A 57,671-nucleotide genomic window follows, 5' to 3' on the forward strand; every position below is an offset into this window, starting at 1 on the left:
CTGAGCTCCTGCCACATGCGCAGATGCCGGTTGATGAGATCCGCCCGCGCGGCAGCATTGCCGTCCCCCGACACGGAGGAGGCGTTGATGCCGTTGGCGCCGACCGAGACCACGACGAACCCCTGAGCGGCCAACTTGCGGCCCACGTAGTCGTATCCGCGCTCGCTGGGCAGGGCGGGCGTCCCCGTCGCACACGGCCAGGCGAACAGCTTGGCACTGGCAGCTTCGTACGCGGCGTCGTCCCCACTGCGTTCGGCGGCAGTGCGCGCTGCGTCCGCCTTCCGGTCGGCGCAGGTCTCGTGCCAGCCGTGCACCATCAGGATCAGTGGATGCCGCCCCGTGCCCAGGTGGGCGGGGTAGTGCACCACCCCGGTCAGTTCGACGGGTTCACCGGTCTGTGGCAAGTGCCAGCCCTGGTTGCCCAGGTCGTAGCGGACCGTCCTGGTGGCTTCCGACGTGGGCACCGCGCTGCGTCCCGTCGCCTCGTCCGGTGCCGCGGTACCGGTGGCAGCCGTATACGTGACGGCTGCCGTTGCGGCGCACAGCACCGCGGCCGACAGGCCCAGCAGGCGAGCCGAAGCCCTCGTGCGTGTGTGGCGCTTCATCAGGTCTCCCTCGGTGAGTACGGGGCCGGACAGGAGCGTCCCGCTTTGCTCGTGCCCGGGGTGCGGGTGGAGGCTGATGTCCCGGGATTGCAGCGTGGCCTTGGAGCACCTGCCCGCTCGGTCATGTCCGTTGCGTGGAAGGCGCTTTCGTCGATGACCGGTTCGTTCTTTCCTGGACACGCACATCCGCACCATGGCGGGACACTGCCTACGTCTTGACAGACGTGCGGACCCGCCCGGGGTTGCAGGCGGCGATCGATGTTCCGGAAGCCGGAGAGGGACAGGCTGTGCCGCATCCGCACGCCCGCGGAGAAGTGCAACCTGTCGGCGCCCCACACGTCCTTTCCGGTAGAGGGCCCCTGAGAGCCCCGAACCGCTCTATTCACGCAACAGGTTGAGGCGTATGCCAGAAATACCCCGCTGGGAGACCATCCGCGGCAGCAACCCGACAGTCCCACGGCGCTCCGGGCCGGATGGCAGCACACAGCGTCAGGACGTCACCACCCCGCCCGCGGGAAAAAGGCGGTGACGGCTGCCGTTTCCGCCTGTGCAGGTGGTGTCCCGCACAGTTGGTGGCGATGGCTACTGGGCCGGCTCTCCCGAGGCCGAAAAGAAGTGGGCATCGAGGGCCGGCTGTTCGGCACGGCGTCGGAAGGGATCGACATGCTGTACCGCCACCGCAGGCTCGACCTCGTGCGTCTGGCCGTCCTCCTGGTCGACGACGTCCCCACGGCCGAGGATGTCGTCCAGGAAGCCTTCGCAGCCCTCTACCGACGCCACGGCAACACGCTCGACGACATCGCCGACCCCGAAGCCTACGTACGGCGCAGCGTGGTCAACACCTCCAGGGACGTGCTGCGCAGGAGGCGCACCGTGCGCGCCTACATCCCGCCGCGCACTCTCCCCGCGCCACCACCGGAAGAAGAAGTCCTCCTCAGGGAGGAACACCAGGAAGTGCTGCGAGCGCTGCGGCTGCTCACCGTGCGCCAGCGGGAGGTCCTCGTCCTCAGGTACTGGTCGAACATGTCGGAAGCGGACATCGCAGCGACTCTGGGCCTGTCCCGGGGTGCGGTGAAGTCCACAGCCAGCCGGGCACTCACGGCTCTGGCCAGAAGACTGAAGGAGACGCCATGACAGCCGTCGAGGACCGACTTCGCGCCGCACTGCACGCCCGGGCCGACCAAGTCACCGCCCTCCGCCCGACCTTCCCGTCGTCGCCGCGCGCACGGGCGGTCGTACACCCCGGACTCCGCAGGGCTGCGGTGGTGTTTCTGGCCGCAGCATTGGCGACAGCCCTCCTCGTGCTGCCACGGCTCCTCTCCCAGGGCGACCCCTCACCCCCCGCCGACACTCCTCCGCCCGCCGGCCCGAGCAACAACACGTCACCCTCACCCGCTCCCTCCCCACCGGACGAGGCACCTGGGCCTGCCGCACCGTAGAGCAGCCGCAGCCGGGGCTGCGGCCGTACCCGCTCCACGCCCTCCGCGCAGCGGTCCATCCGAGCGGCCGGGCGGTTGCTGGGCGTCCCAGCGAAGCGGGCGACCGGAGCATGCTGTGGATACCGTCCGCCTGCCGCGACGAGCGGGGCTTCGCTGAACCGGATCGCTTCGACCCCGCGCGGTGGCCCCATCGCCGCCTCGCGCTCGGCTCGGGAGGGCACTTCAGCCTCGGCTCCGTCCTGGCCCGGACATGCGCGGAAACGGCTGTCTCCCCTCGCGCGCGGTGCGGCACGGGATCTCGCGCGCGGTGCGGCACGGGATACAGCCGACGTAGGGGCAGGCGTCGAGCTGCTGCTCGTCGGTGCTCCGCGAGAGGGCGGCCTCCTGCATCATCCGGTCGCGGCCGAGCGCAGCCACGGCCGTCATGCACGCGCACCAGGATGCCGTTGCCGGTGAGGCGCGTGGAGTCGAAGTACAACCGCTCCCCGCACAGGCGGAGTTGGAGGTGGTGCGACTCGGACCCGAGCTGGTTCACCGAGCAGGACGGACGGCTTCACCGGAGGTCGACCCGTCGTCATCGGCGTCCCGCACGACCTTGCGCGTCTCCCAGCCGATCCGGGTACTGCTCACGGCTACGACGAGCGCGGACAGCGAAACGAGCGCCATGCCCCACACGAGGCTGCTCGCGTTCGCCACGAAGCCGATGAGCGGCGGGCCGGCCAACAGACCCGTCGTTCCCATGGCGGCCACCAAGGGCAGTGCGTTCGAGTCCTGCTTCGCAGCGGCCACGTAGACGCAAGGCGTCACCGCTGCGATCCCCAGACCGACGCAGGCGAATCCGACGAGCGCGGTGACCACGCCGCCGGTGACCAACGCGAAGGCGAGTCCCGCACACGCCAGTACGCTGCCCAGGAGGACGACGCGGCCATCCCCCCAACGGCTGCGCCAGCCGTCCGCGAAGAGCCGGGCGAGCAGCATCATGCCCGACACGACGGCGATGCCCAGGGACGCGATCTCCCCGGAGGCTTCCGCGACGTCCTTGAGATAGAGGGTGGACCAGTCGTTCATGGCGCCCTCGGTGACGGTGCCGAAGACCATGGCGCAGCACATCCACAACGTCACGCGCTGGGGCAGCTTCCAACCAGTGCGAGGGGACTTCCGCGCGGACTCCGTGGGCTTGTCGTCGGCCAGGAGCCCGCCGCGCGCGCCCACTGCGAGGAGCGCGAGAAGCGCGGCGGCCACGGCGAAGTGCGCCACGACGGACGGGGTCACCGCGTGCACCCCGGAGGCCAGGAGCGCCGCGAGCGCGGACCCTGCGCTGAATGTGGCGTGCAGTTTCGCCATCGTGGCGCGTCCGTTGCGTGCTTCAAGGGTTGCTCCCTGGGCGTTCATGGCCGTGTTGAGGCATCCGACGAGTACGCCGTCGACGCAGAGCACCACGAGCGCAGCCGGATAGTTCGGCGCTGCGACCAGGGCGAGAAGGACCGCAGCGAGAGCCGGCGCCGACCAGAGTGAGAGCCGCCGCGACCCCATGCGTCCCATCAGGTATGTCACCAGCGGGAACGACACCGAAGCGCCGATGCCGGCCGCCATCAGCAGGACTCCCACTTCCGCAAGCGTGAGGTCGAGGTCCGTCTTGAGCGCCGGTAGGCGAGAGACCCAGGTGGCGTACTGGAAACCCAGGGAGAAGAAGAGCGCTGCCGCGGCCAACTGGCCCCGACGGAACGGGTCGTGGAGTCTCGACACAGGGCTATCTCGATTCATGCTGCTGCAGGGGCGGACTGGGGACGTGGATCGGCAAGGGCGCCGACATGTAGACGGCGTGGGAGTCGTAACCGCCCGTGGTGACCGCTCCGAGTCGCGGCGTGAGCCCTCGGGACATCCAGAACTTTTCGCTCCCGCCGACCGCGACCAGCGAGAGCTGCTCGTACCCGAGGTACTTCGCCGTCCTGACGGCGTGTCCCAGCAACCGCCGTGCCATACCTCGGCGCCGCAGCGGGGCGGCGACGACGAGGTCGTGCAGGTGGAGGTTGCGCGACGGGAAGGCGGCCGCCGCTTCTCGCCGCAGATCCGGGTAACGGTCGGGCGGGTAGGGGAAGGCAAGCAGGTAGCCGGCCGCGCGGCCGTCGGCCTCCAGGACGAAGCAGGTTTCCGGGGAGAGCTGCGCCCGGCTTCGCAGCATCTCCCGCCCCTCAGACAATCCCAGTTCGGCATAGGCGCTGAACTCCATCTCCACGATGGAGTCCCAGTCCCGGGCCTGTATTCGGCGTATCAGCGAGTCGTTGCTCACCATCCGCCGCCCGTACAGGTGCGGAGCAACGGAGCGAAGCCGTTGAAGCCCTCGGTCATGTAGCTGACCGCGTACGCGCCGCAGGACTTGATCTCCACCGGGTCGCCCGAGTTCAGGTTCTCCGGCACCTGCACCAGACCGTGTGCGGAGTAGGCGTCGTCGCTGTCGCAGGTGGGCCCCGCCACGACCGCGGGTACCGTCCGCTGTGCGGTGTGCAACGGGAAGACGAGGCGGTATTGCAGCGCGTCCATCTCGTACAGACCGTTGAACTTGCCGACGCTCAGGTACAGCCACCGTTGCCGTCCGCCGTCCGGTAGGTGCCGCTCCGTCATCCGGATCACGCGGGCGTGGATCGTTCCGTGGTCGGCCACCAAGTACCGCCCCGGCTCCATGACGGTCTTGAGGTGTTCGCCGTGGATCTGACGCAGCTCCGCCGTCCCCTCGCGCAGCACGTGGAAGATCTTCTCGATCGGCGGGTGCAGGGGACTGCCGTGCCGGTCGAGGTAGTTGAGCGCGGGGAGTCCACCGCCGAGATTGACGTGGCTCAGGACGATTCCGCGCCGGGCGAGTCCTCGCATAGCCATGTCGAGCCGCTCGAAGGCGTCGTTCCAGGCGTCGGGGTTCATCTGTTGTGAGCCGACGTGGACCGACAGGCCGGAGGGGACCAGGCCGCCGGCCTCGGCTGTCGTCAGGATGCGCACGGCGCTGTCGGGCGAGCAGCCGAACTTGTGCTTGAGGCCCCAGAGGGCGCCGTCCCCGCTGGTAGCCAACCGGCAGAAGACCCGCGCTCCCGGCGCCCAGCGCGCCAGGGCTTCGACGTCTTCGGGACTGTCGGTGGCGAAGTCCCTGATGCCTAAGCGGTGCGCGTCGGCTATGTCCTGGTCCGACTTGACCGTGTTGCCGTAGTGCGTGCGGGAGGGCCAGGCGCCGACTCGCAGTGCCTGTTCCACTTCGGGCACGCTTGCCGCGTCGATCCCGGAACCGAGTCCGGTCAGGCCGGCGAGTACGTCATCGACCGGACACGCCTTCATGGCGAAGCGGACGTCGACACCTGGCAGTTCTCGGCGCAGGGTCTCGTACCGCTCCCGCACGCCGTCCAGGTCGAATACGATCCGGTCGTCCCCGGGCGCTTGGGTCCGGGCAGACGGCAGAAGGCGCTCTTCGGTCACAGGACCGCCCGCCGAGGACCGGGCGCCGCACGGTACAAAGCCGTGTCACGCGCGGCGCCCACCAATTCGCCCCACGCTTCCGTCAGGAGGGCGAAATCGCCGATGTCGTCGCGGACTTCCTCGAGCAGGCTCGTCCGCCGGGACGCCAGCGCATCGGCGAATTCCGCATACTTTCCGCCGAGTCTCCGGTAGGCGGCGTCGATCCGGTCCAGCCGCTCCCGATTCTCTTCCTGATCGAGCTCCGTGCTCCGCCGCGCGAACTCGGCGACGGCAGTGGCGCGCACCTGTAGCCGCTCGTCGAGCAGCGAGGTGCCGGCTTCCGCCAACCGGTCGTAGAGGAAGTTGAAGTAGAGCATGGAGAGGAGGAACTTGACGAAGCGGGCCTGGTAGGCGGCGAATCCTGTGCTGGTTCTCCGTTCGGGGGTGTAGTAGTTGATGATGTTGCGGTTGTGCAGTACGCCGGGCAGTGCGGCGTTGTACACCAGGTGGATAAGGAAATAGTCGCTGCCGATCGTGTCGGTCGCGGGTGGCAAAGGCACCTGGGCATGCACCCCGTGGAAAGCGATGTTGCACATGTCCACCCGCATGGGGTCGACCAAGGTGAGCATCGAGTGGTCGTGCGCGAACAGGCCCTGGCCCGCACCGCGGAAGGACTCCTCGACGAGCTGCCGTTTCTGCGCGGCCGACCAGTCCGTGGGCGCCCACAGACTCACTATCTCCTGATAGGCATCGGGATCGATGCGCGCGATCTCGTCGATATCCACGGACGGTTCGCCCACGAAGGAGCTCCCCACCATCGCTACGCGCCGGCCGGCATGCTCCTTGGCCAGAACCGTCTCTGAGACCGCATCCGATACGTCCGCGGCCCGCTTGCCGATGCAGGCGAGTTCGTGGTGGACGGGAAAGACCGCCTCGCCGTTCGGACCGCTCTGGTAGTGGCTGTCGGAGTCCCTGCGGTGCACGGAAGTGCATCCGAGCGCAAAGGCGACGAGGAAGGCCCGGTTGGTGCAAGCGCCGTACGACAGCCGCTCCGGGAGCATGAGGTCGAGAAGCAGACTGGGCTTCGCGGTACCGGTCCGCCCGATCACCCGTTCCAGGAAGTCCCGTTGCTCGGACTCGCTCAGGTGGTGGACGGTGATGCGGGGATGCCGGGGCAGGGCACGGACGGCCTCCGCGTGCCGGGCGTACACCGACGCGTCGCAGGAGTCGAGGATCAGAAGGTGGACTTCCACGGGGAAGTGGTCGACGGCGTACGCCGCCTCCTGGCCGAGACCGGCAATGCTCTCGGCGCACGCGCGGTTGGTCGGAAGAGTCAGGCAGATGCGCTGCACTTCGCCTCCCGGGCCGCTTCGTCGAAGTCCTGTCCTCGCCAGGACTTCAGACCGAGGAGCTTCTCTCCGAGCTCGTTCAACGTCGCCGGCCCGTACCGCTCGGATTCGGGCCGCAACGCGTCGCCGAGCAGGGTGCCGTTCCATGTCGGCGTGGTGACGTTGCGCCAGGATTCGACGCGGGAGCGGCGGAGCTCCGCGTGGCCGTCGAGAGCAGGCATCATCGCCAGGTACTGCACGGCTCGTACCCCGTCCGACGTGAGGTTGGGGCCGACGCCGTGGGCCAGGTGGCCGTTGAAGAGCAGCAGGTCTCCGGCCTGCAAATCCGGTCGGACCACGGGGAGTTCGTTCCGGTCGATCGCCGGCCGGATCGGGTCGCGGTCGTCCGGCTGGAGCGCTGCCCAGCGATCGAACGTGCGGAAGAGTTCGGGACAGCACTGGAAGCCGCCGTGCTCGGGGCCGGTGTCGTTGAGTGCCACGATGCCCTGCACCCGCTGCGGGGGCACTGCCAGCGTGGTGTCGACGTCCCAGTGCAGTTCGATGTCGAAACCGCGCTCACGGGACTCGATCAGCGAACGGTCCCTGGTTCCTGAATTCGGTGGGTTCAGGTTCATGCGGTCCAAAGTCACCCACAACTCCTCGCAGTCCCATACGTCGACGAACGCGTCGTACACACGCTGGGTCTGACGGCTGTCCCACAGAAGCTGGTGGTGATAGGCCTCGACGAAGCCGTAGATGTGCAGCTCCCTGTCGAGGTCGGAGCGGTACTCCTGCTTTTCGTACCACGTCTCGGGACGGTCAGGGTCAAGTCCCTGGAAATCCCACGCGAAATCCAGCAGGCGCCCGGCGGCGTCCGGATCGATCGCCCGCTTGACCACGACGTAGCCGTAGTTCTGCCAGAACGTGAAGTCCTCTTCTGACAGCACTCTGAGGGGCCGTGACTTCTTCAGGTCGCGCAGCCGCGTGGGGGCCAGGTACGTCTCGCCGTCGGAGCTGAAATACGGGAGGTCGGAAGCGGCGCGATGCAGATAGGGGGAAACCGTTGACATGAGTACTAGTACTCCAAAGCTCGGTTCGGGGTGACGGCTGCACGCGGGCGCGAACGTCCAGGGCTCAGCCGGAGCGCAGCCACGGCGCCCTCTCGGCGGTCGCAACAGACTTCGAGTAGCGCACGTCGGCAGGAGACCCGGTTCCGCTTCTTTCCAGGTCCTCGCGTCGTGACCGTAGCTCAGTAAAGATGGACTAGACCAATGGCTCGTGTCAACCCGCTCGCCGCTCCTGGTCGGCAGCAACGCACCCTCGTTTGCGGGGAGTTGAGAACTGGTGCGACTGCTCGGCGCCAGCCTCTTCGTGGCGCCGCCGACCCGCCGGCGCGGGCTCCGCTCTCGGCACGGCCAGCCTGCTTCGGGCAGCGCGGCACCCAGCCGGCCCGCTGACCGGGGTTCGCGGCGTGAAAAGCCAGACGGCGCCGCTGTGCCGGGGCGACCGGAGCAGCCCACGGGCCGAGTCGGCCGACCACCGACGGCCGGTCGTTCGTGCCCGTGCGTCTCACCCGCGCGCGGTGCGGGCGAGACGGGCTCGCGACCCGGTGTGCCGCGACGCCGGAGGAAGTCCCCGGCCGGTACGTCGTCCCGTGGTGGGAGCAGGGCGACTCCGTCGCCGCACCGCTCCCGGAGCGCGGCCTCGCGCTTACTGGAAGGCGATCTCCTCGCAGTGCCGGACGCTCCGTCGGATCGAAGCGCGGTCGATGCCGAGGAGGGCGGTGAGCCAGAGGCCGTTCTGGACGATGTCGATGTCGGTGGCGCGTCTGCCCGCCTCGGCGCCGGACAGCTCGGGGCGGGCCGCACGGATGAGGGCGGTGAGCGCCTTCCGGTAGCGCTTCTGGGCGGCCGTGTTGATCTCGCCGAAGTCCGCGTGCGCCCGCGCGAGCGCCCACAGTTGGAGGCGGAGGGAGAGGTACTCCGTCGTCAGGAACTCGGCGTCGGCGATGCGGCGCAGGGCGGAGCGGAGGTTCTCCTCGGGGCTCTTCGACGGGTCCGGCTCGACCAAGGCCACATCCTGCTCCTCGATGCGGCGCAGGGCCGCGCTGATGAGGGTGGTCTTGTCGTCGTAGTGGTAATTGACGAGCCCGAGAGCGACTCCGGCCTCACGGGCGACGGCGCGCATGCTGACGCCAGAAATGCCGTGCTGGGACAGGAGGGTGAGGGTGGCGTCGAGGATGCGCTCCTGTCTGCCGACCTTCTTCTCGGGTTCCGCCACCGTGTCGCTCACCCGCCGATGGTATCGGGCGGCTGTTCCTCGCGGGGAGGGCCGGACCGTCGCGGGGACGCGGCGTGCACTCCGCCGCTGATCCCCGCGCTCAGCGGGGCGTGCTCACAGGTCGAGGACCAACTTCGCACTGCGGGACCGTCCGACGCAGATCAGCATCGTCCCTTCTTCGTCGTGCTCCTCGGGGGACAGGAGAGTCCCGCGGTGTTCCGGCCGTCCCTTTAGGACGCGGGTCTCGCACGTGCCGCAGTAGCCCTCCTGGCAGGAGGAGTCGATGGTCGGCCGTACGGCCCGTATCGCCTCCAGGAGGCTCTGGTCCGCGGGGACGGTCAACGTGACGCCCGTCTCCCGCAGTTCCACCTCGAAGGCGGAGTCGGCGCTCGTCTCCGGTGTGCCCTCGGCCGGGGCGAACCGCTCCACGTGGAGCCGGTCGCCGACGCCGGCGCGGGCGCACTCCTCGGTGGCCGCGGCGAGCATCGGCGGAGGACCGCAGCAGTACAGACGGGTCTCGGGGGACAGCGTCGCGACGATCCGTTCCACGTCCGGGACCCCTGCCTCGTCCTGGGGCACGAGGGTCACCCGGGCGGGGTGCGAGGAGGCGAGCTGCTCGGCGAAGGCCATGGACTGCCGGTCCCTGCCCCCGTAGACGAGTCGCCAAGAGGCTCCGCGGCGTTGCAGTTCCTCGGCCATGGCCTTGAGCGGAGTGATGCCGATGCCGCCGGCGAGCAGCACGTAGTCGGGCGCCTCGACCAAGGGGAAGTGGTTGCGGGGGTGGGAGCTTTCGATCTCGGCGCCGACGTCCAGCCGGTCGTGCACCTCTGCGGAGCCGCCGCGGCCCGCCTCTTCGCGGAGGACGCAGACGGTGTAGGTGGCGCGGTCGGCCGGGTCGCCGCAGAGCGAGTACTGCCGGCGGAGTCCGGAAGGCAGGCGCAGGTCGAGGTGGGCGCCCGGGTCCCAGCGGGCCAGTTCGGCGCCGTCGGCCGCTGCGAAGGCCAGCAGCACGACGCCGTTCGCGACCGGTGTCCTCCGCACCAGCCGCAGCTTCAGCGAACTGCTGTCGTTCGCAAGGGGCATGACGGTGTCTCTCCTTCTTGACGGAGCGGATGGCACGGTCGCCGCGGCCGATTCGGATCGGCCGCGGCGACCGCGCTCCCGCTGTGCTCGTGGCCGGTCGTGCGCGGCCGCGGGGCTCAGTGACGACGAGGGTCTGTGCCCCGTCCGGTGGCCTGCTTCCGGGCTGTGGCGATCAGCTCCGTGAGCAAGGCGTCCCGGCGGTGGGCGAGTTCGTCGACCGAGTGCTTCTCGCTGATCGGCCCGAGGCCATCGACGAGCCGCTGCGACGTCGCCTCGTCGAGGTGCGGGCGCCCCAGGTCGTCGAACCAGCGGTTGAAGCTGTCGGCGTAGCGCTCGCAGAAGGCGGCGAGCCCTCCCTCGCCGGCGCCCAGGTGGAAGAGCTGCGTCGGGCCCATCGCCGCCCAGCGCAGACCCGGTCCCGAGGAGACCGCCGTGTCGACGTCCTCGACGCTCGCCACGCCTTCGTTGACGAGGTGGATGGCCTCGCGCCACAGCGCCGCTTGCAGCCGGTTGGCGACGTGGCCCGGGACCTCGCGCCTGACCTCGATCGTCACCTTGCCGACCGAGGCGTAGAAGGCACGGGCGCGGTCCACCGCTCCCCCGGCGGTCCTGTCGTTGCCCATCACCTCGACCAGGGGGATGAGGTGCGGCGGGTTGAACGGGTGCCCGAGCACGAAGTGCCCCGGGTCCCGCCAGCCTTCCTGCATCTCCGTCAGCGTCAGGCCCGAGGCCGACGAGGCCACCACGGCGTCGGCGTCGAGGGCGGGCCCGATCGCCGCGTAGAGGTCGTGCTTGAGGGCGATGCGCTCGGGGACGCTCTCCTGGACGAAGGCCGCTCCGTCGACGGCAGCACGGGGGTCGGCGCAGAAGTGCACGTTCTCGGGGTCGCCGTGCTCGGTGAGCCCGAGCTGCGTCAGAACGGGCCAGGCGGACTCGACCGCCTGCCGCACCCTCGCCTCGGCCTGCGGGTCGGGGTCGTAAACGGCCACGGATTTCCCGGCGGCGAGGAAGAGCGCGGTCCAGCTCCGGCCGATCACGCCGGCGCCGAGGCTCGCCACGCGTGCGAAGTCGCCGCTGCCCGCGACGTGTTGGGCAGGCTGCTCAGAAGGCGACACGGTCAGCTCCCTTCAGGCCGAGTCGGCGACGGGCGTCGGCCGGGGTGGCGACCGAGCGTCCGAGGGATTCGACGATCGTGCGGATCTTCGCGACCTGGTCGGCGTTGGAGGCGGCGAGTTGGCCAGGGCCGATGAAGAGGCTGTCCTCCATACCGACCCTGAGGTTGCCGCCGAGCATGGCCGCCTGCGTCGCGAACGGCATCTGGTGCCGGCCGGCAGCGAGTACGGACCACTCGTAGTCGTCCCCGAAGAGCTTCTCGGCGACCGTGTGCATGTGGACGAGGTTGTCCAGATCGGCGCCGACGCCGCCGAGTACACCGAAGACCATCTGCACGAAGAAGGGCGGTTGGAGCCAGCCCTGGTCGACGAGCCAGGCGAGGTTGTAGAGGTGGCCGAGGTCGTAGCACTCGAACTCGAACCTGGTGCCGTGCTCCCCGCCCAGCTCCTTCACGATGTACTCGAGGTCGGCGAAGGTGTTCTTGAAGACCAAGTCCCGCGTGGATTCGAGGAATTCGGGCTCCCAGGCGTGCTGCCACCGGTCGTACTTCTCCAGCATGGGGAAGATGCCGAAGTTCAGCGAACCGACGTTGAGCGACGCCATCTCCGGCGAGACCGCGACGGCGGCGCGGAGCCGGTCCTCGCGCGACATGCCCAGACCGCCACCGGTCGAGACGTTGACGACCGCGTCGGACCTGGCGGAGATCTGCGGCAGGAACTCCTGGAAGAGCTCGGGTCGGGGGTCGGGCTTCCCCGTCTCGGGGTCGCGGGCGTGCAGGTGGATGACGGCCGCGCCTGCCTCGGCGGCCTCGACGGACGCCTGCGCGATCTCCTCCGGGGTGATCGGCAGGTGCGGCGACATCGTCGGGGTGTGGATGCCTCCGGTGGGGGCGCAGGTGATGATGACTGGCTCGGGCATGCGGACGCACCTCCGTACGGGTCGGACGGATCTCCTGGTCAGGACGGGCTCTGGTCGCCTGCCAGGGCGCGGTACGCGTCCAGGACGAGGCCGTGGAAGTGGTGCACCCCGTGCTCGGAGAGCCCCGGCGCCCTCTCGGGGTCGTAGATGATCCGGCCCTGGTTGAAGGCGGGCGTACCCATCCCCCGCTGCACGCTCTCGACCAGGTCGATGTCCTGTACTTGGAGCACCTCGTCGATGTACTGCACCGACTGCTCTTCCGCCTCGTTGAGTTCGGTGCTCTCCAGGAAGAAGTCCCAGGTCTCCAGGGTGCGTCCCGGGCCGTCCGGCCAGACCTGGAAGACCATGAAGTTGCCCCGCCCCGGGTAGCGGAGGAGGCAGGTGTTGGGCCACAGCCACCACACCGCGTGCTCGGTGACCGTCGCGTCGGAGACGTCGTACGCGGTGTTCTCCGAGGTGCCCGCGTCCGCGAAGTGGCTCGACCAGATGCCGTGCGTCTTCACGTCGTAGGTCTCCATGTCGACGAGGGAGACGAACTCCTTGTGCGCGACGTGGCAGTGGTAGCACTCGAGGAAGTTGTCGATGACGTTCTTCCAGTTGGTCTCGACCTCGTAGTACAGCCGTTTCGCGTGCGTGAGGTCGGCGATGTCGGGGGCCCGCCGGGTGATGTCGGCGGCGAGGTCGGGGGCCTGCTCCGCCAGCGGCGTGGCGGTCGGGTCGAGGTTGACGTAGACGAAGCCGCAGAACTCCTCGACCTGGACCTGGTCGAGGCAGATCTCCGTCTTGTCGAACGTCTCCATCCGGTCCGTCTGCCGGGCGCCCACCAGGGAGCCGCCCAGGTCGTACGTCCAGGCGTGGTACGGGCAGACGATGGTGCGCGTCGTCCCCGAGCCCGACAGCAGCTCGTGTGCCCGGTGCTTGCAGACGTTGTAGAAGGCCCGCAGCCCTCCCCGCCGGTCGCGGACGACGACCACGGGCATGCCGGCGACCGTCGCGGCGACGTAGCTGCCGGGCTGGGTGAGCTTCTCGACGTGGCAGATCCACTGCCAGGTACGGGCGAAGATGGCCTGTTGATCGATCGCGTACCACTTCGGTTCGGTGTAGGCGTCGGCACGCAGGGACATGGAGTTGGCGGGATCTTCGTCGTAGCCAGCGGCTATCGCCGTGACCTGGTCTGCGGTGACATCAGTCATGACAGCGACCATAGACCGGACTGGACGATCGTTCAATATGTCGGTGAACGATCGTCCAGCTCACCCCAGTAGGCTGGACAACTGTTCAATCTATGCCAGCATGATTCTTCCACCGCCCGAATGCGCACCAGAGGAGGAGCATGAGCCGGTACGCCGTGACCAACCCCGCGACCGACGAGGTGGTCCAGGAGGTTCCGACGATCACCGACGAGGCGTTGGAGCTCGCCCTCGACGCCTCACGCGCGGCGCAGTCCTCCTGGGCGCGCGAGAGCACAGTGGAGCAGCGGTCGGCCCTCGTCGCGCGCGTGGGTGCACTGCACGCGGAGCGCCGGCGGGAGTTCGCCGACATCATCGTGCGCGAGATGGGCAAACCCGTCGGAGAGGCGCTCGGCGAGGTGGACTTCTGCGCCGACATCTACCGCTACACCGCCGAGTCGGCACCGTCCTGCCTGGCCGACCAGGAGATCCCGCTCCCCGCGGGCGAAGCCCTGGTGCGCAGCGCTCCGTTGGGCGTCCTGCTGGGGATCATGCCGTGGAACTACCCCGCCTACCAGGTAGCCCGGTTCGCGGCCCCCAACCTCGCCATCGGCAACACGATCCTGCTCAAGCACGCTCCGCAGTGCCCGCAGTCCGCGGCCTTCCTGGAACAGCTCTTCGTCGACGCCGGCTTCCCGGCCGGCGCCTACACCAACATCTACGCCTCGAACGACCAGGCGGCGCGCCTGATCGCCGACCCGCGCACAGCCGGGGTTTCCCTCACCGGGTCCGAGCGCGCCGGGCGGGCGGTGGCCGAACTCGCGGGCCGGCACCTGAAGAAGGTCGTGCTGGAGCTCGGTGGCTCGGACCCGTTCCTGCTGCTCGGCTCCGAGGATCTGGACGCGGCGGTCGGACAGGCCGTCGCCGCGCGGCTGGACAACGGCGGGCAGGCGTGCAACGCCGCCAAGCGGATCATCGTCGTCGACGACCTGTACGACGAGTTCGCCGACCGGTTCATCCGGGAGTTCACGGCCGTCGAACCTGCCGACCCCACCGAGCCCGCCACGGTGTTGGGGCCGCTCTCCTCGACCGAGGCGGCGGACCGGCTGGAGGACCAGGTCGAGAGCGCCGTCGCGCACGGAGCCACCGTCCACCGGAGGGCGTCGCGGCGGGGCACGTTCTTCCCGCCTGTGGTGCTCACCGACCTGTCTCCCGAGAACCCGGCCCACCACGAGGAGTTCTTCGGCCCGGTAGCCGTCCTGTACCGGGTGCGGGACGAGGAGGAGGCGGTCGCCGTCGCCAACGACACTCCGTACGGGCTCGGTTCGTACGTCTTCACCCCGGATCGGGAGCAGGCCGTGCGGGTCGCCGACCGTCTGGAGGCCGGGATGGTCTTCATCAACGAGGTCGGTGCGGAAGGGGCTGAGCTGCCGTTCGGCGGTGTGAAGCGCTCGGGCACCGGGCGCGAGCTCGGTCACCTGGCGTTCAACGAGTTCGTCAACAAGAAGATGATCCGCTCCGCGTGACGTCAGGCGCCGGTCGATTCCGCTTCGGGCGGATCACGCCGGTACCTCAACGGAGGTCACCGATGAGCGAGTTGTCCGACCCGGCGCGGTCGCCGGCCGCAACTCCCCGGTGGCCGGGAGGAGAAGTCCCGGCCACCGGCTACCGACCCCGCGGAGGCTTGCACGCGAACGGAGTGCGAAACCACGCACGCGACGTGCGCGGGACGCGAACCGACGGAGGTGAGCCGCGGCTTGGATCAGCGCGCGAGGATCGTGCGGAGCACGGTCGTCACCCCGGCGGGGTCGTCCGCGTTCATCAGGTGTCCGACCCCCGGGACCTCGTGGTAGGCGGCGTCGGGCAGGTTCGTCAGCATGATGTCGGCGGCCTTCCGGGGGCAGAGCGCGTCGAACTCGCCGCCGATGACGTCCACATGGGCGGTGATCCCCTCCAGCAAAGGTGTGAGCGGCTCCTCCCGCAGCGCCCGCATGGTCCGCAGACCGTTGACGTAGCCCTCGGCACCGCCGACGGCCTTCGTCCTGCTTGCGACGACCCTCTCCAGCAGATCGGCACGCCCGACGAGCGCACCCGCCGAGTCCTCGCGGAGCGCGTCCTCGATCACCACGCGGTCGCCCGACTCCGCGATGGCCCGCCGCTGCTCGTAGAACGCCGCGGCAGCCCGACCGACCACGGTCGAGGTGGCGACGACGACCGGGTGCGGCACGAGGTCCGGTCTGTGGGCGGCCGTCCAGAGGACGACGGTCCCTCCCAGCGAGAAGCCGACGCAGGTTGCGGGACCCGTCACCGCGTCGAGGAAAGCGACCAGGTCGCCGCCGAGTTGGGAGAGCGTCCCGTCGGTCCTGCCTGCCGGGGTGTCTCCGTGACCTCGCAGGTCGTAGGCGTAGGTGTGCAGGTCTTCCAAGGCGTTCTGCTGGTACGACCAGGTGTGGCGGTCCTCGGCCAGACCGTGGAGGAAGACGACGGGTGCCCCGTTGCGTCCGCGCTCGGACCACGTGACGTCGAGGTCGCCGAGGCGTGCGGTACGGGCGGGGACCTCGGCTCCGTCGGTGTAGCCGGCCATGGGGGGCTCCTGGCTGTCGCTGGCTCGTGAGGAGAGCTTCGTCCCTCTGGGCGTGGCCGGTCAAAGGCGGTGTCGCTCCTTGCTTCCGGGAGGCGCTCGGTCGCACGCGCCCTGAGGACGGCGAGACCGCACGGTGCGAGCTGCCGACAGCCGCGCCGCGCAACGACCCGTCGGTGCAAGGTCGTTGAGGGGGCACGCCCCTACCCGACAGACCGGCCGACGAGCCGTTCCGCCCTCACGCCCCGAGGTCCGGTACGGCCTCCAGCACCGCGTGGCAGGGCAGGCCCGCCAGCTCGGTGACCTTCTTGCACCTCAACCCCGCTCTGCCCAGCAGCTCCTCGTACTCCGCCAGGGTCCGCTCCCTGCCGGACGTCAGCGTGAGCGTCTCGATGTCGCTCAGCATCGTGTGCAGCACGCCCGCCGCCTCGACCGTCTCTCCCTCGCGCGGCAGCAACAGGGTGGCCACCAGCACGGTGCCGTCGGGCCCGGCGGCACCGCGGCAGAGGTCGAGGACGCGGACGCAGGAGGCGTCGTCGAGCCCATGCAGGATGTTGCGCAGCAGGTACGCGTCCCCGCCGGCCGGAACCGAGGCGAGGAAGTCGCCCTCGAGCAGGGTGCAACACCCGGCGACGCCCGCGGACTTGAGCGTGTCCGGCGCCGGGCGCAGCGCCTCGGGACGGTCGTACAGCGTGCCGTGCAGCCCGGGCTGGGCGGCGAGGATCGCTGCCAGCAGCGTGCCGTCGCCCCCGCCGACGTCGACGACGTGCGCGAACCTGCCCCAGTCGCAACTGTCGGCGACCAGGGGGGCCTGGGCGGCGGTGCCCGATGCCATCGCGGCGGTGAACCGCTCCCCCAGCGCCTCGTCGGCCGCGAAGGACTCGTAGAAGCCGGTGCCGTGCCGCTTCTCGAAGGCCGGTGTGCCCGTGCGGACGGCGTCCTCCAGTGCACCGAAGGCGTCCCAGAGGGCGGGGGTCCCGTAGAGGTCGGCGGCGAGCCGGGCCGGGGTGCCCCTGCGGAACTCGGCGCCGAACGGGGTCAGCGCGAACCGTCCGCCTTCGCCGGTGGTGACGAGTCCGAGTACGCAGCCGGCGCGCAACAGCCGGCGCAGCGACGGCGCATGGGTGCCGGTGTCGCGCGCCACCTCCTCGGCGGTGCCTGACCGCTCGCCGAGCGCGTCGACGGCTCCGACGCGCGTCAGGGTCCCGGCGATCTGGCTCAGCAGGAAGCCCGACATCACGGTCGTCCTCAGCCACGCCGCGTCGGCCTCCGCACGCGCCTGCTCTTCCGGGGTGGTCATCGGCCCTCCGTGTCGAGCGTGTGGAAGTCGGACGCCAAGAGGACGTCGGGCTCCTCCGTCTCGTCGTGACCGCCCGAGGCGACGAGGAGGAACTGCACGCGCCGGGAGTCGGGTGCGTGCGGGCAGCGGTGGCTGACGAAGTTGAGCAGTGCGAGGTACGGGACGGTCATGTGGATGTGCTCGGGGCCCTTGTCCTGGCGCACCAGGAAGGCGAGGTCGTTCTGCACGTCGCAGAGCGCCTTCTCCCTGCGCCTGTTGGGGTGCCAGACCATCTGGCGCAGCGACCGGTCCTGGGAGACGGGGTACTCGGCCCACTCCGTGGTGCTGCCGTCCAGCAGCTCGTCGCGGACGAGGAGGTGGGTGTCCGTGGTGCCGGGCCGCGGGGCGAAGAACGTCGAGACGGGCAGCGTGACGTTGCCGGGGTCGACGCGCTCCAGGAACCGGGGACGCTTCTTGAACTGCTGGCCGACGGTGAGCGCGAACCAGGTGCCGAGCAGCCCGTACAGGGCGGCCTCCGCTGCGAGCGAGGCTCCGTTGTGCCGCCTCATCGAAGACTCCCTTCCCCGACCGCCGCGCGTTTTCTGGTCCAGGCGATGGCGTCGGCGACGTGCGGTGCGTGCTGCGGGTCCATGACGAGGCTCTCGTGCGTCGCGCCCGGCACCAGGTCGTGCCGCGACTCGTGGGAGAGCGCCGCGAGTTCGGCCTGGAGGTCGGCGTGGACCGGGTCGCGCTCCACGGTGCCGCTCGCCGTCAACACCGCGACAGGGCGTCCCCCGGCGTCGGTCAGCTTCGCCGCGTCCGCCGACCAGGAGCGCGGCCACTGGCTCATCTCGCGCCGCGCGGCCCGCCAACTCGCCGGTGCCTTCATCCGCTCCACGGTCTGCGCGGCGAGCGGCGCGGGCAGGGAGGAGAACGGGCCGAGCCGCTGCGGCTCGGGCAGCATGCCGAGTTCGGCGCGGAGCCAGGTGGACGTCATCCGCTGGCGGAGCCAGGGGAGCGTACGCCGCTGGCCTGCGGAGCGGGCGAGTTGGTCGGGGTGGCTCGCGTCGACGAAGACGAGCCCGCCGACGAGTTCGGGATGCCGGCGCGCGAAGCTCCGGATGAGCAACCCGCCGACGGACTGCCCGACGAGGACGTACGGGGGCTCGGCGCCGAGCCGCGCCAGCAGCTCCCGCAGACCGGCGCTGGCCCGCTCGGCGTCCTGCGGCCCCTTCGCGGGCGCGCTCCAGCCGGTGCCGGGCCGGTCGTAAGCGACGTAGCGGGTGCCGGGCTCCATCCCCTCCCACACCCAGCTCCACCCGGTGGCGGGGCAGGCCATGCCGTTCTCGAAGACGACGGTGGGACCCGAGCCTCCGGTCCGTGCCACCACGTGGACGTCCCGGCCTCCCACGGTGACGAGTTCGCCGGGCACGGCGACCGCGCGTGCGCGCCCGCTCCGCACGCGCCGGTACACCGCCGCACCCGCCACGGCAGCCGCGCCGGCCCCGACCAGCAGGCTCGCCGCCCGCGGCGCCGTACGCACCGAGCCGCCGCGCCAAGTCGCCCCGTTGAGCGGCTTCTTGGCGGGTGCCTCCTTCCGCGGGCCCAGCGCCCGGGAGACGTGGGCGACGGCGGGGTAGGTGGCGCAGAACGACCAGACGAAGCGGTTCAGCCCCATGAATTTCGCGTTCCCCAGATGGAAGGCCGTCCCCGTCGCGAGGAGGCCGCGGGCAACCGGCTTGGGCGCCACCAGGGCGAGAGGGAAGGCGAGTTCGCCGGCGATCGTCGACCAGGCGACGGTCTTGGCGAGCCAGGGACGGTCGCGTACGAGCTCGTAGAAGAACCGGTCGCCGTAGGTGGCGGTGCGGAAGATCCCCGGTATCGCGGTGCCGTCGCGCCAGACGGGCGAGGCGAGTTTCGCGGCGCCCGAGGTGAAGTACGACAGGCACGCCTGCGCGGCGAGGAAGACGACCACCGCTTCGCGGGCGCGGGCGTTGTCGGGGAAGAGCTTCTCCAGCGCCGAGCTGGCGAAGTTGAGGAAGGCCATGTGGTCGGACCCGTCGAGGCCGTACCGCATCTGGGTCTGCATGCCGTACGCGGTGCCGCACATGGTGGCCGCGAGCGCGCCGCGCTGCGCGCGGGTGGTGCCCGGCAGGAGCAGTCCGAGCCCGGCGAGCATGCGGGTCCCCGGCAGCGAGAGGACGTTCGGATAGCCGAAGAGGGCGTCCAGCCGGCCTTCGCCGGCGCTGCGCCACCACTGCGGCGCGTGCAGTTTGAGCACCGGCCAGCTCAGCAGGTCGTCGTCGGCGTGCAGCGAGGACGACGCGAGCTGTTCCAGGGCGCTGATCGTCGCACCGACCGAGGTGCACCGCTCGACCTTGCGGAAGACCGCGTCGATGTCGTCGCGTCGTGTGTTGTCCACGGACCATCCTCCGATGACGGGTGCGGTGCTCCGGCGAGCGCGCGCTCGCCGGAGCACCGGTGTCGAGACGGGCGCTCAGAACCCCTGCGGGTGGTGAGCGAGGGTGTCCCCGACCGAACGGCCGGTGTCCAGCGCGGTGCTGGGGACGGTCGACCCGTGGTCGTCGTAGCCGAGTGCGCCGGCAGCCGCCGTGAGGCCGACCTGCGCGGCCGTCTGTGCGGCCGTCACTCCGGCGAAGACGGCGGCCGGGGTGAGCAGCACCGGCAGCGGCTCGTCGCTGCGGGGTACGTGTCGCTCGCCGAACTCCGCGTGGTGCTGGGCCCAGTCGGCGATCCGTGTGGTCCGTGACACAGCCATCGCTGAGTACCTTCCTCTTCTCGTCGGTCAGACCATGACGTGCTCGTCATGCGCCGGTTCATCCCAGTGCGGACGAAGGGCGAACGACGTGCTGAGGAATTTTCTACAGCGACAGCGATGCGGGTACCGGCCCCGTGGGCGCACGAATCGTGATGGTTTTTTTCCGATTCTTTACCTTGCGTAACGCTGTGGCGCGCGAAGTCTTGCGCGCGACGGCGCACCCGCGATCCGTTTCGGGGTCGTGGCGACCGTCGTTGCGTGCCCGCGCAGGGGTCCGGCTCTCCTGCCGGGCCGCAACTTCCTTACGTCGAAGGGGCGTTGGAGGAGGCTCGGGACGGAAAACCACCGCCTCCCGCCCCGCGGGCGCGACAGCCACGGGTAAGCGGGTTTCCACGAGCCGCGTTCACCGGCTTCCGCGAGACGGAGCCCGCGTCGTTCCGGCCCGGGCGTACAGGAGTCGGCCCTGTCTACGCGGCAGCGGTGCAGCCGCGGCGGGCCTCACGCCACTCGGCGCGGAGCCGGTCGAGCTCGACCAGGTCCGCCGGCGTCCACACGGTGCGCCCGGCGACGAAGCGCCGGATCGCGTCGTTCGCCTCGGCGGCGTCGAGGCGTGGTTCTCGGTCCCTTCCTGTGCTCATGGTCGACGAGCCTAACGTCCGTCTTTTCCGTCGACGTCATCCTGTGGGCGGATCAACGACCCTTCAGGGTGGGTAGTCCCGCGGAGTGCCGTCCGCCCGCGGTCGGCGGAACCTCGCGCTCCACCGTACGGTCCGCCGCCCGTCGACCTGCCCGACCCGTCCCGACCGAGCGCGTGAGCGGGCGGCCCTGGTGCGGACAGGGACAAGGAAGGTCCGCTCCCCGCGCCCGTCACCGGCCGTCCCGTAAGGGATCATCTACCGGTAGCGGCCCGGGACTTCGTGGAGGACCCACCGCCCGGCCCGACACCGAGGCGAGGAGGATTCCGTGAGCAACCAGGAACGCCGCGAGCGGTACGCGAGGGCGCTGTACGCCACCCTCGGGTTCAGCGCCGAACGGCACCCGTGGGAGGGGCTGGCCGCGGCCCGGCGGGAGGTCTGGTACGTCCGGGCCGACGCCGCGCTCGCGTTGGCGGACGAGGAGATCGCCGAGGCGCTGGAGTCCGAGCGGCAGCGCTGAACTCCGAGCAGCGTCGGCCGAGGCCCTCCGGCTTCCGGCAGAGCACCGTCTCCTCCCCAGGTCGCAGCCGTACTCCGCAGCGACCACCGACAATTGACCGATGCCCCGTCTCCCCCGAAGCCCGTTCACGGCGCCCGGCGAACAGGGCCGCGGCGTGTGGCGCGCGCTCGCCGAAGTCGCCGGTGGCGTGCTGCTGATCTCCCTCGGCCAAGTCGTCGTCAGCAGTGCGGACGAGCAGCTCCCGCTGAGTCAGTACGCCCTCTCCGTCCCCGTGCTCGGACTCTTCGCCGTCCGCCGCCGCTACCCCGTCGTCAGCCTCCTCGGTATCGCGGCGCTCGCGGGCGCGCAGCCCGCCGCCGGACTGCCTGCCGCGGTCACCGCGTACACCGCCACGCGGCAACTCACGGCGCCACGGCACCGCACGGCCCTGCTGCTCGCCTCCACTCTCCTCGTCCTCCTGACGAGCACCGCCCTCGCCGCGTTCGCCGGCTCCGAGGGCCAGACCTCCGGTCCGGCCGTCGGCGCCGTCCTCGCCGCCACGGCGCTGCTCGTACCGGGACTCGTCGGCACCTCGGTGGGACAGCAGGACCGGCTGATGCCGGCGCTCAGGGAACGCGCCGCCGCCGCCGAGGAGGCCCGCCGGCTCGCCGAGAGCGAGTCGCGGATGCAGGAGCGGTCGCGGATCGCCGCCGAGATGCACGACCTCGTCGGCCACCGGCTCAGTCTCATCTCGCTGCACGCGGGCGGCCTGGAGATGGCGCTCCGCGACGAGTCGGCCGAGATGCGCGACGAGGCGGCCCTGGTGCGCCGGGCCACCGGCGACGCGATGCAGGAGCTGCGCGAAGTCCTCGGCGTCCTGGGCCCGTTGGGCCGGGACACCGGTACCGGCGCGCTCACCGACACGACGGGTACCAGGTCCGACATCGAAGCGCTCGCCGAGGAGTCGCGGAGCGGCGGCATACCCGTCGAGCTCACGTGGGAGGGCGCGGACCTCGACGACCGCCCGGCCCAGGTGCGCCGCGCCGTGCACCGGGTGGTCCGCGAGTCTCTGACCAACGTGCACAGGCACGCGGCCGGCGCCCACGTCACCATCAACGTCACGCACACCGGCGACCGCGTGGAGGTGCTCGTACGCAACGGGCGCGCGCCCCTGCAAGGTGCGGCGCAGCAGGGCTCGGGGCGCGGCCTCGTCGGACTGCGGGAGCGGGTCTCGCTGCTCGGCGGCGAGTTGGAGTCGGGGCCGACGCCGGCGGGCGGGTTCGCGGTGACCGCGCACATCCCCGCGCAGCCGGACCCGCACGCCGGCACCGCGGGCTCAGGGGACGCACGGCCGGAACCGGCCGAGCCCGGTGCCGAGCGCGCGCCCTCGGGTGTCCAGCGCCGCGTCGTCGGTGCACTCACCGGGCTGCTCGGCCTCACGGGCGTCAGCGTGATGATCCTCTTCGGCCTCTTCCTCGTGAGCGAGGCGAACCGGACCCCTCAGGCCGCCGAGGAGGTCGAGCCCCGGATCGGCATGCACCGTGAGGAGTTGGGCCCGTCCCTCTGGGACGACACGGGGGTGCGGGCGGCAGCGACGGGACACGAGCCGGCCCGCCCCGAGTCCGCGACGGAGTGCATCTATCCGATGGTGCCGAGCGAGGACTTCCTGCCGCTGAGCGAGGGCGCGGGGATGGGACCCATGGAGTACGCTCCCTTCGACGCCCAGGAGGGCCCGGGTCAGCTCAGGATCACCCGATACTGCTTCCACGGCGACGAGTTGACCGCGATCGACCGCTTCAACGTGCCGGTGGTGTCCCAGACGCCATCGTGGGAGTCCCCGTGACCGTGCATCCCGACCGTCCGATCCGTGTCCTGCTCGCCGACGACGAGACGATGATCCGGCACGGCGTCCGCCTGATCCTGCGCCATGCGGAGGGGATCGAGGTGGTCGGCGAGGCGAGCGACGGCGAGGAGGCCGTGCGGCTCGCCACCGAGGCAAAGCCCGACGTCGCACTCATCGACATACGGATGCCCGTGCTCGACGGGCTCGCCACGATCGACCCGCTCCTCGCCCTGCAGCCCCGCCCCCAGGTGGTCATGCTCACCACCTTCGGCGACGAGGAGAACGTGACGCGCGCGCTCCGCTCCGGCGCCACCGGCTTCCTCCTCAAGGACGAAGGCCCGCAGGAGCTCATCAGCGCGGTGCGCTCCGCCGCCGCAGGGGACGCCGTCCTCTCCCCCGGCGTCACCGGAACCGTCATCGAGCGGATGCTGAGCGGTAGTTCGGACGCGGCGAGCCCGCCGCGCGGCACCGCCCCCGAGCAGCAGCTCTCCGAGCTCACCGGCCGGGAGCGCGACGTGCTCACGCTGCTGGGCGGCGGGCTCGCCAACGTCGACATCGGGCGGCGCCTCGGCATCGGCGTCGGCACCGTCAAGACCCACGTCAGCGCCATCCTGGAGAAGACGGGCACCGACAGCCGGGTGCAGGCGGCGGTGCTGGCGTACCGGACGGGCCTGCTGTCCTGAAGGACTCTGCCCGAAGACAGAGTTCCGGATAGGCCCCGAGGACCACACGGCCCTGCGGGCCCGACCTTCGACAGGGGCTCCACTCGGTCCCTGAGGCCGACGGATTCGGCGTACGGCGCGCGGAGGATGAGGGGCAGTCAACCTCCCCGCCCACTCTGGAGCCGCCATGTCGATGCAGGCAGCCGTATCCGCGTCCGTCCACTCGCCCCAAAGCTCGGCCGCCGCCCGCGCCACCGAGCTGAGCAAGGTCTACGGCGAGGGCGAGACCCGAGTGGTCGCCCTCGACTCGGTCTCGCTGGAGTTCGAGCGCGGCCGGTTCACCGCCATCATGGGGCCGTCGGGCTCCGGCAAGTCGACGCTCATGCACTGCATGGCCGGTCTCGACTCCGTCTCGGGTGGCTCGGCGCGGATCGGCGACACCGAGCTGTCTCGCCTCAACGACCGACAGCTCACCCGGCTCCGCAGGGACAGCGTCGGCTTCGTCTTCCAGGCGTTCAACCTGCTGCCGACGCTGTCGGCGTCGGAGAACATCACGCTGCCGATGAGCATCGCCGGCCGCAGGCCCGACCCCCAGTGGCTCGACACGGTCGTGCAGACCGTCGGTCTCTCCGGCCGGCTGGACCACCGTCCCGCCCAGCTCTCCGGCGGTCAGCAGCAGCGCGTCGCCGTCGCGCGCGCCCTCGCGTCCCGGCCCGAGATCATCTTCGCGGACGAGCCGACCGGCAACCTCGACTCCCGCTCCGGCGGCGAGATCCTCGGGTTCCTGCGCAACTCCGTACGGGAGTTGGGCCAGACCGTGGTGATGGTCACCCACGATCCGACGGCCGCCGCCTACGCCGACCGCGTCGTCTTCCTCGCCGACGGCCGGCTCGTCGACGAGTTGTTCACGCCGACCGCCGAGAGCGTCCTCGACCGGATGCGGCGCGCAGGCACCGCGGGCCGCACGGACTGACCCGGCCGCCTGCTCCCGCCGACCCGCCGCTCTCCACACCAGGACCCCTCATGCTGCGTACAGCTCTGCGCAACCTCATCGCGCACAAAACCCGACTGATCATGACAGCGCTCGCGGTCGTGCTCGGTGTCGCGTTCGTCTCCGGCACCCTCGTCTTCGGCGACACCGTGACCCGGGCGCTCCGCGGCGCCTCCGCCGACAACCTCAAGGACGTCGCCGTCTCCGTACAGGCCGAGTCCGAGTGGGAGTCGGAGAGCGACGCGGTCGAGGACCGCTCGACGGCGCTCACAGGCGACCTCGCCGAGAAGGTGAAAGACGTCCCGGGCGTCACCTCGGTGCGCCCCACCGTCAACGGCACCGCCACTCTCGCCACCAAGGACGGCCGGCCGCTCAACGCCGACATGAGCTGGCAGAACCTGGCGACCAACTACGCACCGGACGACCACGACCGGGACAGCCGCTACCCCCTCAGCACCGGGCGCGCCCCCACCGGCGAGGACGAACTGCTCCTGGAGCGCCGCACCGCCGAGAAGGCCGGCTACGAACTGGGCGACACGGTCCGCTTCGCCGTCAACGGCCCGGCGCTCACCGGCCGGTTGGTGGGCACCGTCGAAACCGACGACCCTCGCGTCACCGCGGGCGGAAGCCTCGTCCTCTTCGACACGGACACGGCGCAGCGGCTCCTGCTCCAGCCCGACCGGTTCGACGAGCTCGCCGTCGGCTCGGCGCCCGGGACCGACAACCGGCAGCTCGCCCAGGAGGTCTCCGAGGTCCTGCCCGAGGAGAGCATCACGGCCACCAGCGGGGCCGAACTCGCCAAGGAGCAGGCCGACGACATCGTCCGGAGCACCGGCGAGATGACCAAGGTGCTCATCGCCTTCGCGGGGATCGCGCTCTTCGTCGGGATCTTCCTCATCGCCAACACCTTCACGATGCTCGTCGCCCAGCGCAGCCGCGAGACCGCGCTGCTGCGCGCCGTAGGGGCCTCGCGCCGCCAGGTCGTCCGTGCGGTGCTCATCGAGGCCGGGCTCCTCGGGCTCGTCGCTTCCGCCGTCGGGTTCGCGCTCGGCATCGGTATCGCGACCGCTATGCGGCCGCTTCTCAACATGGCGGGCGCGGGGCTGCCGGACGGGTCACTGGTGATCTCCGCGGGCACGCTCGTCTGGTCGCTCGTCGTCGGAGTCGGGGTCACTGTGTTCGCCGCGTGGCTGCCGTCCCGGAAAGCCGCGAAGGTGGCGCCTGTGGAGGCGCTGAGCACCGTCGACCAGGCGCCGCCGAAGCGCAGCATGGTGTTCCGCAACTCCCTCGGCGGCGTGCTCACCGGCGCGGGAGTGCTCGTCATGCTGCTCGTCTCCACGCAGGAGGGCGGCGACGACTCCAACCTCCTGGCCGCCGCCTTCGGTTCGGTGCTCACGCTGATCGGCATGATCGCGCTCGCCCCGCTGCTCTCCCGCCCCCTGGTACGCCTCGCCGGCGCGCTCACGTCGCGGCTGTCCGGTGTGAGCGGCATGCTCGCCAGGGAGAACGCCCTGCGCAACCCCCGCCGCACCGCTGCCACCGCCTCGGCCCTGATGATCGGGCTGACGCTGATCACGGGCATGAGCGTCGTCGGCAAGTCCACCCAGGCCGCCCTGGAGGACGACGCCGTACGGGGCATGACAGCCGAGTACAAGGTCTCCGACGCCGACTTCAACGGGATCGAACCGGCCCTCGGCGCGAAGGTCGACGACGTCCCGGGCGTCACGGCGAGCGCGCCCCTGACCTCCTCGACCCTGATGGCCGAGGACGAGTTCGCCACCGTCACGGGAGCCGACCCGAAGCGCCTGGAGCGCGTCACGGACCTGAAGTTCACCAGCGGCTCGCTCGCCGGGGTCGGCCCCGGCGAGGTGGCGCTCTCCGAGGAGTACGCCGAGAAGACGGGCCTGTCGCAGGGCGACACCTTCCGGGCCGAGATCGGCGCCGAGGACTCGCAAAAACTCACCGTCGCCGGGGTCTACGAGTCGACGCGCGTGGTCGAGGACGTACTGGGCACCTACGACGACGTCCTCCCCTACTCCGAGGGCGGCAAGCTCGACAGCGTCCTCGTCGGCACGGCCCCCGGCACCGAGGGCCTCGACCAGGACATCCGCGAGGCGCTCGGCAACAGCCCGCTCCTCCAGGTGCAGGATAAGGAGCAGTTGACAAAGGAGGAGGCCGGCCCGATCGACCTGCTGCTCAACATGATGTACGGGCTGCTCGGCATGACCGTCGTCATCGGCGTGCTCGGCGTCGTCAACACCCTTGCCATGTCGGTCTTCGAGCGCACCAGGGAGATCGGCCTGCTGCGCGCCATCGGCCTCGACGACCGGGGCGTCAAGCAGATGGTGCGCCTGGAGTCGGTGGTGATCTCGCTCTTCGGCGCGGCCCTCGGCGTCGGCACCGGGATCTTCCTCGCCTGGTCGCTCGGCAGCCTCACCGGCTCCTCGCTCACGACGTACGAGACGGTGCTCCCCTGGGCGCGACTCGGCCTCTTCCTCCTGCTCGCCCTGGCGGTGGGCGTCCTCGCGGCGGTCTGGCCGGCCCGCCGGGCCGTGCGCCTCAACATGCTGCGGTCGCTCAACGCGGAGTAGCACGACGGAGAAAGGGGTGCCGCGGCGTCCGGCCGCGGCACCCCTCTTTCTCCGTCACACGGCGTCCCGTCACGCCCCCGCGGGGAACCTCTCCCAGACGCGGTGGCGTTCGAGGAGGGCCACGATCTCGTCGAGGACGCCGGTGCCGTTGGTACCGGTGACGACGCCCGGCGCGTCGGCGGGGACGCCGGCCGCCTCCAGGACGGACTCGGCGCCGCCCCAGAAGCCGATCGGCTTCGCGTGCCGGAACGCCTCGGCGACGAGCTGCGGTACGCGCCCGTCCGTACGCTCGCCGCGGGCCGGCGGGCCGACCTTCGCGTCGCGGGCCGGGTAGCCGTCGCCCGCCTTCGACGGGGTGCCGGCGAGGAGGATCGCGTCGAACTCGATCGAGCGGGCCGTCGTGAACGTGCGCTGCACGGTGAGCGAGTCGCCGAGGGTTCCGCCCTTGGGGGCGATGACGAGGGGCACCATGCTGGCCTCGCCGATCCTGCGTACGACGGCGGCGAGTTCGTCCAGGTCGCTGCCGGGGTCGGCGATGATGCCGACGACGCGCCCGTCGACCGGCCAGCTCTCGCCCACCTGCGAGAGGGCCGGGCTCGGCTCGACCGAGGCGGCCCTGTCCGTGGCGGCGGGCGCCGGGAGCCCGAGCCCGTCGGCCACCTGGCGGCACAGCTCCTCGTCGACGTTGGCGAGGACCTTCAGACCGCGCTCCTTGATGGGCTGCTCGTAGCACTTGCCCAACTCGAAGGTGTACGCGGCGATGAGGTGTTCCTTCTCCACGGCCGAGAGGCTGAGCCAGAACCTGCGGGGCTGCGAGAAGTGGTCGTCGAAGGAGGAGGCGTGCTCGCGCACCTTGCGGCCCTGCGGGATCTCCTTGGGGATCTCGATGTCCGCGCCTTGGCCGGCGCCCGCGATGAACGGGCAGCCGCCGTCGAGCGAGTTGGGACGGTAGGGGGCGACGCCGCGGTGGACGGCCGTCTGGTGCATGCCGTCGCGCAGCATGTCGTTGATCGGCGCGTGCGGGCGGTTGATCGGGATCTGCGCGAAGTTCGGGCCGCCGAGGCGGGTGATCTGCGTGTCGAGGTACGAGAAGAGCCGTCCCGCGAGCAGCGGGTCGTCGGTGATGTCGATCCCGGGGACGAGGTGGCCGACGTGGAAGGCGACCTGCTCCGTCTCGGCGAAGAAGTTCTCCGGGTTCCGGTTGAGGGTGAGCAGGCCGATCGGCTGCACCGGGGCCAGCTCCTCGGGGACGATGTTGGTCGGGTCGAGCAGGTCGATCCCCTCGAACATCTGGTCCGCGGTGTCGGGGAAGGTCTGGATGCCCAGCTCCCACTGCGGGTAGGCGCCGGCCTCGATCGCGTCGGCGAGGTCCCGCCGGTGGAAGTCCGGGTCCACCCCGTTGGTGATCTGCGCCTCCTCCCAGACCATGGAGTGGACGCCGAGCCGCGGCTTCCAGTGGAACTTGACGAGGGTGGTCTCGTCCGAGTCGTTGACGAGCCGGAAGGTGTGGATACCGAAGCCCTCCATCATCCGGAGGGAGCGCGGGATGCCCCGGTCGGACATGTTCCACATCGTGTGGTGGGTCGCCTCGGTGTGGAGCGTGACGAAGTCCCAGAAGGTGTCGTGCGCGCTCTGCGCCTGCGGGATCTCCCTGTCCGGGTGCGGCTTGCCCGCGTGGATGACGTCGGGGAACTTGATGGCGTCCTGGATGAAGAAGACGGGGATGTTGTTGCCCACGAGGTCGAAGACGCCCTGCTGCGTGTAGAACTTCGTGGCGAAGCCGCGGGTGTCGCGGACGGTGTCGGCGGAACCGCGCGAGCCGAGCACCGTGGAGAAGCGGACGAAGACGGGGGTCTGCACGCCCTCGCGGAGGAAGGCCGCCTTGGTGACCGAGCTCGCCGCGCCGTACGACTGGAAGACGCCGTGGGCCGCGGAACCGCGGGCGTGCACGACGCGCTCCGGAATCCGCTCGTGGTCGAAGTGCATGACCTTTTCGCGGAGGTGGTGGTCCTGGAGGAGGATCGGGCCGCGGGGTCCCAGCCTGAGGGAGTGGTCGGTGTCCGGGACGCGGTCGCCCTGCGCGGTCGTCAAGAAGGCGCCGTACTGGTTGCGTTGGTCCTCGTCGCCGCTCTCCCTGCCCGTCGGGCTGACCGCCTCGGGTGCGCCCTGGTCGGACTTGGCGGGCAGCGGCTCGCGTGGCGTCGTCGGCTCGTCCACGGGGGGCGTCTCGGGCCCCGGCTTGCCGGGGACGCCGCCCTCGGGGCCTGAGGCACCGCCTCGCAGGGCCTCGGCGATCTCGCGTGCCTTTTCCTTGAAGGACTCGGACTTGGCCATGGCTACTCCTCGAAGGTCGGACCTGTACGGCAGACGTCCGGCCCGCACACGCACCCCGCCACGACGCGAACGGCTACCCGGTACACCGAAGCACCCGCGCCCGGCCGCGGGCCGCCGCTGAGGTCCCGGGCGATCCGCGCCCCCACGAACGGCGGACTCCTCCCCGCACTGCGCGGCGGCCCCGTGCCCGCGGTCGTCCACAGGCGCGGGAACGGGCTCCTCGGCGAGCGGCTCGACCTGCCGCGGGGTCGTCACGTGCACCTCCTCCGGGTCGGCTCGGGCGTGTGCGGACCCTCGGCGTCCCGGAGGAGCACCGAGAGACGGCGCCCGAGTGCCCGGTGGGTGCGGCGGTGAATCCGACGTCCGGGTGCTGCGCGCGGGCTGCCACGGCGGCTCTCGCCGTACCGTCGCCTCCGTGCCGCGTGCCGGTCCCGCGGCACGTCAACTCCCCGGTGGTTGCCGTCCGTTCGACGTCGGCACCGTCGAGTGCCGACGTGTCGTGGGCGTCACCGGGGCTCGGCACCCGTGCCGTCGGCTGTCAACAAGCGGGACACGTAGGGATGTTGCGTCCGGTACGGGTTCCGGCCGCTGCTACTCGGCCCGGCGACGCCGTACGTGGGACACCAAGCGGGTGCCGGCTGCCGCTGGGGAGGATGCCATCTGGATCGGCAGCAGCACGGAGCTGACCGTTCTCGGCATGCCGGCGTGCAGTCCCGCGGTGTGCGGGTCGACGGCGGCGCGAGGGGCGGGGTCGTGCGCGGCCCTCCGCAGAGCGCGCGCACGCCGCCAGGGCCTCGGGACTCGGTGATCAGGTACCCCTGCTCCGAGCGGACGGCGAGGCGCGCGCCGCGCGCGGTCTGCGCCGGCACGCCCCTCCGGGTCGGGTCGACGGGCCTCGCCTCCAGCGTCCAGCCCTGCGGCCCGGCGTCGCCGCCCTCCGATGTCTTCGACGAGAGCGGCCTTCGGACCGCACCGCGTCGGCGCCTCCGGGTGGTTCCGCGACCACTGCCACACGTCGCCGAAAGCGGTGCGGTCGGGTGCTGCCGTCGAAGGTCTCACCCGTTGGCGCCGCCGTAGAGGGGCGGGGTACGGCGCGGGGATCGGGCGACCCCGGTTGCCCACGTTGAAGCCGCCCCGTCCTGTGCCGATGGCGGTCGGGCTCGGTCCCGTCGGCGCAGGACCGCGAGCGTCGCGGAAGCGGCGGTCGCGGCCGTCCGGGGACGGTGCGTACCCGGTCCGTCGAAGCGCTTCCGCCGCATGGGCTTCGGTGGTGACCGGGCGGCGTCAGCCCGCCGACTGACGGGCCGTCCAGAACTCGTCGAACGAGAGGAGGCCGTCCCCGTCCGTGTCGCTCGCGGCGAGGAGGGAGGCCGCGGCCTCCGGCTCCATGCGGCTCCCCGTCGCCTCGCTGAGGACGGTGCTGAGCTCGCCGGCGCTGACGTATCCGTCGCCGTCGGCGTCGAACGTGTCGAAGACGCTCCGGGCCTCTTCCCTCTCGGACATGGCAACTCCCTTGGTGTGTACGGCCGTCGGTGGACGGTCGCACCCTAGTGGAAGCTCAGCGGTCCTGGAGGCGGAGCTCGAACCAGGTGGTCTTGCCGTACGGCTGGAGGTCGACGCCCCAGCGGTCGGCGAGGGTGTCGACGAGGTAGAGGCCCCAGCCGCTGGTGTCGAGCTCGCGGACGGGGAGGCGGCAGGGCAGGCCGCGCGAGGGGTCCTGCACCTCGACGCGGACGGCGCTCCCCCGCCGCAGCATCCGCAGGCCGAAGACGTGCGCACCGGTGTGCCGGACCGCATTGCCGACGAGCTCGGAGACGAGGAGGACCGTCTGCTCGGTGCGGCCGGGCGGCGCCGCCCACCGCAGCCGCATCGCGCTCTGCGCCAACTGGCGGGCGATGGCGGCCGATTCGGGTCGGTTCGGCAGCCGCACCTCGGCCGCTGTGGGATCGCCGACGAGCTGGAGCAGGTCGCCGGCCGGCTCCTCGATCGCAGCGGCCCCGGCGATCGGTGGTGCACTGCCGGCTGCGCTCGCCACGTCTCCCTGTCCCGCCATGCGCACCATCATGGACGCACCCGGAGCCGCCCGGGGTTGGTTCGGACGATTTGCCGTCTGTAATTGCAGAATGGCCGAACGCGTCACTCTGCGTACGCGCCATCAGGCGGCGCAGAAACGGGAGTTGACCTGGATCGACGGCCCCTCGCCCCGGACAGGGCGAGAGGCCGCGACGACCACCGACGGCGACGGAGAGCAGCCCCCGCCTCAGGTGAAGTCGGCCTTGCCCGGACCGTTCTCGACGAAGCTGCGCATGCCGATCGCGCTGTCCTCGGTGGCGAAGAGCCCGGCGAACCAGTTGCGTTCGAGCGCCAAGCCCGTGTCGAGGTCGGCCTCGAGGCCCACGTCGATCGACTCCTTCGCCGCACGCAGCGCCATCGCCGGGCCCCGCGCCAGCTTCGCCGCCCAGGCGTGCGCCTCGGAGTGGACCTCGTCGTCGGGGACCACGCGGTCGGCGAGGCCGAGCGCGAGCGCCTCGTCAGCCTTGACCTGACGCCCCGTGAAGATGAGGTCCTTCGCCCTCGACGGACCCACGAGCCGCGCAAGGCGCTGCGTGCCGCCGGCGCCGGGGATGAGGCCGAGCTGGATCTCCGGCTGCCCGAACTTCGCGCGCTCGCCCGCGATCCGCACGTCGGCGCAGAGTGCGAGTTCGCAGCCGCCTCCGAGCGCGTAGCCGGTGACGGCCGCGACGACGGGCTTGGGGATGCGGGCGACGGCGGTGAAGGAGTCCTGGAGCCTGCGCGACCTCGCCACCATGTCGGCGTGGCTCATCGCCTCCATCTCCTTGATGTCCGCGCCGGCGGCGAAGACCTTCTCACCGCCGTAGAGCACGACGGACCGCACGTCCTCGCGCCGGCCGGCCTCGTCGGCGAGCTCGTGCAGCCGGTCCTGGAGGGCGGTGTCGAGGGCGTTCATCGGCGGACGGTCGAGGCGGACGGTTCCGACGCCGTCGGCCACTTCGAGGCGCACAGTCTCCACAGTCATGCGCGCAGGCTACCGGGGCGTCGCCACCCGTCCCACGGGAGGCGGCTCCGCGCTCAACCGTCGGCCTTCCAGCTCTTCCAGTCCATGTTCCAGACGTTGAGGCCGTTGTCCGGCTTGATCGTCTCGTCGTTGGAGTTCTTCACCTCGACGACGTCGCCGACGAGCGAGTTCTCGTAGAACCAGGCACCCGGGGTCGAGGAGCTGTTGCCGCCGCGCTTGTCGAAGAGGCCGACGCAGCCGTGGCTGGCGTTGACCTGCCCGAACTGGCCCTGCGGCGTCCAGTAGTTGCCGTGGATGAAGGTGCCCGAGGTGCTCAGCCGCATCGCGTGCGGCACGTCCTTGATGTCGTACTCGCCGCCGAAGCCGACCGTTTCGCCGTTCATGCGGGTGACCTTGTGCTTCTCCGAGATCACCATCTTGCCGTTGTACGTGGGGTTCTCGTCGGTTCCCGAGGTGATCGGGATGGTCTTGATCTTCTTGCCGTCGCGCTTGACGACCATCGTCTTCTTCTTCGCGTCGACGACGCTCACCTGCTGCCTGCCGACCGAGAACTTCACCGTCTTCCGCTGCGTGCCGTAGACGCCGTTGGCGCCCTCGACGCCGTTGAGGTCGAGCTTGAGCGTCACGTCGGTGCCGGACGCCCAGTACTCCTCGGGGCGGAAGTCGAGGCGGCGGTCGCCGAACCAGTGCCCCTCGATCTCGACCTTCGGGTCCGCGGTGACCGAGACGGCGCGCTCCACCGCCTCGCGGTCGGCGATCGAGCGGTTGAAGTTGAGGGAGACCGGCATCCCCGCGCCGACCTTGGAGCCGTCCTCGGGCGTGAAGTAGCCGACGAAGGTGTCCTTGGGGACGACCGTGCTGAACGTCGCGTGCTTCGCGGACTCGCGGCCCTCCGCGTCCTCGGCGAGCACGTCGACCGTGTACTTGGTGCCGGTCGCCAGGTGCCGGTCGGGCTTCCACAGCGAAGCGCGCTTGCGCAAGGTGCCCTTGACGGTCTTGTCCTTGTCGTCCTTGACGGCGACCCGGGTGAGCTTCCCCTCGGTCACGCCGACCTCGAGCGCGCCCGACGTGGCGACGCCGTCGCTGCCGTCCTTGGGTGCGATCTCCACCACCGCGTCCGACGTGCCGTCGTCCTTCCCTGCGCCGCCGGGTGCCTTGTCGTCGGCCGAACTGCCGCCGCTGCCGCACATGGTGAGCGTGAGCACCAGTACCAGCAGGAGGACGAGGAGACCGACGGCCGAGCCGCCTATCCACTGGAGCCGACTGTCCTCGCGTATCGCCGACGGGTTCAACTTCTCCTTCGCCAACGTCTTCAGGTCCAAGACGGCGCCACCCCTTATTTCCCGTCACGCTGCTGCGCACCCCGCGTGCGCCCCCGACCGCGTCGGGCCGACAGGTAACCACACCGCTGCGCGGGGCCGCTGCCCGCGCGGTGTCACCGTTCGGTCGCAGTTTCCCGGGAGGGGCCTCCACCCTCGCGGTACCGCCCTCAACGGGCCTTTTGTCGCCGCGAGGCGGTACGGCGCCCTGTCCTGTGCCGAGTCCTCAGCCGAGCGCCGAACCCTCTCGCCACTCCTGCCACGAGAGGTTCCAGCCGCCGAGTCCGTTGTCGGGCGCGAGGGTGCGCTCGGGCGAGCCGACGACCTCCACGACATCGCCGACGAGGGTGGATTCCCAGAAGGCCCCGGCCGGCGACTGCGCGTCGCCCTTCCGGCCGTCGCGGAGCCCGATGCAGCCGTGGCTGGTGTTGCGGGACCCGAAGACGCCGTTCTTCGCCCAGTAGTTGCCGTGGAGGAAGGTGCCGCTCTCGGAGAGGCGCAGCGCGTGCGGCACGTCCTCGATGTCGTACTGCCCGCCGAAGCCGACGGTGCTGCCGTTCATCCGCGTCGTGCGGTGCCGTTCGCTGACGACCATGCGGCCGTTGTACGTCGGGGTGTCCTTCGCCCCCGCCGTGATCGGGTAGTCGGCGTGGGGGCGCCCGTCCCGCAGGACGGTCATCCGGTGGGTGCGCACGTCGACGGTGCTGCGCTGGTCGCGCCCGACCGAGAAATGCACGGACTTGCGCTGCTCGCCGTAGAGGGAGGGGCCGCCGCGGACACCGCGCAGCCCGAGGTCGAGGGTGATCCGGCTGCCGGGGCGCCAGTACGTACGGGGGCGGAAGTCGAGCCGGGTGCGGCCGAACCAGTGCGGCTGCGCCTCCTGTTGGCGCGAACCGACGCTGACGGCGCGCTCCACCGCCGCCCGGTCGGTGATCGGCCTGTCGAACCGCAGGGAGACGATGGTGCCGGTGCCGACGGTCTGCCCGTCCTCGGGGAAGAAGTGGGCGAGGAAGCGCTTGTCGCGCGGGCGCGTGGTGAAGCTCGTGGCGCGGGTGTGGCGGCTGCCGTCCGCACCGCGTGCGACGGCGTAGACGCGGTAGCGGGCGCGGGGTTGCAGCGCACCGTCGAAGCTTCGCGCCGACTTGCGCCCCCACGCGGCGCCCTGCGCCTCGTCCGCCCGCAGCGGGCGCCATCGCCGGCCGTGCCCACCGATCCGCCCGGGCACCGCAAGCCCGTCGGAGGCGCGGACGACCCGGACCGAATCGAGCCTGCCCCGGGACACGGAGACTTCCACACGCTCGCCCGTGCGCACGCGCGCGCCGTCGCGCGGGGTGACGCGGATCGACTCCTCGGCGGGGTCGGGGGCCGCGCCCAGGAGTCCGCAGCCGGCGGCGAGCGCGCAGAGTGCGCCGGCGGTCGTGGCGAACAGGCCACGGCGCAGGGCGCGTCGGCGGCGCGGCGACCGCGCGGGTGACCGGCCGCGCTCCGGCGCCCCGCGTCCGGTCGTACGCGCGAGAGCGCTCCGGATGTGGAGTGCCATCCATCCGTGCCGGGGTCGCCCGGGGCCCGCCGTGAAGTCCATCGCTCCGCCTCACCGTTCGCTCGCGCCGCCTGCACGGTGGCTCCGTGCAGGTCAGCAGCCGTCCGGCTCAACGAACATCGACGAGCGGGGGATACGAAGCGATCAGGCGGTATGCGAGCCGTACGGCGTACGGCTCAGGCACCGCTCGCGGGTACGGTGCCGAGGCGGCAACCTGCTTCACCAGGACGCCAGTTGGGCGGCTCGGGTGACACTCCGCCGGAAAGAACTGGACGAGCGGAGCAGGTACCCGCAGACTGAGCGTCCTGTGAGCGACTCCCCTCCCGAAGCCCCCTCCGCCGGACCAGCGACCGCGGCCCCCGAGCACGGACCGACCCGGCCCGATCCGCTCGACGCCACCGCCCGCTCCGACGGGACGGGCAACCGCCTCTGGTCCCGCAACTTCCTCCTCTTCTTCACCGCACGCGCCGTCGCCAAGCTCGGCGACACGATGCTGCCGGTCGCGCTGTCGGCCGGGCTCATCCAGCAGGGCCACGGCGCCGGCGCCATCGGCGCGGTGCTCGCCTCGCTGAGCCTCTTCCTCGCCGGCTTCGTCATCTTCGGCGGCGTCTTCTGCGACCGCTTCAACGCGCGGGCGCTGATGGCCGGTTCGGACCTGGTGCGCGTCGCGACGCAGACCGTCGCCGCCGTGCTCTTCCTCAGCGGGAACATCGTCCTCTGGCAGATCTGCGTCATCGGCGCGATCAACGGCATCGCGGGCGGAATGTTCGAACCCGGCGTCGCGGGCACGGTGCCGAAGGTCGCCAGGGACGTGCAGGGCGCGAACGGACTGATCCGCACCGCCGAGTCGCTCGCGATGCTCGCGGGTCCCGCGCTCGCCGGGCTGCTCGTCGCGCTCGTCTCGCCCGGCGGCGTCTTCGCCGCGCACGCGGGCACCTACGCGCTCAGCGCCGTCTGCCTGCTGCTCCTTCGGCTGCCTCCGGACGCGCCGGGCGGAGCGCGCCGGCAGCGCACCGGTTACCTCACCGATCTCGCCGAGGGCTGGCGGCACTTCAGGGCCCGCACCTGGATGTGGGCGGTGATCGTCGTGTGGATGGTCTTCATGCTGACCGCCTGGGGACCGCTCGTCCCGCTCACCGCGGCGGAGATCGTGCCCACCGCCGGCTCCGGCGCGTACGGCCTCGTCAACTCGGCGCTCGGCGCGGGTACGGCCGCCGGCGGACTGCTGGCGCTGCGCATCAGGCCGCTCCGCCAGCTCCGCGCGGGCTCCGCCGCGCTGTTGGGGTGCTGCTGCTTCCCCGCGGCCGTCGGTGCGGGGCTGCCCGTCTGGGCGATGATGGGCGGCGCGGCCGTCTCCGGCGCCGGCATGGGGTTCTGGAGCGTGATGTGGGCGACGAGCGTGCAGACCCAGGTCCCGCCCGAGGTACTCAACCGCATCCACGCGCTGGAGGTGGCGGGCTCACTCGCGATGCTGCCGGCCGGGCAGGCGCTCGCCGGGCCTGCCGCGGGGCTCCTCGGCTCCCGCCAAGTCCTCCTCGTCGGCGGGGCGATGGCCCTCCTCGTGGCGTGCACGCTGCTCTCCGTCCCGGCGGTGCGGAGGCTGCGGCGGGTCGTGTGAGGCGGCGCTGCTCGGCCGTCCTGCCTGGGGCTGGTGATCCCCGACGCCCCTCAAGCATCGCCGACGGCCCGGCGGCGGCATGAAGGACGCCGAGCCCCCATGACCGAGCAGCACCAGGACCGGGCCGCCGTCGCCAGCGAACTGAGCGTCTGCGGAGGAGCGTTGGGGTCGGGTTCGCCCGGGTCGCCGAGCTGAAGCGCTCCCGATGGCCGGACGACAACGCCCCCGCCCCGGCGCGATGCCGGGGCGGGAGGGCGTTTTTTGCTCAGTCGAACTCTCCGGCCCTTACGCCAGCGATGAAGGCCGTCCATTCGTTTTGCGTGTAGAACTGGATTCCGTCATCACGGTTCTTGCTGTCCCGGATCGCTCGGCCGCCATCAGCAGTCATGGCCACCTCGACACATTCCTGTTGCGCCCCCTGCGAAAAGCTGGACTTGCGAAACCCGGTGACGATCTCCTGGTTTTTCATGCTGTTACTTACTCACTTTCCGGTATCGCGTCGAGTTGCTCTCTCAGGAAGGACAGCGATTGCGTGGGCGTCAAAGCCGACGAACGCAGGGCCTCGAGAATTTTGGCGTGAAGCGCCATGTCGTCGAGATCTTCTATGAGGACGGTACTCCGAGATCGCACCACCCGAGGAAGCACGCATCACTCTTCAGCGTGAAGAACTCGACGCCTGGCGCTGGGCAAGCCGCGACGAGGCGGCATCACTGCTCCACCCCGCCATAGCCGCACGTATCGTGGGGCCGCTCCACTTCACGGGCGGCGCCGTCTACCGCGAAACACGACATGGAGAACCCCTGTGAGCGACTTCCCCGCCCGGACCCTGCGCATCGGCACCCGTAGCTCACCTCTGGCCCTTGCTCAGGTGCAGCAAGTGACGGATCGCCTGCACCAGCTCATGCCGGACCTGACCATCGAGACGGTACCGACCACCACGGAAGCCGACCGCTGGCACGGCGACCTGGCCCGACTCGGCGGAAAGGGCCTGTTCGTCAAAGCGATCGACCAGCAACTCCAGCGCGGTGAGATCGACATGGCCGTGCACTGCCTCAAAGACGTGCCCGGGGACCAGCCGATGCCGCACGGTCTGATCTTCGCCGCCATGCTTCCCCGCGGCGACGTGAGAGACGTGCTGCTCGTACCCGAGGGCTCCTCGGCCAAGTCACTCGGCGATCTACCGCCCGGTGCCACGGTGGCTACCAGCGCAGTGCGGCGGAAGGCGCAAATCCTCGCTCGACGCCCCGACTTGAACGTGGTGAGGGTCCGCGGCGCAATCGGCACTCGGCTGGACAGACTCGACCAGAAACAGGGCGACCTCCAAGCCGACGCCATGGTCCTCGCCCGTGCCGGACTCGAACGCCTCGGCCTGACGGACCGCATCGTCGCCGAGTTCCCCGTACAGGAGATGCTCCCCGCCGTGGGCGCCGCCGTCCTCGCCCTGGAATGCCGACGCGACGACGACTCCGCAACACGACTGCTGGAACGACTGAACCATTCCAGAACCCAGACGGAGGCGACCGCGGAGCGCGTCATGCTCCACGGACTGCGCGGACACTGCAACAGCCCGATCGCCGGACACTGCACCACCGAACCCGACGGCCAACTCAGCCTGCGCGCAATGGTCTTCGCCCGCGACGGAAGCAGGTTCGCGCACGCGCACGTCCGGGGCGAGACCTCCAACAACCCCGGCACCCTCGGCTCCCGCGTCTGCGCCGAGCTGCTACGGCAAGACGCCCGCGACATCATCGACGGCATTCCGCACTGACCCGCGACCGCCCCCCTGTGACCGCTCTCCCGTTGGCGGTCACAGGGGCTCCCTCGTGTCCGGACGGTCTGTCAGAGCCGAGTGGGCACCTGTTGACAAGCACTGTCCAGCTTCACCAACCTGCGGATGACCGTCCTCATGGCGCACTCCTGAGGGGCCCTGGGCGGTCAGGCCCCGTAAGAGTCCTCTGCCAGACTCGTGCGGACGTGCTCCAAGGCGTCCCGGAGCGCGGCGGGGAGGGCGGAAAGGTCCCGGGAGACCACCCGCTCCAGGTGGCCGAGGGTGACGCGCGACGAGATCTCGGTGACTGCCGGAACCAGCGTTTGGGCGGCCGTCTCCGCCTCGGTCCACGCGCGCAGGGACAGCAACGAATCGAGTAGCCACACCTGGGACACCAGGCCGTACCCGACGTGGTGGCCCGCCGTCTCGTCCGACGCCCGATGAAGGATCGGCAGCGCTTCGTCCCAGCGGTTCGTGAGGTTCAGGGCCCGGCCTTGCTGGCGGTCCACCTCCCGCTCCGACACCCACCAGGACCACGCAGGGGAGTCGGTGGGCGGGGCCTCTTGGAGGAGGGAACGAGCCCGCGCGAACGACTGGGCGGACCGGCGGCTTTCCCCTGCGCGCTCCAGCCCTTGGCCCTCGCGGCACCGGAACATGGCCTCCACGCGCGGATCGAGGCCGCCCCGTTCGAGGACGGAGCGGGTGAGGGACAGCTCTTCGCCTGCACGGCCCGTCCATCCCGCGAGCAGCGCCAGGTTCTGGAGCGTGAGGAGTTCGATTCCGCGGTCTCCGGAGCGTTGGGCGAGGAACAGCGCCTCTTGGCTGAAGCGCTTCGACTCGCGCGGCCGACCTTCGTTGAAGCACGCCCAACCGGCAATCTCCGCCAGCTCTGCGGCAGCCGACTGGACGTCCCGTTCGTGCGCGTCGCGGAGCCCTTCCCCCAGGCGCCGGAACACCGTCCTGAACGCCCTGGCCGCCGTCTCCGCGATGGGCAGGCCGTGGAGTTCGTTGTCCAATGCCACCAGTCGGCGATTCAACTCCCGAATCGTCGGCGCCAGTTGCTCGGCGGTCACACGGTGGAGCACGGGGAGGGGCTCGGGGAACGACGTTGGTTCGAGTCGCCCGGTCGTTCTCGTGGTTGCGGTGGAAGTCCCCAGGGCGGCGGAGAGCGCGGGCAGCCAGTCGGGAGGCGTACGGCGGCCGGTTTCGTACCGGTGGATGTCGTGCTTCGACAAGGAGTCCAGAGGTACGCCCGAGGACTTGCACGCTTCACGCGCCAAGCGGGCCCGGGTCCAGCCCAGCGCTTTCCGGCGGTTCCGGATGCTGTCTCCGACTGTCGTCCCCATAGCTCTCATTGTGGCCCACCCGGGGCATACCGGAAGGCACACCGAACGCCTCCGCGCCCGGGCCGCCGCACGTCCCGCGGTGGAAACGTCGCTCGGGCCCGGCCCCCCGTTCCGGGCCCGAGCGGGCTCAAGGAAGCAGCCTCACAAGCGAGTTGCGCAGCCCCGGGTGACGCGTCGCCATGAAGCGGTGGAGCGTACGGGAGCCGAAGGCGACGCGCTGGGCGGCGCGGCGGCGCTCGCGGTCGTAGGCGCGGAGTGCGGTCGGGAGTGCGGCGGGAACATCCGCGGTCGCGCAGGCGCGCGCGAGGGCCTCGGCGTCGAGGAGCGCCGTGCAGGCGCCCTGCCCGAGGTTGGGCGTCATGGCGTGCGCCGCGTCGCCGACGAGCGCGACGCCGCCGCGGGTACGGTCCCCGGCCGCCACGAAGCTCGGGAGCGCGGGGTGGAGGTGGCGCATCTCGTAGCGGAGCCAGGTGTCCGGGTCGGTCCGCGACAGGATGCGCGGGATCGGGTCGTGCCATCCGGCGAAGAGTTCCCTGAGCTCCTCGGGGGCGGTGACTCCGGAGGCGGTCGCGTACCAGTTGGTGCGTCCGGGCTCGATCGGGGTCAGGCCGAAGAACCGTCCCGCGCCCCAGGTTTCGCCGTGCACGGGGCTCTCGAAGTCGGCGATCCCGATCCAGGCCACGGTGCCGACACGGCGCTGGCGGCTCCGCTCGCCGAAGCACTCCCGGCGGACGGCGCTCCCGATGCCGTCGGCGCCGACGACGAGATCGTGGCGTTCGCGGAGTGCGCGCACGTCTGAGGCGGTTCTGCCGAACTCCAGGGCGACGTCGCCGGCCCGGTCGAGCGCCTCGAAAAGCGCGTCGAGCAGACGGGGCCGGGAGACGAGGAGTTCGGGGCGGCCGGCCTTCCGCTCGATGCGTTCGAGGGGGAGGCTCGCGAGTACCGTCCCGTCCGGCCTGCGGATGCGCGCGCCGCGGTAGGGCACGGCGCCGGCGTGGAAGTGCTCGCCCGCGCCGAGCCGTTCGAGCGCCGCCTGCGCCGTGGGGTGGATGCCGAAGGCGGCCCCGTAGCGCTCGGCCTCGCGCCGCCTCTCCAGGACGGTCACCTTCCAACCGGCACGGCGCAGGCCCAGCGCGGTGGCGACCCCGGCCACCCCGGCTCCGACGACTACTGCACTCTTCGCCATGCTTCCCCCCGTACGTCGATTCACCACACCTGTGGTACCACGCCTGAGGTAGCCTCGCCAAGCCCTCGTCTCCCAACTCCACGAGCACGGAGGAGAATCGACACCGCCCCGTCCCGACCGAAGAGGAGCACCACGGTGAACCAGGACCGCCGCGACCGTCTGCGCGACGCGGCGACGGAGGTGCTCGCCGGCGCCGGCGGGCGCGGCCTCACCCACCGCGCCGTCGACACCGCGGCCGGCGTCCCCGCGGGCACAGCCAAGAACTACTTCCCCACCCGTGACGCCATCCTCAGAGGCATCGCCGAACGCTGCCTGGAGCACTACCGCGCCGTCGCCGCGGCAGCCGGCCCGGCACCGGGCGACCGCGCCCAACTCGCGGCGCTGCTCAGAGCGCTCGTGGAGAACGTCGCGGGCCCCGGTCGCCCCAGGCTCCTCGCCTACGTCGAGCTCCAGGCCGAGGCCGCGCGCAGACCGTGGCTCGCCGAAATCCTCGACCCGATCGCCGCCTCGGACTTCACCACCTTCCACGCGGCCCAGCGCGCGGCCGGGCTCCCCGCGACACCGCAGCGCTCCGCCGTCGTCACCCTCGCGCTGCACGCCGCCATCCCCCACCTCCTCGCCGGCGGCCCCCGCACCCTGACCGCCGCCGGCCTCGACGACCCGGAGGCGTTCGTCGACGCCCTCCTCGACGCCGTCTACCCGGCCCCGGACGACGGGGCCTAGCGCCGCCGCTCCGTCAAGTCCGCGGCATTCTCACCGAGTTGAGCGCCCCGGCGCCTGACCGGGCCTCTCCGCGACGGGACGCAGTCGGCCTGCGGGACCGCGGTCCGGCAGGTACGGAAGGTAGCGCCGACGGACCGACCCGCGCCGGGCGACATCCCGACTCCGCACGCCAACTCGCCCCGCGCGCCCGGCGGTAGCCGTGTCCGTCATCCGTATCCGCCCGTCCCGTCAACGGACGCAAACCGGCCAACCTCCCCGGCGGCGGGCAACGCACCGGTGACATGTACGCGCCGCAGTGGCAGGCTGCCACGCGCACGCACTCGTACATGCGCGCGTCGCACCCGCACCTCAGTTCTGCCCGGACGGTCCCGAGCGACCGCCCGGCCCCCACGGCAGAAGGAGCCATCGCGTGAGAACCACCTCAGAGAAGCGACGCCTCACCCGGATGTCCGGCACCCTGCTCGCCGCCGGCGCACTGCTGGTCGCAGGCATCACCGCAGGCACAGCAGGCGCCGCACCGGCCGACTCGACCGCCCGGGACGCGCTCCCCGCGCACCTGACGGCCGCCCAGCACACGTCACTCGTCGCGAAGGCCGACTCCGGCTCCGCCGCGGAGGCCAAGGCGCTCGGACTCGGCGCCAAGGAGGAGCTGCGCGTCAAGGACGTCGTCCGGAACCGGGACGGCGCCACCCACACCCGCTACGAGCGCACCTACGACGGACTCCCCGTCATCGGCGGCGACTTGGTCGTCCACAAGTCCGCCGAGGGCAAGCGCACCGGCGTCACCAAGGCGACCAAGGCGGAGATCGCGGTCGCCACCACCACGGCGCAGGCGGCGCACAAACCGGCCACCCCGAAGGCGAAGGGGAGCAAAGCTCCCCGCAAGGTGATCTGGGCGGCCGAGGGCGAGCCCACCCTCGCCTGGGAGACGGTCGTCGGCGGCGTTCAGAAGAGCGGCGCGCCCAACCAACTGCACGTCGTCACCGACGCCGCGACCGGAGAGAAGCTCTTCGAGTTCCAGGGCGTCCAGGAGGGCACAGGCGAGAGCCAGTACAGCGGCACCGTCGAACTCGGCACCTCGGGCTCCGAAGGCAGCTACACCCTCACCGACGGCGAGCGCGGCGACAACGAGACCACCAACCTCGACGGCGGCACCAGCGGAGACGGCGAGCTCTTCACGGACGAGGACGACGCCTGGGGCGACGGCACCCCCGACGACCCGCAGACCGCAGGCGTCGACGCCCACTACGGCGCCTCCGTCACGTGGGACTACTACGCGGACGTCCACGGCCGCGAGGGCATCGCGGGCGACGGCAAGGGCGCGCGCAGCCGCGTCCACTACGGCGACAACTACGTCAACGCCTTCTGGGAGGACGGCTGCTTCTGCATGACGTACGGCGACGGCGAGGGCAACGCAGCGCCCCTCACCTCCGTCGACGTCGCCGCCCACGAGATGTCGCACGGCGTCACCTCGACGACGGCCGGACTCATCTACGCCGGTGAATCGGGCGGCCTCAACGAGGCGACCTCGGACATCCTCGCCACCGGCGTGGAGTTCAACGTCGACAGCGAGACCGACGTCCCCGACTACCTCATCGGGGAGATGATCGACATCAACGGCGACGGAACGCCGCTGCGGTACATGGACGAGCCGAGCAAGGACGGCGTCTCGCTCGACTTCTGGGACGAGAACGCGGGCGACGTCGACGTCCACTACTCCTCGGGCATCGCCAACCACTTCTTCTACCTGCTCTCCGAGGGCAGCGGTGCGAAGGAGATCAACGGGGTCGAGTACGACTCGCCGACCGCCGACGGCTCCGACGTCGAGGGCATCGGCATCGAGAAGGCCGAACAGATCTGGTTCAAGGCGCTCACCGAGCAGATGACCTCCACCACGGACTACGCGGACGCGCGCCGGGCCACCGTGGAGGCGGCGACCGACCTCTACGGCGCCGACAGCGCCGAGGTGTCGGCCGTGGAGGCCGCCTGGAGCGGCGTCAACGTCAACTGACCTCTCTCGCACGGAAGACGCCGCCCGCGGGGACTGTCCCGCGGGCGGCGTCGTCCGTGCCGGGTGGTGGCACGGCTCGGTCGGGGTCTGCCCCGGCCCGGCCTGTTCCTGATCGCTCAGGGCACGTCGGGCGGCGTGTAGCCGAGGGTGTACGACAGCGCGGTGAGCGCGACCAGCATGAGCGGGGCGAGGAACAGGAACTGCAGGAAGGTGAAGCCGACTATGTGGCGCGCGCGCAGCTTCAGGATTCCGAGGAGCGGCAGCATCCAGAAGGGGTTGATGAGGGTCGGCAGTGTCTCGGCGGCGTTGTAGACCTGCACGGTCCAACCGAGGTTCTGCTCCAGTCCGTTGGCCGCGTCCATCACGTAGGGGGCCTCGATGAGCCACTTTCCGCCGCCGGAGGGGATGAAGAAACCGAGGACGGCGGAGTAGACGGCGACGACCATGGGGAAGGGCGCCGCCGAGGACAGCGAGGTGAAGGCCTGCGTGAGGTAGTCGGCCACCGAGTCGCCCGCGCCGTTGGTCGGCCGGGTCAGGACGGCCGCGATCGCCGCGTAGACGGGGAACTGGATCAGTACGCCGCTGGTGGCGGGGACGGCCCGTGCCACGGCGGTGAGGAAGCTGCGGGGACGCCAGTGCAGCAGCATCCCTAGCATCAGGAAGAGCAGGTTGTACGTGTTCAGCCCGGACAGGGCCACGAGCGGGTCCGACTCCGCGAACTCCTGAACGGCCCAGCCGACCCCCAGCACCACCACGAGGACGGTCAGCAGCGGGCTGTACTCCAGCCACTCCCCCGGCCGCGAGCGGGGCGGCAGCCGGTCGTCCTCCTCGGCGTCGAGGTCCACCCCCAACGCATGGGCGCTGCGTACCTGTTCGCCGCGCGGTGCGGAGAAGTAGGCGATGGCGACGACCACGGGGATGAGGACCGCGGCGAGCAGCAGCGACTGCCACAGGAAGATGGTGTCCCGGAAAGGGATGACACCGGTGATGGGCATGAGGTTGTCGGGGATGCTGTCGGGGTTCGCCTGGAGCTGCGCGGCCGAGGAGCTGAGGCCCAGCGCCCACACACTGCCCAGCCCCATGAAGGCGGCAGCGCCGGCGGCCCGGTAGTCCACGTGCAGTTCGTCCCTGCGCGCCACGCGCCGTGCCAGGAGGCCCGCGAAGATGAGGCTGAAGCCCCAGTTCAGCAGGGCGCTGAAGGTGCTCACGGTAGCGATCAGCGCCACGGCACCCGGGCCGCTCGACGGCTTCGCTGCGATGCGGGCGATCACCCTGCGGGCCGCCGGCGCCGTGGCGACCACATAGCCCCCGATCGCGACGAAGGCCATCTGCATGGTGAAGGGGATCAGGTCCCAGAAGCCGTTGCCGAACTCGCGGGTCACCTCGGCAGGGGACGCGCCGATGGACAGTGCGCCGAGTGTCACGACGACGAGGGCTATCAGCGCGAAGATGAAGGCCTCGGGGAACCACTTCTCCGAGAAGTTCGAGATGCGGACCGCCAAGCGGGACAGCACCCGGGCCTCTTCCTTTCCGGCCCGGGGCTCGTTCTGACGGGACGCGGCCTGTTTCGAAGCCATGGCTACCTCTGCCTCACGTTCTCGTGTAGACGGTCGCGGCCGCGACGAGGTCGGTCAGGCCGGTGCCGACGGTCTTGAAGACGGTGACTTCCTCCGGCTGCCTGGGCCGCGGGCCCGGTGCCGCGCAGAGCTGGTCGAGGTCGGTGTGGACCTCCTCCTCGGTCAGAGCTCCTTCGGCGAAGGCCGTGACGATCTCGCCGGACTCCGTGAGTGCGACGGCGTGGTCGACGAACACGGTCGCGCGGGCCATCAGCGCGGAGTCGGCCTCGCGCAGGGAGGGTCGGAAGCTGCCGATGAGGTCCAGGTGGGTACCGGGGGTCACCCACTCCCCGCGGATGACGGGTTCGCGGGCCAGTGTCGCCGTGGTGACGATGTCGGCCTGGGCCACCGCCTCAGGCAGGTCGTCGACCGCGAGCGCGTGCACACCCCGCTCGGCGAGGGAGCTCGCGAGCGCCTCGGCGGAGGCGGGATCGTGCGGGTCGGCGATGAGTGTGGTCTCGATTCCGCCGCGCACAGCGCGGTAGGCGTCGTGGACCGCGCTGCCGATGTGACCGGTTCCGACGATCAGATGGACGCGTGAGTCCTCCCGTGACAGCAACGAGGCGCCGAGCGCTGCGGTGGCGACCGTACGGCGGCGGGTGAGTTCGCCTCCGTCGACCAGGGCCAGATGCTTGCCGGTCTCACCGTCCGCCAGGACGTAGGCGGAGGAGAGAGCTGGCAGGCCGTGGGCCGTGTTCCGGGGGAAGACGTCCACGAGCTTCACGCCCACGAACTCCCGGTTCCAGGCGGGCATCACCAGCAACGTGGCCTCGTCGCCCGAGCCCAGGGAGTAGTGCTGCCGAGGCGGCACGGTCGCGTCGAGGGCCATGCCGGAGCGCAGGGCCGGTATGAGGACGTCGTACTCCAGTCGGCTCGCTGTCTCTTCGGCGTCGAAGTACTGCATTGCGCGGTTCTCCTCGGGGTGGTTGTCGGGGTCGGGACTTGTTGGGACTGCTTGTTGGGAAAGGGGCTTCGAGGCGTTGCCCGGGACGGTCTGCTGGTGGTGTCTCCCGGGGCGCCAGTGGGTCAGGCGTCCAGCACGATGTCGCTTGCGGGTACGGCCTGGCAGGTCAGGCAGGCGTCATCGGTATCGGGCGGGTCCGTGAGGTGTGCGACGGAGCCGGAGAGCAGGCGTACGGCGCAGCTTTCGCACTGCCCCACGCGACAGCCGCTGGGGAGGCGGAGTCCACCGCGCTGGGCGAGGTCGAGCAGCGGGCCGTCCTGCGGACGCCAGGTCAGGGTGGTGCCGGAGGCACGGAAGGTGACCTGGTGCTGTGCGTCCCCGGTGGGCAGTGCCCTGGCCGGAGGTGCGAACCGTTCGGCGAAGATCTCGAAGCGCGGCACCCCGCGTGCGACGAGCCCCTCGGTGACCTCGCGGATCATCGCGTCGGGGCCGCAGAGGTAGAAGCGCGCCCGTGCGTCGATGTCGGCCTGGTCGACGGCGTCCGCGCTGACGCGGCCCTCGTGTTCGTAGTCCCGGCCGCGCACGTCGCCGGGGCTTGGACGGCTCAGGTGGCGGATCAGCCGCAGCCGGGGGGTGCGCTCGGCGAGGTGTGTGAGCCGGCTTTCGAAGATGACGTCGTCCCCGCCGCGGTCTCCCTTGTGGACGGTGATGCGCGGGCCCTCGCCCGCGAGTTCGGCGGTGCGGTCCAGTTGGCCGAGGAACGGGGTGATACCGATCCCGGCAGCCAAGATCACGACGGGGAAGGGCGGGTCGACGGGCAGCGTGAAGGTGCCCGAGGGCTCGCTGAGGCCGACGGTGTCGCCCACACGGAGCGCGGTGTGGATGTGCGTGGAGGCCGTCCCGCCGGACTGGAGGCGTACGGCGACAGCGTGTTCCTCGCCGGGCTTGCTGGTGAGCGAGTACGCCCGGCGGACCTGGGCTTCCTCCCCCACTCCGTCGAGGGTGACTTCGACGTACTGACCCGGCCGGTGGGACGCGCACGGGCCCCCGTCGACCGGCCGGAGCCGCAGCTCGAGGACTCCCCGCCCGCGCGAGGTCATCTCGCGGACGACGAACCGACGTTCGCCTTCCCGCGCTCCCTGCCGGGGAGCTGCCTCGCGGGACTCCCGGTCCGGCCGGACATCGCAGGCGACCCCGCGCATCTGGAGCGACCCGCTCACCGGGTCCGCGGGCGCGGCGGACACGGCCGCGTTGAAGTTGGCGTCTCCCTCAACCGGGTCGGAACCGGGCAGGCCCAGATCGGGGGCGGCTTCCCACCAGCCGTACTCCGCGACGACGACGCGCGGGTCGAGGTCCGGAGAGATCTCGGTACGCATGCGGAAGGTGCCGTGCGCCGTGGTGACCCTCGCCTGGTCCCCGTCCGACAACGCGCGGTCGGCGGCCAGCCGTGGGGATATGTTGACGACGGGTTCCGGGTGCCTGCGCCGCAGTGAGGAGACGGCACGGTGCTGGCTGTGGCAGAAGTACCCGTTCTTCGCGCTGGTGAGCACGTAGGGCAAGGACTCCGCTGGGGCAGATCCTGCATCGGGCACGCCCGGATACCCTGCGCGGGCCAGGCGGGGGGAGTAAAGCTCGACGCGGCGGCTCGGCGTCGCGAATCCGGTGACGGTGCCGTCGGCGTGCTCCGTCGCGTACTTGCGGTACTCGGTGCGCAGAGGGTAGCGAACGCCGCCGGGGGCGCTGCGCAGTTGCCCGGTCGTGAGTCCGGTGGGCGCGAGCACGTGGTTCCATGCGGCCTCGATGTCACCGTCGAAGAAGTCGGCGCCCAAACCCAGGCGACAGGCCAGATCGAAGACGATCTCCATGTCCGAGCGTGAGGCACCGAGCGGAGGCACCATACGCTGACGCAACTGCACCAGTTCCTGGGCGTTTTCGTCGATCTCGAATCCGACCTTGAGAGCTTCGCGCTCCCAGGGGCTGTTCACGGGGAGGACGATGTCCGCAAGGTGCGCCGTGGGGTTCATGAACAGGTCGCAGTGCACCTGGAAGTCGAGAGCACGGAGCGCCTCCCGGCCCCGTGCGGGTTCCGGCTGCGAGACGAGGAGGTTGGCGCCGAACCCCACGAGTGCCCGGACGCGGTACGGCTCGTGATCGAGCGCGGCGTTGTACAGATCGTGACTGGTCACCCACCCGGTGGCAGGCGGACCGAGTGGCCGCTGGCGCAGCCCCAGGGTCTTCTCCCGTTGCCCCGGGGCCATCTCCTCCAGCGAGGTGACCGGGTTGACGGGGACTTTCGGCAGGACGACGTTGCCGCCTGCTGTGTCGTAGCAGCCCTTGAGGGCGTAGAGCGTGGCGATGGCGCGCTCGGTCTGAGTCGCGTTCTCGTGCTGTCCCACACCGGTCCAGGAGTGGTAGGCAACGGTGCGCGCCGCGGCGAAGTCCTCGGCGAACGCACGCAGTTCGTCCTCGTCGACCCACGTGTACCGTGCGGTCCTGGCGAGTGACCACGGCTCGCACGCCTGGGCGTAGAGCTCGAATGCGGGACGCGCCCGTATCCGCCGGCCGTCCAGCAGTGTGACGGTGAACTCCCCGCGGAGGGCGAAGTCTTCCGGCCGCCCGGCGCGCGTACGGGTGTCGTAGCAACGACTACGGCCGGCCGCCACGTCCCAGACCACGAAGCCTTCGCCCTCGTCGGTCGTCACCTCCTGGGCGGTGAGCGGTTCACCGGTGTCGTCGCGGATCAGCAGCGGTCCGTTGGTCCAGGAGCGCACGAAATCCTCGTCGTAGCGCTCCGTTCGCAGCAGGTGCCGGGCCACACCGAGGGCCAGCGCCGCATCCGCACCGGGCCGAATCCGCATCCAGTGGTCCGCATCCCGGGCGCTGGTCGAGCGCCGGGGATCGACCACCGCGATACGGGCGCCCCTGTCCTTGCCCTCGCGCAGGGCCACGGCCTGGGCGAGCCAGGTCTTGGCCGGGTTGTGCCCCCAGAGCACCGCCAGCTCCGTGGCGCGGTAGTCGGCAGTGGGCTGTGCGCTGCCGAACGTGAAGGTGTGCGCGAAATCCTTGTGCCAGTTGCAGATCTCCGTGGAGTAGCAGGTGTTGGAGGCGCCCAGGCGCCGGATGAGACGCTCGACCCACTCGATGGAGTCCGACATCGGGGTTCCGCTGGGCGAGGTGACGGCGAAGCCGATGGCCTCCGGACCGCTCTCCGCCCGGATCGCGTCGAGCCGTTCGGCGACGGTCGCCATCGCCTCCTCCCACCCGATCTCCTCCCAGCCGGGGTCCTCGGCCCCCTTGGGGCGCGTGCGGCGCAGGGGCGTGGTGAGTCGGCGGGTGCTGTGCGCGATCTCCGGCGCCGCCCGCCCTTTCGGGCAGAGCGCGGTGCCGGTCGGGTGGGCCGTATCGGGCTCCACTCGCGTCATCCGGCCGGAATCGACGGTGTACACCGCGCCGCAGCGGGAGCGGCACAGCGTGCAGTATCCGTGCTTCTTCTCAGGTGGCACGAGGGGACCCCTTGCGAACAGAGGACGAGGGTGGGGGCGGGAACGTAGGAACCGGGAGAGAAGAGGGAGGGGGACGGCGCTGCCAGCCCCCTGGTGACCGGTAAGCGATTACCGTTTAGCAATGCCCGGTAGTATGCGAACACCGGAAATCGGGTGTCAAGAGTTTGCCGAAGAGCGGATCGAGGAGGGTCGTTGGACCGGCTGGCACATGTGAGCCTGCGAGAGCAAGCGTTGGTGATCGTTCGCCAGGCGATCGTCTCCGGCGAGATCGGGCCGAACGAGATCTACTCGGCCTCCGCGCTGGCGAGCCGGCTGGGCGTCTCCAACAGCCCGGTGCGGGAGGCCATGTTGACCTTGGTCAACCAGGGCATCCTGGAGCCCGTGCGCAACCGGGGGTTCCGCATCGTGCCCATCAGCGAGCACGATCTCGACGAGATAGGCGAGATGCGCCGCATGTTGGAGGTCCCCGCGGTCGTCGCGCTGATCGACCGCGCCGGCGACGAGGACATCGAGGCTCTCCGCCCCGTCGCCGCCGAGATCGAGTCAGCCGCGCGCACGGGGGACGTCGCCCTCTTCCTGGAGACCGACCGGCGCTTCCACCTGTCGCTCCTCGAACTGGGCGGCAACACACGGCTGGTGGAGACCGTGGCCCAGCTTCGTGACCAAACCCGGCTCTACGGCGTCAGCAGCCTCGCCGAGAAAGGCGTTCTGCAGCAGACGGCTCCTGAGCACTTCGAACTCCTGGACGCAGTGCTGGCCCGTGACCCGGCCCGCGCCGAGGCCGTCATGACGCGCCATCTCGACCACGTCCGGGGCGAGTGGGCGGGGTAGACGACCCGCACGGCCACGACACCGAGCAACCTCGACCCCTGCGCCCAGCACCGCTCAGCATGCGAGCGTGCCGGGTTCACGGGGGATACGTCGCACGGTCAACGACTGCTGGGCTCACGGTGGTTGCTCCTGACGGGCTCGGCGAGCAAGGTCGCGCCCACGTGCTTCTCGAGCACCCGGAGCACCGCGCGCCGTGCCGAGCACCTGGCCGCCGAAGCTCACGGGCCGCGCCTCCGGGACGAGTTCTCGCTCTTCCGCCATGCACGTACTCCGGCACCGGCGCTCGACGTCGACGTCATCGCCCCGTGGGCATCCCGCGGTCGAAACGACGGAACTGCCCCGGCTCGTCCCCACCGCGGACGAGCCTGCGCCCCGGCACCGCGCGCCCGGCGCAGGATGCCGTCTCCGCCAACTACCGCAGCACCATGCCGCCTTCGGGCGACGCCCCGGCGTCCCCCGAAGCGACCGCCACGAGACCCATCTCCGCCGCCCCGCAAAGCAGCCGGTGCGCCGGCAGCACCCGGACGGTGTAGCCGAAAGAACCGGTCCGATCGAGAGGAAGCTGCCCCTCGAAGAGCCACCTGCCTTCGACGTCCCTACCGCCCGACCGCTTCAAGGGGTGACTCCGCGCCTCCGGCCACAGGACCACGTCCGACTCGTCCACCCGCCCGACCACCGCCTGCACCTCCACGTCGGCGGGGTCCAGGCCGCCCAGCGCGACGCGCACCCGGAGGGAGAGCGATGCCCCCAGCTCCAAAGTCTCGTCGCCGACCGAGTCGCCTTCGGACTCCACCCGTTCCACCGCCACCTCGGCCCATTCCGAGCGCAACCGGCGCTTCCAGGCGGCGAGTTCGCGGGCCACCTCGGGCGTGAGCTCACGGTGCGCGCGGGCGGCGGGCGCGTAGAGCCCGGCGACGTACTCCTGCACCATGCGCTCCGCGTTCACCTTCGGCCCCAACCGTCCGAGGGTCTCGCGGACTTTGGCGACCCACTGCTTCGGGACCTCGGCGTCTCCGTCGCCGGTTCCACCGGGAGACGCGCGTGCGTAGAAGCAGGGTGCCACCTGTTCGGCGAGGAGGTCGTAGAGAGCGGCGGCCTCGAGGGCGTCGCGGCGCTCCGGGTCCTCCTCCGCGGCGCCGTCGGCGGTCGGGAGCGCCCAGCCGAACTCCGGCTCGTACCACTCGTCCCACCAACCGTCCCGCACCGAGAGGTTGAGGCATCCGTTGAGCGCTGCCTTCATACCGCTGGTACCGCACGCCTCCAGAGGGCGGATCGGGTTGTTGAGCCAGACGTCGCACCCGGGGTAGAGGGTCTGGGCCATCGACATCCCGTAGTCCGGCAGGAAAACCATCCGGTGGCGCACACGGGGGTCGTCGGCGAACCTGACCAGCTCCCGGATGAGCCCCTTGCCCCCGTCGTCGGCCGGGTGCGCCTTGCCCGCGACGACGATCTGCACGGGTCGGGTCGGATGGAGCAGCAGCTCCGTCAGACGGTCCCGGTCCTGGAGCATCAGCGTCAGCCGCTTGTAGGAGGGGACACGGCGAGCGAAACCGATCGTCAGCACCTCGGGGTCGAACACCCCGTCGATCCAGTCGAGTTCGGCGTGCGCGGCACCGCGGGACCGCCAGGAGCGGTAGAGGCGGCGGCGTACGTCCTCCACCAGCCGCTCGCGCAGCGTGCGTCGCATCCGCCACAGGCCGGCCTCGTCGAGCGCGCCGAGCGCGGCACCGTCGGCGGGCACCTCGGCGGCGGTCCAGGTCGGGGCGTGCACGCCGTTGGTGACGGAGGCCAACGGGACCTCCTCGTGCTCGAAGCCGGGCCAGAGGCCGACGAACATCCGCCGCGCGACCTCCCCGTGGAGCGCGCTGACGCCGTTGGCGCGCTGCGCGAGACGCAGCCCCATCACCGCCATGTTGAAGACACCCGGGTCACCTCCGGGGTACTCCTCGGCCCCCAACCGCAGCACGTCCTCCACCTCGACGCCCGGAAGCTCGCCCTCCGCACCGAAGTACCGAGCGACCGTCTCGCGGTCGAAGCGGTCGATCCCCGCGGGCACGGGCGTGTGCGTGGTGAAGAGGGCGCCGGCGCGCACCGCCTCCACGGCGGCGTCGAACTCCGTGCCGGCCGTGTGCTGTTGCTCCGCCTCGGCCGGCTGGGCGGTGCTCGCCGCGTCGGGGCAGGAGTCCGTCACGGCTGCCCACGGCCGCGCATCCCCGCCGTCGGCGAGCAGCTCGCGGACCCGCTCCAGGCCGGAGAAGCCCGCGTGCCCCTCGTTGGTGTGGAAGACCTCGGGTGAGGGATGGCCCGTGACGGCGCAGTACGCCCGCACCGCACGCACACCGCCGATGCCGAGCAGCATCTCCTGCAGCAGCCGGTGTTCGCTGCCGCCGCCGTAGAGCCGGTCGGTGACCTGCCGTTCGGCCGGTGCGTTCGCGTCGACGTCCGAGTCGAGAAGGAGCAGCGGCACACGCCCCACCTGCGCCAGCCACACCTGCGCCACGAGACTGCGCCCCTCAGGGAGCCGCAGTCCGACGCGCACGGGACGCGGAGGCGCCTGGTCCGACGCGGGCGCGGTCTCCCGGAGCAGCCGCAACGGCGTGCCCTCCGGCTCGAAGACGGGGTACTCCTCGCGCTGCCATCCGTCGGCGCCGAGCGACTGCCGGAAGTAGCCGTGCCGGTAGAGCAGCCCCACTCCGATGAGCGGCACCCCCAGGTCGCTCCCGGCCTTGAGGTGGTCCCCGGCGAGGATGCCGAGCCCGCCCGAGTACTGCGGCAGTGTTCCCGCGAGCCCGAACTCGGGCGAGAAGTACGCGAGGGCGGCGGGCAGTTCGCCGTCCTGGCCCTGGTACCAGCGCGGCTCCTCCAGGTACCGCCGCAGCTCGCGGACGGCGGCGTCGACCCGGCGCACGAAGTCCGGGTCGGCGGCGGCCTCGGCACAGCGCTCGGGCGCCGCTTCGGTGAGCATCCGCACCGGGTCGCCGCCGGACTCCTGCCAGCCGACCGGATCGAGCGCGCGGAAGAGCTCCCGCGTCCCGGCGTGCCAGGACCAGCGCAGGTTGCCCGCGAGTTCGCCCAGCGGGCGCAGCGGTTCGGGGAGGACGGGGCGCACGGAGAAACGACGAATGGCCTTCACACCGCACGAAGGTAGCTGCGCACTCGCCCGTTTCGCACGGTTGGCCCGGATATACAGCGTTTCGCGGGACAGCGGAACCGAACGGCACCCGCCGCGGCGGCACCGTCCGCCCGACCCGGCCGGCTTTGCGGCACGCCCCGGCGGGCCCACCGCCCGCACGGACGCTCGACGTTCGCCGGGCGGTACGGTCACCACGCGGACGCCCGCACCGTCCCTCCGCAATTGCCCCCGCAGACCTTGGAATCCCGTACGCCCCCAGCAGAGTGAACGCGGGCCGGAGGGGTCACGCGCGCGCCGGGGAAGCCGTGCACGGAGCGGATAGAAAGAGCGGAGCACGCTTGCCCTCCCCACGATCCTCCAGGTGAATCCATGATCGGTCGTATCCCCGTGCTCGACGTCCGACCGCTCGTCGAGGGCGGACGCCGCCCCGCGAAGGCGGTGGTCGGCGAGTCCTTCGAGGTCTCGGCGACGGTCTTCAGGGAGGGGCAGGATGCGGTAGGCGCCAACGTGGTGCTGCGCGGCCCCGCCGGCCGTGCCGGGCCGTGGACCCCGATGCACGAGTTGGCGCCCGGCACCGACCGCTGGGGCGCCCAGGTCGTTCCGGACACCGAGGGCAGATGGACGTACAGCGTCGAAGCCTGGTCGGACCCGCTCACCACATGGCGAAGAACGGCCGAGGTGAAGATCCCGGCAGGCATCGACGCCGAGTTGACGTGCCTGGAGGGCGCCGAGGTGCACGAGCGTGCCGCCGCCGGCGTGCCGAAGCGGGACGGCAGGGCCGTCGTCCTCGACGTCGTCGACGCGCTGCGCGACCCGACGCACCCGCCGCACGAGCGTCTGGCGGCGGCGCTTTCGCCCGAGGTCACGGCGGTACTCGCGCGCTTCCCGCTGCGCGAGCTCGTCACCTCCTCCGCCGCGCTCACCCTCCAAGTCGAGCGCGAGCGCGCCCTCTTCGGTTCCTGGTACGAGATGTTCCCCCGCTCCGAGGGCGCCGTCGTCACGGAAGGCGCCCCGCCCGTGAGCGGCACCCTCCGCACCGCCGCCGAACGCCTCGACACCCTCGCGGCGATGGGCTTCGACGTCGTCTACCTCCCGCCGATCCATCCGATCGGCACCACGCAGCGCAAGGGTCCGGGGAACGCTGTCGAGGCCGGCCCGTACGACGTCGGGTGCCCGTGGGCGATCGGCTCGGCGGAGGGCGGCCACGACGCCGTCCACCCGGAGCTCGGCACCCTCGCCGACTTCGACCGCTTCGTCGCGAAGGCGCGTTCGCTGCGCATGGAGGTCGCGCTCGACTTCGCGCTCCAGTGCTCGCCCGACCACCCCTGGGTCGAGAAGCACCCGGAGTGGTTCCGCCGCCGTCCGGACGGCTCGATCGCGCACGCGGAGAACCCGCCCAAGAAGTACGAGGACATCTATCCGCTCTGCTTCGACGACGATCCGTCGGCCTTCGACGGCATCGTCCGCGAGACGCTCCGCGTCCTCCGCTTCTGGATGGGCCGCGGCGTGCGGATCTTCCGCGTGGACAACCCGCACACCAAGCCCGTCGTCTTCTGGGAGAAGGTGCTCGGCGAAGTGGGCCGCACCGACCCCGACGTCGTCTTCCTCGCCGAGGCGTTCACCCGCCCCGCGATGGTGCGCGCGCTCGCCGGTATCGGCTTCCAGCAGTCGTACACGTACTTCACCTGGCGCAACTCCAAGCAGGAGCTGACGGAGTACCTCACCGAGCTCACCACGGAGACCGCCGCCTACCTGCGCCCCAACCTCTTCGTGAACACCCCCGACATCCTCCACGCCTACCTCCGCGACGGCGGACCCGCCGCCTTCGCGACCCGCGCGGTGCTGGCGGCGACGCTCTCCCCCTCCTGGGGTATGTACGCGGGGTTCGAGCTCTGCGAGGCGGAGGCGGCCCAGGACGGGAGCGAGGAGTACGCCGACTCGGAGAAGTACCAACTGCGGCCGCGCGACTGGGCGGCGGCCGAGCGCGAGGGCCGCTCGCTCCGCGGCCTCGTCACCCTGCTCAACCGCCTGCGCCGGCGCCACCCCGCGCTCCAGCGCCTCCGCAACCTGCGCTTCCACCCCACGGGCAACGACCAGGTGCTGGCGTACTCCAAGCACTGCGAGGACCCGTACGCGGACACGGTGCTCGTCGTGGTCAACCTCGATCCGCACCACACCCACGAGGCGACGGTGTCGTTGGACAGCACGGACCTTGCAACGTTCGGCCTGAGCGCCGCTCAACTGAGCGGGTCCGAGCCTTTCCCGGTGCGCGACGAGCTCACCGGCGAGACCTACCACTGGGGCAGGGCCAACTATGTCCGCCTGCAGCCGGGGGGTGATTCCCCCGCTGCGGCGCACATCCTCACCCTGCGACCGTCCTCACCGATCGGAGGGTCACCCAATGACCGTCAATGAGCCCGTCCCCGACACCTTCGAGGACACCCCCGCAGGGAAGCTCGACCCGGAGTGGTTCAAACGCGCCGTCTTCTACGAGGTACTGGTCCGCTCCTTCCAGGACAGCGACGGAGACGGGATCGGCGACCTCAAGGGGATCACCGCGAGGCTCGACTACCTGCAGTGGCTCGGTGTCGACTGCCTCTGGCTGCCGCCGTTCTTCAAGTCCCCGCTGAAGGACGGCGGTTACGACGTCTCGGACTACACCGCCGTCCTGCCGGAGTTCGGCGACCTCGCCGACTTCGTCGAGTTCGTCGACGCGGCGCACCAGCGCGGCATGCGCGTCATCATCGACTTCGTCATGAACCACACGAGCGACCAGCACCCGTGGTTCCAGGAGTCGCGGCGCGACCCCGCGGGCCCCTACGGCGACTACTACGTCTGGGCCGACAACGACAAGCAGTACCAGGACGCGCGCATCATCTTCGTGGACACCGAGGTCTCCAACTGGACCTTCGACCCGCTGCGCAAGCAGTACTACTGGCACCGCTTCTTCTCCCACCAGCCCGACCTCAACTACGAGAATCCGCGCGTCCAGGACGAGATGATCTCGGCGCTGCGCTTCTGGCTCGACCTCGGCATCGACGGGTTCCGCCTCGACGCCGTCCCCTACCTCTACGCGGAGGAGGGCACCAACTGCGAGAACCTCCCGGCGTCGCACGCCTTCCTCAAGCGCGTCCGCCGCGAGATCGACGCGCAGTACCCGGACACCGTCCTCCTCGCCGAGGCGAACCAGTGGCCCGAGGACGTCGTCGACTACTTCGGCGAGTACGAGCGCGGCGGCGACGAGTGCCACATGGCGTTCCACTTCCCCGTCATGCCGCGGATCTTCATGGCCGTCCGCCGCGAGTCCCGCTACCCCGTCTCCGAGATCCTCGCCAAGACGCCGTCGATCCCCTCCGGGTGCCAGTGGGGCATCTTCCTGCGCAACCACGACGAGCTGACCCTGGAGATGGTCACCGACGAGGAGCGCGACTACATGTACGCGGAGTACGCCAAGGACCCGCGGATGCGCGCCAACATCGGCATCCGGCGCCGGCTCGCCCCGCTCCTCGACAACGACCGCAAGCAGATCGAACTCTTCACCGGGCTCCTCCTCTCCCTCCCCGGGTCGC

At 71.0% G+C, this 57,671-nt stretch carries 45 protein-coding genes (2 of these 45 cut by a window edge); 14 read left to right on the top strand and 31 right to left on the bottom strand.

Annotation, left to right across the window (positions count from 1 at the left end):
* Nucleotides 1–605 carry the start of an alpha/beta hydrolase gene (locus tag F603_RS0104785; protein WP_019544878.1) on the bottom strand. The gene continues 673 nt to the left of window position 1, outside the view, so the window shows 605 of its 1,278 coding nt (coding positions 1–605); it begins with the start codon at nt 603–605; its stop codon lies off the left edge, out of view.
* Nucleotides 606–1,220: 615 nt separating this feature from the next.
* Here F603_RS0104785 and F603_RS0104790 point away from each other — a divergent pair.
* Entirely contained in the window at nt 1,221–1,739 is a 519-nt protein-coding gene (locus F603_RS0104790) for a SigE family RNA polymerase sigma factor (RefSeq protein ID WP_019544879.1), read from the top strand.
* A 527-nt stretch (nt 1,740–2,266) separates the two neighbouring features.
* Here F603_RS0104790 and F603_RS0104795 read toward each other — a convergent pair.
* The 11 genes from F603_RS0104795 to F603_RS0104845 form a co-directional block, all read right to left on the bottom strand.
* On the bottom strand, nt 2,267–2,470 hold the full coding sequence (locus F603_RS0104795; protein ID WP_019544880.1) for a hypothetical protein: 204 nt from the start codon (nt 2,468–2,470) through the stop codon (nt 2,267–2,269).
* 105 nt (nt 2,471–2,575) lie between these two features.
* Complete coding sequence (locus F603_RS0104800) at nt 2,576–3,790, bottom strand: MFS transporter (RefSeq protein WP_019544881.1); 1,215 nt, start codon at nt 3,788–3,790, stop codon at nt 2,576–2,578.
* A gap of 4 nt (nt 3,791–3,794) precedes the next feature.
* A complete protein-coding gene (locus F603_RS0104805) occupies nt 3,795–4,337 on the bottom strand; it encodes a GNAT family N-acetyltransferase (RefSeq protein ID WP_245600685.1) in 543 nt (180 codons plus the stop codon).
* Nucleotides 4,331–5,503 (bottom strand): type III PLP-dependent enzyme, encoded by a 1,173-nt coding sequence (locus tag F603_RS0104810; protein WP_019544883.1) that lies wholly within the window; start codon nt 5,501–5,503, stop codon nt 4,331–4,333. The genes F603_RS0104805 and F603_RS0104810 overlap by 7 nt, the downstream gene beginning before the upstream one ends.
* The gene (locus F603_RS0104815; protein ID WP_019544884.1) at nt 5,500–6,834 is read right to left on the bottom strand and encodes a DUF6271 family protein; all 1,335 of its coding nucleotides are present in this window, start codon (nt 6,832–6,834) and stop codon (nt 5,500–5,502) included. Before F603_RS0104815 ends, F603_RS0104810 begins: the two co-directional genes overlap by 4 nt.
* Nucleotides 6,816–7,880, bottom strand: a complete 1,065-nt coding sequence (locus F603_RS0104820) for a phytanoyl-CoA dioxygenase family protein (RefSeq protein WP_019544885.1) — start codon at nt 7,878–7,880, stop codon at nt 6,816–6,818. The genes F603_RS0104815 and F603_RS0104820 overlap by 19 nt, the downstream gene beginning before the upstream one ends.
* Nucleotides 7,881–8,520: 640 nt before the next feature.
* On the bottom strand, nt 8,521–9,102 hold the full coding sequence (locus F603_RS0104825; RefSeq protein ID WP_019544886.1) for a TetR/AcrR family transcriptional regulator: 582 nt from the start codon (nt 9,100–9,102) through the stop codon (nt 8,521–8,523).
* Between the two features lie 102 nt (nt 9,103–9,204).
* The gene (locus tag F603_RS0104830; protein ID WP_019544887.1) at nt 9,205–10,173 is read right to left on the bottom strand and encodes a PDR/VanB family oxidoreductase; all 969 of its coding nucleotides are present in this window, start codon (nt 10,171–10,173) and stop codon (nt 9,205–9,207) included.
* Nucleotides 10,174–10,289: 116 nt separating this feature from the next.
* A complete protein-coding gene (locus F603_RS0104835; RefSeq protein ID WP_019544888.1) occupies nt 10,290–11,288 on the bottom strand; it encodes a 3-hydroxyacyl-CoA dehydrogenase NAD-binding domain-containing protein in 999 nt (332 codons plus the stop codon).
* A complete protein-coding gene (gene kce / locus F603_RS0104840; protein ID WP_019544889.1) occupies nt 11,275–12,204 on the bottom strand; it encodes a 3,5-dioxohexanoate:acetyl-CoA acetone transferase in 930 nt (309 codons plus the stop codon). Before kce ends, F603_RS0104835 begins: the two co-directional genes overlap by 14 nt.
* 38 nt (nt 12,205–12,242) lie before the next feature.
* Nucleotides 12,243–13,397, bottom strand: a complete 1,155-nt coding sequence (locus tag F603_RS0104845; RefSeq protein WP_037955413.1) for an aromatic ring-hydroxylating oxygenase subunit alpha — start codon at nt 13,395–13,397, stop codon at nt 12,243–12,245.
* 140 nt (nt 13,398–13,537) lie between these two features.
* On the opposite strand from F603_RS0104845, the gene F603_RS0104850 reads away from it, so the two are divergent.
* Nucleotides 13,538–14,899 (top strand): NAD-dependent succinate-semialdehyde dehydrogenase, encoded by a 1,362-nt coding sequence (locus tag F603_RS0104850; protein WP_019544891.1) that lies wholly within the window; start codon nt 13,538–13,540, stop codon nt 14,897–14,899.
* Nucleotides 14,900–15,135: 236 nt separating this feature from the next.
* On the opposite strand, the gene F603_RS0104855 is transcribed toward F603_RS0104850, so the two are convergent.
* From F603_RS0104855 to F603_RS35320, 6 genes are all read right to left on the bottom strand, one after another.
* Nucleotides 15,136–15,957, bottom strand: coding sequence for an alpha/beta fold hydrolase (locus F603_RS0104855; protein ID WP_019544892.1), 822 nt, complete (start codon nt 15,955–15,957; stop codon nt 15,136–15,138).
* Nucleotides 15,958–16,192: 235 nt separating this feature from the next.
* Nucleotides 16,193–17,254 (bottom strand): methyltransferase, encoded by a 1,062-nt coding sequence (locus F603_RS0104860; protein ID WP_019544893.1) that lies wholly within the window; start codon nt 17,252–17,254, stop codon nt 16,193–16,195.
* Nucleotides 17,251–17,802 carry a hypothetical protein gene (locus F603_RS0104865; protein ID WP_019544894.1) on the bottom strand — a complete coding sequence of 184 codons (552 nt, stop codon included), beginning with the start codon at nt 17,800–17,802 and terminating at the stop codon, nt 17,251–17,253. The genes F603_RS0104860 and F603_RS0104865 overlap by 4 nt, the downstream gene beginning before the upstream one ends.
* A complete protein-coding gene (locus F603_RS0104870; RefSeq protein WP_019544895.1) occupies nt 17,799–19,655 on the bottom strand; it encodes an alpha/beta fold hydrolase in 1,857 nt (618 codons plus the stop codon). The genes F603_RS0104865 and F603_RS0104870 overlap by 4 nt, the downstream gene beginning before the upstream one ends.
* 75 nt (nt 19,656–19,730) lie before the next feature.
* Nucleotides 19,731–20,012 carry a hypothetical protein gene (locus tag F603_RS0104875; RefSeq protein WP_019544896.1) on the bottom strand — a complete coding sequence of 94 codons (282 nt, stop codon included), beginning with the start codon at nt 20,010–20,012 and terminating at the stop codon, nt 19,731–19,733.
* A gap of 467 nt (nt 20,013–20,479) precedes the next feature.
* Entirely contained in the window at nt 20,480–20,650 is a 171-nt protein-coding gene (locus F603_RS35320; protein ID WP_019544897.1) for a hypothetical protein, read from the bottom strand.
* Between the two features lie 325 nt (nt 20,651–20,975).
* Here F603_RS35320 and F603_RS0104885 point away from each other — a divergent pair, with 325 nt between their 5' ends.
* From F603_RS0104885 to F603_RS0104905, 5 genes are all read left to right on the top strand, one after another.
* A complete protein-coding gene (locus F603_RS0104885; protein WP_019544898.1) occupies nt 20,976–21,167 on the top strand; it encodes a hypothetical protein in 192 nt (63 codons plus the stop codon).
* Nucleotides 21,168–21,267: 100 nt separating this feature from the next.
* On the top strand, nt 21,268–22,989 hold the full coding sequence (locus F603_RS0104890) for a sensor histidine kinase (RefSeq protein ID WP_019544899.1): 1,722 nt from the start codon (nt 21,268–21,270) through the stop codon (nt 22,987–22,989).
* Entirely contained in the window at nt 22,986–23,672 is a 687-nt protein-coding gene (locus F603_RS0104895; protein ID WP_019544900.1) for a response regulator, read from the top strand. Before F603_RS0104890 ends, F603_RS0104895 begins: the two co-directional genes overlap by 4 nt.
* A gap of 166 nt (nt 23,673–23,838) precedes the next feature.
* Complete coding sequence (locus F603_RS0104900; protein ID WP_019544901.1) at nt 23,839–24,624, top strand: ABC transporter ATP-binding protein; 786 nt, start codon at nt 23,839–23,841, stop codon at nt 24,622–24,624.
* Nucleotides 24,625–24,674: 50 nt separating this feature from the next.
* Complete coding sequence (locus F603_RS0104905) at nt 24,675–27,233, top strand: ABC transporter permease (RefSeq protein ID WP_019544902.1); 2,559 nt, start codon at nt 24,675–24,677, stop codon at nt 27,231–27,233.
* Between the two features lie 69 nt (nt 27,234–27,302).
* Here F603_RS0104905 and F603_RS0104910 read toward each other — a convergent pair whose 3' ends face one another.
* The 6 genes from F603_RS0104910 to F603_RS0104935 form a co-directional block, all read right to left on the bottom strand.
* Nucleotides 27,303–29,567: a catalase gene (locus F603_RS0104910; RefSeq protein ID WP_019544903.1), complete on the bottom strand. Its 2,265-nt coding sequence runs from the start codon at nt 29,565–29,567 to the stop codon at nt 27,303–27,305.
* A gap of 1,284 nt (nt 29,568–30,851) precedes the next feature.
* Nucleotides 30,852–31,070 carry an EF-hand domain-containing protein gene (locus tag F603_RS0104915; protein ID WP_019544904.1) on the bottom strand — a complete coding sequence of 73 codons (219 nt, stop codon included), beginning with the start codon at nt 31,068–31,070 and terminating at the stop codon, nt 30,852–30,854.
* Between the two features lie 55 nt (nt 31,071–31,125).
* A complete protein-coding gene (locus F603_RS0104920; RefSeq protein WP_019544905.1) occupies nt 31,126–31,632 on the bottom strand; it encodes an ATP-binding protein in 507 nt (168 codons plus the stop codon).
* A 195-nt stretch (nt 31,633–31,827) separates the two neighbouring features.
* Nucleotides 31,828–32,604, bottom strand: coding sequence for an enoyl-CoA hydratase/isomerase family protein (locus tag F603_RS0104925; RefSeq protein WP_037955310.1), 777 nt, complete (start codon nt 32,602–32,604; stop codon nt 31,828–31,830).
* Between the two features lie 53 nt (nt 32,605–32,657).
* Entirely contained in the window at nt 32,658–33,926 is a 1,269-nt protein-coding gene (locus F603_RS0104930; RefSeq protein ID WP_019544907.1) for a L,D-transpeptidase, read from the bottom strand.
* 223 nt (nt 33,927–34,149) lie between these two features.
* On the bottom strand, nt 34,150–35,505 hold the full coding sequence (locus tag F603_RS0104935) for a L,D-transpeptidase (protein ID WP_019544908.1): 1,356 nt from the start codon (nt 35,503–35,505) through the stop codon (nt 34,150–34,152).
* Between the two features lie 265 nt (nt 35,506–35,770).
* On the opposite strand from F603_RS0104935, the gene F603_RS0104940 reads away from it, so the two are divergent.
* Nucleotides 35,771–37,081 (top strand): MFS transporter, encoded by a 1,311-nt coding sequence (locus tag F603_RS0104940; RefSeq protein ID WP_019544909.1) that lies wholly within the window; start codon nt 35,771–35,773, stop codon nt 37,079–37,081.
* Nucleotides 37,082–37,346: 265 nt separating this feature from the next.
* Here F603_RS0104940 and F603_RS0104945 read toward each other — a convergent pair whose 3' ends face one another.
* A complete protein-coding gene (locus F603_RS0104945; protein ID WP_019544910.1) occupies nt 37,347–37,550 on the bottom strand; it encodes a DUF397 domain-containing protein in 204 nt (67 codons plus the stop codon).
* A gap of 357 nt (nt 37,551–37,907) precedes the next feature.
* On the opposite strand from F603_RS0104945, the gene hemC reads away from it, so the two are divergent.
* Nucleotides 37,908–38,849, top strand: coding sequence for a hydroxymethylbilane synthase (gene hemC / locus F603_RS0104950; protein WP_078503591.1), 942 nt, complete (start codon nt 37,908–37,910; stop codon nt 38,847–38,849).
* A 167-nt stretch (nt 38,850–39,016) separates the two neighbouring features.
* Here hemC and F603_RS0104955 read toward each other — a convergent pair whose 3' ends face one another.
* Entirely contained in the window at nt 39,017–40,204 is a 1,188-nt protein-coding gene (locus F603_RS0104955) for a helix-turn-helix domain-containing protein (RefSeq protein WP_342665902.1), read from the bottom strand.
* A 118-nt stretch (nt 40,205–40,322) separates the two neighbouring features.
* Nucleotides 40,323–41,381: an FAD-dependent oxidoreductase gene (locus F603_RS0104960; RefSeq protein WP_026328153.1), complete on the bottom strand. Its 1,059-nt coding sequence runs from the start codon at nt 41,379–41,381 to the stop codon at nt 40,323–40,325.
* Nucleotides 41,382–41,516: 135 nt separating this feature from the next.
* Here F603_RS0104960 and F603_RS0104965 point away from each other — a divergent pair, with 135 nt between their 5' ends.
* Together F603_RS0104965 and F603_RS0104970 are read left to right on the top strand one after the other, a co-directional pair.
* Nucleotides 41,517–42,104, top strand: coding sequence for a TetR/AcrR family transcriptional regulator (locus tag F603_RS0104965; protein ID WP_019544914.1), 588 nt, complete (start codon nt 41,517–41,519; stop codon nt 42,102–42,104).
* A gap of 409 nt (nt 42,105–42,513) precedes the next feature.
* Nucleotides 42,514–44,115, top strand: coding sequence for a M4 family metallopeptidase (locus tag F603_RS0104970; protein ID WP_019544915.1), 1,602 nt, complete (start codon nt 42,514–42,516; stop codon nt 44,113–44,115).
* A 116-nt stretch (nt 44,116–44,231) separates the two neighbouring features.
* On the opposite strand, the gene F603_RS0104975 is transcribed toward F603_RS0104970, so the two are convergent.
* The 3 genes from F603_RS0104975 to F603_RS0104985 form a co-directional block, all read right to left on the bottom strand.
* Nucleotides 44,232–45,692 (bottom strand): short-chain fatty acid transporter, encoded by a 1,461-nt coding sequence (locus tag F603_RS0104975; RefSeq protein WP_026328154.1) that lies wholly within the window; start codon nt 45,690–45,692, stop codon nt 44,232–44,234.
* Between the two features lie 13 nt (nt 45,693–45,705).
* On the bottom strand, nt 45,706–46,635 hold the full coding sequence (gene lhpI, locus F603_RS0104980) for a bifunctional Delta(1)-pyrroline-2-carboxylate/Delta(1)-piperideine-2-carboxylate reductase (protein WP_019544917.1): 930 nt from the start codon (nt 46,633–46,635) through the stop codon (nt 45,706–45,708).
* Nucleotides 46,636–46,757: 122 nt separating this feature from the next.
* Nucleotides 46,758–50,138 (bottom strand): molybdopterin-dependent oxidoreductase, encoded by a 3,381-nt coding sequence (locus tag F603_RS0104985; protein ID WP_037955317.1) that lies wholly within the window; start codon nt 50,136–50,138, stop codon nt 46,758–46,760.
* A 210-nt stretch (nt 50,139–50,348) separates the two neighbouring features.
* On the opposite strand from F603_RS0104985, the gene F603_RS0104990 reads away from it, so the two are divergent.
* Nucleotides 50,349–50,969, top strand: a complete 621-nt coding sequence (locus F603_RS0104990; protein ID WP_019544919.1) for a GntR family transcriptional regulator — start codon at nt 50,349–50,351, stop codon at nt 50,967–50,969.
* Between the two features lie 412 nt (nt 50,970–51,381).
* Here the strand turns inward: F603_RS0104990 and glgP are convergent, their stop codons facing one another.
* The gene (gene glgP, locus F603_RS0104995) at nt 51,382–54,102 is read right to left on the bottom strand and encodes an alpha-glucan family phosphorylase (protein WP_026328157.1); all 2,721 of its coding nucleotides are present in this window, start codon (nt 54,100–54,102) and stop codon (nt 51,382–51,384) included.
* Between the two features lie 369 nt (nt 54,103–54,471).
* On the opposite strand from glgP, the gene F603_RS0105000 reads away from it, so the two are divergent.
* Nucleotides 54,472–56,517 (top strand): alpha-1,4-glucan--maltose-1-phosphate maltosyltransferase, encoded by a 2,046-nt coding sequence (locus F603_RS0105000; RefSeq protein WP_019544921.1) that lies wholly within the window; start codon nt 54,472–54,474, stop codon nt 56,515–56,517.
* On the top strand, nt 56,504–57,671 hold the 5' portion of the coding sequence (gene treS / locus F603_RS0105005; protein ID WP_019544922.1) for a maltose alpha-D-glucosyltransferase. The gene runs 545 nt beyond the window's last position; 1,168 of the gene's 1,713 nt are visible here — the first part of the coding sequence; its start codon is at nt 56,504–56,506; its stop codon lies beyond the right edge, outside the window. Before F603_RS0105000 ends, treS begins: the two co-directional genes overlap by 14 nt.

The organism is Streptomyces sulphureus DSM 40104 (genome assembly GCF_000381025.1).
GTDB lineage: Bacteria > Actinomycetota > Actinomycetes > Streptomycetales > Streptomycetaceae > Streptomyces > Streptomyces sulphureus.

What these genes read in the sequence shown, in the direction of transcription:
- F603_RS0105000 (WP_019544921.1), top strand. Translation starts at nt 54,472, where the DNA reads ATGATCGGTCGTATCCCCGTGCTCGACGTCCGACCGCTCGTCGAGGGC.
- F603_RS0104845 (WP_037955413.1), bottom strand. Translation starts at nt 13,397, where the DNA reads ATGACTGATGTCACCGCAGACCAGGTCACGGCGATAGCCGCTGGCTAC.
- F603_RS0104920 (WP_019544905.1), bottom strand. Translation starts at nt 31,632, where the DNA reads ATGATGGTGCGCATGGCGGGACAGGGAGACGTGGCGAGCGCAGCCGGC.
- kce (WP_019544889.1), bottom strand. Translation starts at nt 12,204, where the DNA reads ATGCCCGAGCCAGTCATCATCACCTGCGCCCCCACCGGAGGCATCCAC.
- F603_RS0104945 (WP_019544910.1), bottom strand. Translation starts at nt 37,550, where the DNA reads ATGAAAAACCAGGAGATCGTCACCGGGTTTCGCAAGTCCAGCTTTTCG.
- F603_RS0104855 (WP_019544892.1), bottom strand. Translation starts at nt 15,957, where the DNA reads ATGGCCGGCTACACCGACGGAGCCGAGGTCCCCGCCCGTACCGCACGC.
- F603_RS0104830 (WP_019544887.1), bottom strand. Translation starts at nt 10,173, where the DNA reads ATGCCCCTTGCGAACGACAGCAGTTCGCTGAAGCTGCGGCTGGTGCGG.
- F603_RS0104865 (WP_019544894.1), bottom strand. Translation starts at nt 17,802, where the DNA reads ATGAGGCGGCACAACGGAGCCTCGCTCGCAGCGGAGGCCGCCCTGTAC.
- F603_RS0104935 (WP_019544908.1), bottom strand. Translation starts at nt 35,505, where the DNA reads ATGGACTTCACGGCGGGCCCCGGGCGACCCCGGCACGGATGGATGGCA.
- F603_RS0104910 (WP_019544903.1), bottom strand. Translation starts at nt 29,567, where the DNA reads ATGGCCAAGTCCGAGTCCTTCAAGGAAAAGGCACGCGAGATCGCCGAG.
- F603_RS0104890 (WP_019544899.1), top strand. Translation starts at nt 21,268, where the DNA reads ATGCCCCGTCTCCCCCGAAGCCCGTTCACGGCGCCCGGCGAACAGGGC.
- F603_RS35320 (WP_019544897.1), bottom strand. Translation starts at nt 20,650, where the DNA reads ATGAGCACAGGAAGGGACCGAGAACCACGCCTCGACGCCGCCGAGGCG.
- F603_RS0104795 (WP_019544880.1), bottom strand. Translation starts at nt 2,470, where the DNA reads ATGACGGCCGTGGCTGCGCTCGGCCGCGACCGGATGATGCAGGAGGCC.
- F603_RS0104820 (WP_019544885.1), bottom strand. Translation starts at nt 7,880, where the DNA reads ATGTCAACGGTTTCCCCCTATCTGCATCGCGCCGCTTCCGACCTCCCG.
- F603_RS0104860 (WP_019544893.1), bottom strand. Translation starts at nt 17,254, where the DNA reads ATGACCACCCCGGAAGAGCAGGCGCGTGCGGAGGCCGACGCGGCGTGG.
- F603_RS0104915 (WP_019544904.1), bottom strand. Translation starts at nt 31,070, where the DNA reads ATGTCCGAGAGGGAAGAGGCCCGGAGCGTCTTCGACACGTTCGACGCC.
- F603_RS0104850 (WP_019544891.1), top strand. Translation starts at nt 13,538, where the DNA reads ATGAGCCGGTACGCCGTGACCAACCCCGCGACCGACGAGGTGGTCCAG.
- F603_RS0104900 (WP_019544901.1), top strand. Translation starts at nt 23,839, where the DNA reads ATGTCGATGCAGGCAGCCGTATCCGCGTCCGTCCACTCGCCCCAAAGC.
- F603_RS0104805 (WP_245600685.1), bottom strand. Translation starts at nt 4,337, where the DNA reads ATGGTGAGCAACGACTCGCTGATACGCCGAATACAGGCCCGGGACTGG.
- F603_RS0104905 (WP_019544902.1), top strand. Translation starts at nt 24,675, where the DNA reads ATGCTGCGTACAGCTCTGCGCAACCTCATCGCGCACAAAACCCGACTG.
- F603_RS0104875 (WP_019544896.1), bottom strand. Translation starts at nt 20,012, where the DNA reads ATGGCTGTGTCACGGACCACACGGATCGCCGACTGGGCCCAGCACCAC.
- lhpI (WP_019544917.1), bottom strand. Translation starts at nt 46,635, where the DNA reads ATGCAGTACTTCGACGCCGAAGAGACAGCGAGCCGACTGGAGTACGAC.
- F603_RS0104955 (WP_342665902.1), bottom strand. Translation starts at nt 40,204, where the DNA reads ATGAGAGCTATGGGGACGACAGTCGGAGACAGCATCCGGAACCGCCGG.
- F603_RS0104960 (WP_026328153.1), bottom strand. Translation starts at nt 41,381, where the DNA reads ATGGCGAAGAGTGCAGTAGTCGTCGGAGCCGGGGTGGCCGGGGTCGCC.
- F603_RS0104925 (WP_037955310.1), bottom strand. Translation starts at nt 32,604, where the DNA reads ATGACTGTGGAGACTGTGCGCCTCGAAGTGGCCGACGGCGTCGGAACC.
- F603_RS0104975 (WP_026328154.1), bottom strand. Translation starts at nt 45,692, where the DNA reads ATGGCTTCGAAACAGGCCGCGTCCCGTCAGAACGAGCCCCGGGCCGGA.